The 57165-nt window shown below is 64.0% G+C and carries 53 protein-coding genes (1 of these 53 only partly in view); 33 read left to right on the forward strand and 20 right to left on the reverse strand.

Annotated elements, in window-relative coordinates:
- The first annotated feature begins 28 nt into the window (after positions 1-28).
- The 4 genes from D8676_RS24015 (at position 29) to D8676_RS24030 (ending at position 2814) form a co-directional block, all read left to right on the forward strand.
- Positions 29-589 carry a DNA-3-methyladenine glycosylase gene (locus D8676_RS24015; RefSeq protein ID WP_121583699.1) on the forward strand — a complete coding sequence of 187 codons (561 nt, stop codon included), beginning with the start codon at positions 29-31 and terminating at the stop codon, positions 587-589.
- Positions 590-687: 98 nt separating this feature from the next.
- The gene (locus D8676_RS27475) at positions 688-1173 is read left to right on the forward strand and encodes a DUF421 domain-containing protein (protein WP_183097223.1); all 486 of its coding nucleotides are present in this window, start codon (positions 688-690) and stop codon (positions 1171-1173) included.
- Between the two features lie 424 nt (positions 1174-1597).
- Positions 1598-1882 carry a DUF982 domain-containing protein gene (locus D8676_RS24025; RefSeq protein WP_121583629.1) on the forward strand — a complete coding sequence of 95 codons (285 nt, stop codon included), beginning with the start codon at positions 1598-1600 and terminating at the stop codon, positions 1880-1882.
- A 380-nt stretch (positions 1883-2262) separates the two neighbouring features.
- The gene (locus D8676_RS24030; RefSeq protein WP_121583630.1) at positions 2263-2814 is read left to right on the forward strand and encodes a recombinase family protein; all 552 of its coding nucleotides are present in this window, start codon (positions 2263-2265) and stop codon (positions 2812-2814) included.
- A gap of 295 nt (positions 2815-3109) precedes the next feature.
- On the opposite strand, the gene D8676_RS24035 is transcribed toward D8676_RS24030, so the two are convergent.
- The 8 genes from D8676_RS24035 to D8676_RS24060 all read right to left on the reverse strand — a co-directional run bounded on the left by D8676_RS24035 (position 3110) and on the right by D8676_RS24060 (position 11818).
- Positions 3110-3643: a hypothetical protein gene (locus D8676_RS24035; RefSeq protein WP_121583631.1), complete on the reverse strand. Its 534-nt coding sequence runs from the start codon at positions 3641-3643 to the stop codon at positions 3110-3112.
- 1193 nt (positions 3644-4836) lie between these two features.
- Complete coding sequence (locus D8676_RS27095) at positions 4837-5232, reverse strand: hypothetical protein (protein WP_147448247.1); 396 nt, start codon at positions 5230-5232, stop codon at positions 4837-4839.
- On the reverse strand, positions 5229-5546 hold the full coding sequence (locus D8676_RS27100) for a hypothetical protein (protein WP_147448248.1): 318 nt from the start codon (positions 5544-5546) through the stop codon (positions 5229-5231). The genes D8676_RS27095 and D8676_RS27100 overlap by 4 nt, the downstream gene beginning before the upstream one ends.
- Positions 5547-5606: 60 nt before the next feature.
- Positions 5607-8120: a primase-helicase family protein gene (locus D8676_RS24045; RefSeq protein WP_183097225.1), complete on the reverse strand. Its 2514-nt coding sequence runs from the start codon at positions 8118-8120 to the stop codon at positions 5607-5609.
- Positions 8117-8284: a hypothetical protein gene (locus D8676_RS27480; protein WP_183097226.1), complete on the reverse strand. Its 168-nt coding sequence runs from the start codon at positions 8282-8284 to the stop codon at positions 8117-8119. The genes D8676_RS24045 and D8676_RS27480 overlap by 4 nt, the downstream gene beginning before the upstream one ends.
- A gap of 128 nt (positions 8285-8412) precedes the next feature.
- Positions 8413-8640 carry a transcriptional regulator gene (locus tag D8676_RS24050; protein ID WP_121583634.1) on the reverse strand — a complete coding sequence of 76 codons (228 nt, stop codon included), beginning with the start codon at positions 8638-8640 and terminating at the stop codon, positions 8413-8415.
- Between the two features lie 346 nt (positions 8641-8986).
- Positions 8987-10357 carry a tyrosine-type recombinase/integrase gene (locus D8676_RS24055; protein WP_121583635.1) on the reverse strand — a complete coding sequence of 457 codons (1371 nt, stop codon included), beginning with the start codon at positions 10355-10357 and terminating at the stop codon, positions 8987-8989.
- A 294-nt stretch (positions 10358-10651) separates the two neighbouring features.
- Positions 10652-11818 carry a GGDEF domain-containing protein gene (locus tag D8676_RS24060; protein WP_121583636.1) on the reverse strand — a complete coding sequence of 389 codons (1167 nt, stop codon included), beginning with the start codon at positions 11816-11818 and terminating at the stop codon, positions 10652-10654.
- 351 nt (positions 11819-12169) lie between these two features.
- Here D8676_RS24060 and D8676_RS24065 point away from each other — a divergent pair, with 351 nt between their 5' ends.
- The 7 genes from D8676_RS24065 to phoB all read left to right on the forward strand — a co-directional run bounded on the left by D8676_RS24065 (position 12170) and on the right by phoB (position 22685).
- Positions 12170-15847 carry a PAS domain-containing protein gene (locus D8676_RS24065; protein WP_121583637.1) on the forward strand — a complete coding sequence of 1226 codons (3678 nt, stop codon included), beginning with the start codon at positions 12170-12172 and terminating at the stop codon, positions 15845-15847.
- Between the two features lie 456 nt (positions 15848-16303).
- Positions 16304-17308, forward strand: coding sequence for a PstS family phosphate ABC transporter substrate-binding protein (locus tag D8676_RS24070; RefSeq protein WP_121583638.1), 1005 nt, complete (start codon positions 16304-16306; stop codon positions 17306-17308).
- Positions 17309-17420: 112 nt separating this feature from the next.
- Entirely contained in the window at positions 17421-18809 is a 1389-nt protein-coding gene (pstC, locus tag D8676_RS24075) for a phosphate ABC transporter permease subunit PstC (RefSeq protein WP_121583639.1), read from the forward strand.
- Positions 18802-20397, forward strand: coding sequence for a phosphate ABC transporter permease PstA (pstA, locus tag D8676_RS24080; RefSeq protein ID WP_121583640.1), 1596 nt, complete (start codon positions 18802-18804; stop codon positions 20395-20397). The genes pstC and pstA overlap by 8 nt, the downstream gene beginning before the upstream one ends.
- A 15-nt stretch (positions 20398-20412) precedes the next feature.
- On the forward strand, positions 20413-21228 hold the full coding sequence (pstB, locus tag D8676_RS24085) for a phosphate ABC transporter ATP-binding protein PstB (protein ID WP_121583700.1): 816 nt from the start codon (positions 20413-20415) through the stop codon (positions 21226-21228).
- 40 nt (positions 21229-21268) lie between these two features.
- Positions 21269-21976 (forward strand): phosphate signaling complex protein PhoU, encoded by a 708-nt coding sequence (gene phoU / locus D8676_RS24090; RefSeq protein WP_121583641.1) that lies wholly within the window; start codon positions 21269-21271, stop codon positions 21974-21976.
- A gap of 19 nt (positions 21977-21995) precedes the next feature.
- The gene (gene phoB, locus D8676_RS24095; RefSeq protein ID WP_121583642.1) at positions 21996-22685 is read left to right on the forward strand and encodes a phosphate regulon transcriptional regulator PhoB; all 690 of its coding nucleotides are present in this window, start codon (positions 21996-21998) and stop codon (positions 22683-22685) included.
- A 4-nt stretch (positions 22686-22689) separates the two neighbouring features.
- Here phoB and D8676_RS24100 read toward each other — a convergent pair whose 3' ends face one another.
- Complete coding sequence (locus D8676_RS24100) at positions 22690-23931, reverse strand: ROK family protein (RefSeq protein WP_121583643.1); 1242 nt, start codon at positions 23929-23931, stop codon at positions 22690-22692.
- A gap of 334 nt (positions 23932-24265) precedes the next feature.
- Between D8676_RS24100 and D8676_RS24105 the strand changes: the two genes are divergently transcribed.
- Positions 24266-25858: a CHASE domain-containing protein gene (locus D8676_RS24105; RefSeq protein WP_121583644.1), complete on the forward strand. Its 1593-nt coding sequence runs from the start codon at positions 24266-24268 to the stop codon at positions 25856-25858.
- A gap of 118 nt (positions 25859-25976) precedes the next feature.
- Here D8676_RS24105 and D8676_RS24110 read toward each other — a convergent pair whose 3' ends face one another.
- From D8676_RS24110 to D8676_RS24130, 5 genes are all read right to left on the reverse strand, one after another.
- Positions 25977-26228, reverse strand: coding sequence for a hypothetical protein (locus tag D8676_RS24110; protein WP_121583645.1), 252 nt, complete (start codon positions 26226-26228; stop codon positions 25977-25979).
- Between the two features lie 69 nt (positions 26229-26297).
- Complete coding sequence (locus tag D8676_RS24115) at positions 26298-26624, reverse strand: hypothetical protein (protein WP_121583646.1); 327 nt, start codon at positions 26622-26624, stop codon at positions 26298-26300.
- A 202-nt stretch (positions 26625-26826) separates the two neighbouring features.
- On the reverse strand, positions 26827-27879 hold the full coding sequence (locus D8676_RS24120; RefSeq protein WP_245427120.1) for a PAS domain-containing sensor histidine kinase: 1053 nt from the start codon (positions 27877-27879) through the stop codon (positions 26827-26829).
- A 196-nt stretch (positions 27880-28075) separates the two neighbouring features.
- On the reverse strand, positions 28076-28240 hold the full coding sequence (locus tag D8676_RS24125) for a DUF1328 domain-containing protein (protein ID WP_121583648.1): 165 nt from the start codon (positions 28238-28240) through the stop codon (positions 28076-28078).
- Between the two features lie 115 nt (positions 28241-28355).
- Complete coding sequence (locus tag D8676_RS24130; protein WP_121583649.1) at positions 28356-29150, reverse strand: response regulator; 795 nt, start codon at positions 29148-29150, stop codon at positions 28356-28358.
- 281 nt (positions 29151-29431) lie between these two features.
- On the opposite strand from D8676_RS24130, the gene D8676_RS24135 reads away from it, so the two are divergent.
- Both D8676_RS24135 and D8676_RS24140 read left to right on the forward strand, forming a co-directional pair.
- Entirely contained in the window at positions 29432-29578 is a 147-nt protein-coding gene (locus D8676_RS24135) for a NepR family anti-sigma factor (protein WP_245427122.1), read from the forward strand.
- 3 nt (positions 29579-29581) lie between these two features.
- Positions 29582-30130, forward strand: a complete 549-nt coding sequence (locus D8676_RS24140) for a sigma-70 family RNA polymerase sigma factor (protein ID WP_121583651.1) — start codon at positions 29582-29584, stop codon at positions 30128-30130.
- Here the strand turns inward: D8676_RS24140 and D8676_RS24145 are convergent.
- Positions 30116-30484 carry a response regulator gene (locus tag D8676_RS24145; RefSeq protein ID WP_121583652.1) on the reverse strand — a complete coding sequence of 123 codons (369 nt, stop codon included), beginning with the start codon at positions 30482-30484 and terminating at the stop codon, positions 30116-30118. The two genes, D8676_RS24140 and D8676_RS24145, sit on opposite strands and share 15 nt — an antisense overlap.
- Before the next feature lie 126 nt (positions 30485-30610).
- The gene (locus D8676_RS24150; protein WP_121583653.1) at positions 30611-31720 is read right to left on the reverse strand and encodes an AI-2E family transporter; all 1110 of its coding nucleotides are present in this window, start codon (positions 31718-31720) and stop codon (positions 30611-30613) included.
- Between the two features lie 111 nt (positions 31721-31831).
- On the opposite strand from D8676_RS24150, the gene D8676_RS24155 reads away from it, so the two are divergent.
- From D8676_RS24155 to D8676_RS24170, 4 genes are all read left to right on the forward strand, one after another.
- The gene (locus D8676_RS24155) at positions 31832-32152 is read left to right on the forward strand and encodes a DUF883 family protein (protein ID WP_121583654.1); all 321 of its coding nucleotides are present in this window, start codon (positions 31832-31834) and stop codon (positions 32150-32152) included.
- A gap of 9 nt (positions 32153-32161) precedes the next feature.
- Positions 32162-32614, forward strand: a complete 453-nt coding sequence (locus tag D8676_RS24160; protein ID WP_121583655.1) for a hypothetical protein — start codon at positions 32162-32164, stop codon at positions 32612-32614.
- A gap of 128 nt (positions 32615-32742) precedes the next feature.
- Positions 32743-32973, forward strand: coding sequence for a hypothetical protein (locus D8676_RS24165; protein ID WP_121583656.1), 231 nt, complete (start codon positions 32743-32745; stop codon positions 32971-32973).
- Between the two features lie 306 nt (positions 32974-33279).
- The gene (locus D8676_RS24170; RefSeq protein ID WP_121583657.1) at positions 33280-34392 is read left to right on the forward strand and encodes a PRC-barrel domain-containing protein; all 1113 of its coding nucleotides are present in this window, start codon (positions 33280-33282) and stop codon (positions 34390-34392) included.
- 55 nt (positions 34393-34447) lie between these two features.
- Here the strand turns inward: D8676_RS24170 and D8676_RS24175 are convergent, their stop codons facing one another.
- Positions 34448-35995 carry an alkaline phosphatase family protein gene (locus tag D8676_RS24175; RefSeq protein WP_121583658.1) on the reverse strand — a complete coding sequence of 516 codons (1548 nt, stop codon included), beginning with the start codon at positions 35993-35995 and terminating at the stop codon, positions 34448-34450.
- A 204-nt stretch (positions 35996-36199) separates the two neighbouring features.
- Here D8676_RS24175 and D8676_RS24180 point away from each other — a divergent pair, with 204 nt between their 5' ends.
- The 5 genes from D8676_RS24180 (at position 36200) to D8676_RS24200 (ending at position 39154) form a co-directional block, all read left to right on the forward strand.
- Positions 36200-37132, forward strand: a complete 933-nt coding sequence (locus D8676_RS24180) for a VOC family protein (protein ID WP_121583701.1) — start codon at positions 36200-36202, stop codon at positions 37130-37132.
- 68 nt (positions 37133-37200) lie between these two features.
- Complete coding sequence (locus D8676_RS24185; protein WP_121583659.1) at positions 37201-37827, forward strand: alpha/beta hydrolase; 627 nt, start codon at positions 37201-37203, stop codon at positions 37825-37827.
- Complete coding sequence (locus D8676_RS24190; protein WP_121583702.1) at positions 37827-38132, forward strand: GNAT family N-acetyltransferase; 306 nt, start codon at positions 37827-37829, stop codon at positions 38130-38132. Before D8676_RS24185 ends, D8676_RS24190 begins: the two co-directional genes overlap by 1 nt.
- Positions 38133-38195: 63 nt before the next feature.
- Complete coding sequence (locus D8676_RS24195) at positions 38196-38489, forward strand: GNAT family N-acetyltransferase (protein ID WP_121583660.1); 294 nt, start codon at positions 38196-38198, stop codon at positions 38487-38489.
- A gap of 284 nt (positions 38490-38773) precedes the next feature.
- Positions 38774-39154 carry a hypothetical protein gene (locus D8676_RS24200; protein ID WP_121583661.1) on the forward strand — a complete coding sequence of 127 codons (381 nt, stop codon included), beginning with the start codon at positions 38774-38776 and terminating at the stop codon, positions 39152-39154.
- Positions 39155-39292: 138 nt separating this feature from the next.
- Here the strand turns inward: D8676_RS24200 and D8676_RS24205 are convergent, their stop codons facing one another.
- Complete coding sequence (locus D8676_RS24205) at positions 39293-41377, reverse strand: hybrid sensor histidine kinase/response regulator (RefSeq protein ID WP_121583662.1); 2085 nt, start codon at positions 41375-41377, stop codon at positions 39293-39295.
- Between the two features lie 26 nt (positions 41378-41403).
- Positions 41404-42135 carry a response regulator transcription factor gene (locus tag D8676_RS24210; protein ID WP_245427124.1) on the reverse strand — a complete coding sequence of 244 codons (732 nt, stop codon included), beginning with the start codon at positions 42133-42135 and terminating at the stop codon, positions 41404-41406.
- A gap of 105 nt (positions 42136-42240) precedes the next feature.
- Here D8676_RS24210 and D8676_RS24215 point away from each other — a divergent pair, with 105 nt between their 5' ends.
- The gene (locus tag D8676_RS24215) at positions 42241-42939 is read left to right on the forward strand and encodes a response regulator transcription factor (RefSeq protein ID WP_121583664.1); all 699 of its coding nucleotides are present in this window, start codon (positions 42241-42243) and stop codon (positions 42937-42939) included.
- A 23-nt stretch (positions 42940-42962) separates the two neighbouring features.
- On the opposite strand, the gene D8676_RS24220 is transcribed toward D8676_RS24215, so the two are convergent.
- The gene (locus D8676_RS24220) at positions 42963-43142 is read right to left on the reverse strand and encodes a hypothetical protein (RefSeq protein ID WP_121583665.1); all 180 of its coding nucleotides are present in this window, start codon (positions 43140-43142) and stop codon (positions 42963-42965) included.
- A 313-nt stretch (positions 43143-43455) separates the two neighbouring features.
- On the opposite strand from D8676_RS24220, the gene D8676_RS24225 reads away from it, so the two are divergent.
- From D8676_RS24225 to D8676_RS24265, 9 genes are all read left to right on the forward strand, one after another.
- Positions 43456-44835 (forward strand): tetratricopeptide repeat protein, encoded by a 1380-nt coding sequence (locus D8676_RS24225; protein ID WP_147448249.1) that lies wholly within the window; start codon positions 43456-43458, stop codon positions 44833-44835.
- 59 nt (positions 44836-44894) lie between these two features.
- Positions 44895-47870 carry a FecR family protein gene (locus tag D8676_RS24230; RefSeq protein ID WP_121583667.1) on the forward strand — a complete coding sequence of 992 codons (2976 nt, stop codon included), beginning with the start codon at positions 44895-44897 and terminating at the stop codon, positions 47868-47870.
- Between the two features lie 667 nt (positions 47871-48537).
- The gene (locus D8676_RS24235; RefSeq protein WP_183097228.1) at positions 48538-50751 is read left to right on the forward strand and encodes an adenylate/guanylate cyclase domain-containing protein; all 2214 of its coding nucleotides are present in this window, start codon (positions 48538-48540) and stop codon (positions 50749-50751) included.
- A complete protein-coding gene (locus D8676_RS24240) occupies positions 50748-51782 on the forward strand; it encodes a LacI family DNA-binding transcriptional regulator (RefSeq protein ID WP_121583669.1) in 1035 nt (344 codons plus the stop codon). The genes D8676_RS24235 and D8676_RS24240 overlap by 4 nt, the downstream gene beginning before the upstream one ends.
- A 199-nt stretch (positions 51783-51981) precedes the next feature.
- A complete protein-coding gene (locus D8676_RS24245) occupies positions 51982-53106 on the forward strand; it encodes a sugar ABC transporter substrate-binding protein (protein WP_121583670.1) in 1125 nt (374 codons plus the stop codon).
- Positions 53107-53154: 48 nt separating this feature from the next.
- The gene (locus tag D8676_RS24250; protein WP_245427125.1) at positions 53155-54726 is read left to right on the forward strand and encodes a sugar ABC transporter ATP-binding protein; all 1572 of its coding nucleotides are present in this window, start codon (positions 53155-53157) and stop codon (positions 54724-54726) included.
- Complete coding sequence (locus D8676_RS24255) at positions 54723-55703, forward strand: ABC transporter permease (RefSeq protein WP_121583672.1); 981 nt, start codon at positions 54723-54725, stop codon at positions 55701-55703. The genes D8676_RS24250 and D8676_RS24255 overlap by 4 nt, the downstream gene beginning before the upstream one ends.
- Positions 55700-56689, forward strand: coding sequence for an ABC transporter permease (locus D8676_RS24260; RefSeq protein ID WP_121583673.1), 990 nt, complete (start codon positions 55700-55702; stop codon positions 56687-56689). Before D8676_RS24255 ends, D8676_RS24260 begins: the two co-directional genes overlap by 4 nt.
- 6 nt (positions 56690-56695) lie before the next feature.
- On the forward strand, positions 56696-57165 hold the 5' portion of the coding sequence (locus tag D8676_RS24265; RefSeq protein WP_121583674.1) for a gluconokinase. 103 nt of this gene lie beyond the right edge of the window; the window shows 470 of its 573 coding nt (coding positions 1-470); the start codon lies at positions 56696-56698; the stop codon falls past the right edge of the window.

Consider the following 57165-nt stretch of genomic DNA (forward strand, 5'->3'; position numbering starts at 1 on the left):
GACGGGTTCAAACATGGGTCACTTCTCAATGAAAATTACACGCTCCCCCGGGTCACTTCTCAGCAGCAATCAACACTTTGATTTCTGTGTGCACGGCGTGGGCGGCATCATCGTTGAAACCGAGGCCTATGCTGCAGATGACCCAGCCTCACACAGTTTCGGCGGAGAGACACGTCGCAACGCTGTCATGTTCGGACCACCCGGCCACGCATATGTCTACCGCTCCTACGGCCTTCATTGGTGCCTGAATTTCGTTTGTAGCCCAGGATCTGCAGTTCTTCTTCGCGCGATTGAACCGCTGCACGGGATCGATCGGATGGTTGAGCGTCGGAGGCTTACCGGGCTGCGCCTGCTATGTTCCGGCCCCGGCCGGTTAGCGCGGGCTCTGGGGATAGACGGGTCCTGCGATGGCCGATTTCTCGGCGATTCCGCTTTCTCCTTCAACAGACCCGATGCTTCCGTACCGGTGGTCTGCGGCTGCCGGATTGGTATTTCGAAAGCTGTCGACAAAGCATGGCGTTTCGGACAGACCGGCTCTCAATACCTAAGCAGACGTTTTGACATATCTGGTCAACCTTTGAACTCGTAAGCGCCAGCGAGCAAGATGGGTGACGATAGAATTCTCGTGCTGACACCGTACCCGGATTTGAGGCCCCGGCAATCCGGCCCGGCCAGGAACGTTGTTCCATGGGTAGCGTTCTGGCCTGTGCAAGGAGGCTGAACGTGGATCAGGCAATACAAATATTCGATTGGGAGCGTATGCTTCTGGGCGACGAGCCGACGCTGTTTCTGCTCGAGATAGCGTTCAGGACAGCCGTCATCTACGTTTATGCCCTGGTGTTACTGAGGTGGCTTGGCAGCCGGACTATAGGACAACTCTCCACAATAGAATTTCTTCTGGTCATCGCGCTCGGATCTGCGGTGGGGGACGCAATGTTCTATCCTGATGTGCCCCTACTTCATGCCCTTCTGGTAATCACGGTCGTTGTCGTCGCCAACAAAGGTCTAGACACCGTCATCGCGAAGAGCTCAACGGCAGAGCGAGCGATTGACGGCATTCCAGAAGAAGCGATCCGCGGCGGAGTGATGTGTCGCGACTTTGAGCAGCGACAGCCTCAGCAGAAACGAATTGTTCCAGCAGCTGCGAGAACACGGAGTGGAACATCTCGGTGAGGTGGCGCACGCCTACATCGAAACGGATGGCGCGCTGACCGTCTTCAAAGCAAAGGAAAGCAGGCCGGGCTTGCCGATCGTGCCTCCTTGGGAAATAGAACCACCGACCGAGGTCAAAGCCACCCAAACGGCAGGCAGGGATTCCCTGGTATGCAAGCAGTGCGGCACGACTGCCGACAGAGATCGATCCACCTGTCTGAATTGCAACCACGACGTATGGGTGCGAGCCCGAGGCTAAAACTACCGACAAGAACCGACCCGCCGTCATGGCGGATAGCAGCGCCGTCTTCCAGCCGGCTGAAGGAAGACGGCAGACACGCACACCAACCTTAAGACCCCTTGAAACGACGAAAACCGCGCCACAAATCTTGTCTCTTAAACGTCACAGCGCCGGATTGCCGGCCCAAGAGCCAAGGAGGTGTCTATGCTTGCACAGCCGTTTTTAAAGCCAGTTGTCGTATGGGTCGGACTTGGCTTTCCCCGACAATTGAACACCGTGGCAGATGCCTACCAATTCGCATCGGAGTGGGGCGGCAATAGCCCTGAGCAACGAGCTGCAGTCCGCGCTTGCAAGGCTGCACTTGCCGGCGACATCGACACTGAAACCGCACGAGGGGTGTTCATGGCCTTTGCTCGCAAGAAGGACATCTTGGTCGAGGATACGGCGATTCCGCCGGCTGCGAGAAATCGGCGTTCAAGTCACGTCTAAGGCACTCGAAGGACCGGCCGGCTGTCACCGCCTGCCGGCCTTCGTCCGCCTCAACGTGGCATCAACAGCCTCTTCACCGACACGTTGGCGCCGATCGGTCTGACCTGCCACTGAGATTTTCATCCACCTTGGAGTTAGAGCGCGACCATGATTGAAGGACGGACGAATGAAGTGGAAGCGGTATTCGGTTACGCTTGACGGCCATAGCCACTCTCCCCGCATTCTCACATCGCGGAACGCTATCGAAAGTAGTCAAGCCAGAGCAATCATAATCACTTTCGCGTCCACAAAAGTACACCTTTCTAGCACAGACCTGTTGACTGTACTTATTGCGTACACTAACCATGTGTCTGCATTCGCATAGAGAAAAGGGTACAGACATGGGCAGCATCGTAGGCTACGCGCGGGTCTCGACAGGACAGCAGGACTACCAGACGCAGCTTGATCGCTTGAAGGCAGCAGGCGCTACGAAGCTGTTTTCAGAGAAGCGGTCAGGCTTGGACGGTAAACGGCCACAGCTAGCCGAGTGCTTGCGCTATGTCAGGGAAGGCGACACGCTGCTTGTCACCAAGCTCGACAGGCTCGCTCGCTCGACAGCGGACCTCTACAGGATCGTGACGGACCTCAACGATAGGGGCGTCGGCTTCAAGGTGCTGGACGATGCGGCCGTGGACACCACGTCGAGAACCGGCAAGCTCGTCATGGGCATCCTGGCACTCATCGCGGAGTTCGAAACCGAGATACGCCGGGAGCGTCAGATGGAAGGCATAGCCAAGGCCAAGGCCGAAGGCAGGGTTGGTGGACGGCCCAAGCTCGTCACCGATGCGATCGAAGCTGAGATATGGAAGCTGCGGAAAGAGGGTGTCAGCATCCGAAAGATTGCGGCCCAGATAGGCTTCTCAAAGGCCACGGTTCAGAAGGTACTGGCATAAGGTGTGTTGGCAATGCCGCAAGCCGGCATGGTCGCTAGCGGCCACCATCAACAGAACTTCGAGTTACGATGGTTCCGCCTCAATCTTCGGCCCAATATCTGTGGTTGCTCGTGCCGTCGACGCTCGGGCTGGTCAGGTATGCATCCGACTTCGGCGCATGCAGCAAGGCACGCAACGGACAATTGAGACCCGCTGCATCATATCACCCTCCCCCCTCCATAACGCAGTCGTAAGATGAGATCACGTCGCTTGCCATCCATCGCAATCGGTACGGAAACGCCGGATAAGCGCCACCTCAAAGATCCAGTCCATCGGTGACGAACGACGCCATGCTCTTTCGATGTTCGACTGCCATCCGCGCAAGCTCCATGACGGCATTGCTCTGCAGGGCGTATTTTGCAGCGGCCCGAGTAATGCGTACTTCATCTGCGTCGGCTTTCTTCTGACGGGCTACGCGGCGCACATCCTCCTTAGCGATCCGCAGTGCCTCTTCATCGATCTCGTCGAGCAGAGACCAATCGCTTTCCCGTACGTCGTCCGCCACGACCCATCGGCCGTCGAGATAAAAGTAGACGTGCAGGAAGGCGTTGCTCGAAACATCGCGAACCGTGTTCACCGCTTCGTTAGCGGAGATGTACTTTGTCCCATCGGCCATAACGAAATATCCGCCGCGGCATTCTCCTTCTCGAAAGCGATTGCTCAGCGGCCCTTCCATCGCGATCTTGAACGGCGTCGCGTTTGGCACGGCAAAAGAGTGGCCGCGGCTCTCTTCCTGGCGTCGCCAATAGCACCCGCCGTCCGCGATAACTTGCAGCAATTTGGCTGCCATGTGCTCTCCCCCCGAGTACTGTCATTCCCTTCAAGGATGCGTTTCCTACAGCCAAGTTCGCTGGCAGTCAGACAACTCGCAGACAAAATTCTAACAACATTATAGATTGCCGCACGGCGTTCCGCCACCGGCAGCGAAACCTACCAATCGGCACGAGGATCAAGGAGTTCAAGAGGCTCGCCGTGCGAAAGGTTCTGTTCATCCTCGGCCGGCTTATATCGGGCGAAAATTGGTTCGGTTTCTCTCAGAGCGAGATCATCCTGGCGCGAGATTTTTGGGGTACCTCTCAATCCCCTATCCGATCTGGTGACGTCACGACTGTTGTCCCCCGAAGGACCTTTACAGTGACCAGCGGAAGCCTGGGCGTCCGCTATCATACGTAGAAGTTTCGCCGCACTAGCACGGAGCGGCGCTGTCTCGGCCAAGCGCCGTTCGGCATCGCGTCTGACGAGGCCTCGATCTAAGGCAGCACGAAACTCCGGGTACTTGAGCGCCCACCGCGAGAGAGTTCTATTCGAACACCCTAGCGCTGCGGCGATCTCGGGTTGCGTTATGCCGCTTCTGGCGAGTTGGATAGCTTCGGCGCAATAGCTCGATGGTCGACCTTGCCGCTGGTTCTGCGTCATCTTCGCCTCCTGAGGGGCGCTGCCCGCCGGGCGCGCCGCCCTTTTAGGAGCTGAAATCTATGATAGACATAAATGGCAATATTGCGCTGTATCCCTCAATAACTCGTTGGCGGCCGGTCGGCACCGCTTCCAGTTTGTCACAGCCAGCGGCGCCCTCCGGGCGCAACCATCCTTATCTCCTTCTGGCGCGGCGTGATGGGTCGCCGCACCAAGTAGCCTCTCTATTTTACCCCGCAGCGACCTTTCAATCTTGCGATCTCGGGCGCGTGGTCGTCATCCTTTCCGAGAGGCACGCCGACTAAGAAAACTCCGAGTGCATCGCGGTCGGCGTTCTTCTGTTGATTGGCGCTGATGTCTGCGAGCCGGTCGCGGTCGTTCTGTGTCACTTTCGGTTGTCGGCCACCGGCTTGATCTGGTCCGGCGGCGTCGCGCAGGCCGTCAGAAGGCAAAGGCCTGAGAGAAGAAGAAACTTGTTCACGACATCACCCCAATTCCGTTTGATCAACAACGGCGAAACCCCTGGCCGTCTACATCATCGCAGATGGCTGCCAACCATCAAGCGGGTCTTCAGGCCCGAACCCGGTTGACGGTTCGCATGAGCCGGTTGGCGTCCCATCGAGTGACATGCCTTCGTGCGTCCGCTTTCTCGACAATGGTTTCGGCGAGCCGGCGTTCGAAGTGGCTGATCATGCAGTCGCGCTCACAATGCAGCAGCCATACTGCCAAGGCACGCGCTTCGCTGAGGGTTGGACAGCAAGCCGGCAGGCTTCGCCGGGGCGGACCCGGCCTCGACCAGCACCGGCGCCGCGGTTTAGTCGGGCGAGCGCGCTGCGTCTCAAGGTCGAGCAGGTTATCGGTGTAGCGTCGGCGGCGGGTCTGCTTCCGCTCGGCGCGGCTCAGGCGCTGTCGGGTCTGTGCGACGAAGGATCGGCGATAGGTTTCGAAATCGATGATCTTGCTCATCCCAATGCTCCATAGAGTGAGGCCCAGCGCGCCGGCAGGGCATTGGCGCTGCGGCGGGGTCGCCGCCGGGAGGAAGGGGCTGGCACAGGCGGCACAGGCAACTCGCGCTGCCGCCGCAGTGAGCTTCCGATCAGTGAAGTCAGTGAAATCAGTGATCCGCCATTGCGCGGCTTTTCAAAACAGATCACTTCTCTTCTTCCGATCAGTGATCCAGTCATTTTGCGTATTTCTTTTTCATCTTTTAGGAACAATGTCAGATAGTTAGCATGTGTTTTGATTTGAAAAGTCGTGCAATGGCGGATCACTGACTTCACTGATCGCAGGCAGTTTTTGACGCTGCGGTTGCTGTCGCCGGACAGGGGTGCCCAAGGTTGTCATTTGCCGCCCCCAACTTCCGGCTCCTTCGCCCGCGCCTGAGCAGCCTGCAGCCGCGCTGCCGGCGTCGCGGCTTCGCGGCCGTAGATCGCCTGCCGCTTGCCGTTCAGCTTCCACAGGCCGTCTTTGGCGGCAGGGTTGCGAACGATGACGTAGCCGACCGCACCCATCCGGTGCGGCACCTTCCGGCGCGACGCCAGATCGCCGAGTTCACGCCCGACCCGATGCTGCATCAGGTCGGAGATGATGACTGCGTCCTTGTCGCCGAGCCCTTCCAGCGCGTCGACCAGCTCCGCGTCTTCCGGATTGCTGGACGCGTGTACGATCTCCCAGAACGCCCCAGTTTTGAGCGGCGGTTTCTTAGGGTTGAAAGCGCTGATGTCGAGCGTTCGCAGGTGATCCGCGACGATCTCGAAACCGCATTCCTGCGTGTACCAGCGATAGAGTTCGTCGAAGTACGCCGCCGGTCTCGGGTTTTCCATCAGCGGTGACCATGCGACGTAGTGGCGGCGATCATCCGGCGGCAGGAAGAGCCCGTCCGTCTTGTGGTTGGTCGTCAAGACTACGCCGCAGACGTTGGGCACGTTGTACGGCCGAAGGTGCTTTTCGTTCACGGTCAGCACCTCGGGCGGGGCCACGATGTAGCGTTTAGTCCGCTCGTAGAAGGAGAAGCGGTTGGCGTCGCCGAGATCGTGGATTTCGCTGATGACCGCGAGTACGGATCGCGCAAACGAGTTGAACTGGCCGAACAGCTCGTCGGGCTTGATGTCGGCGACATTCCACGGCCCGACAGCCTGCCTGACGGGTTCGAGGATCGTATCCTTGCCGATGCCTGGCTTCCCGCCCAGCAACAGCGCGTGGTTGATTTTTTCCGCCGGCCGCTGCACCCGATGCGCCATCCAAGAAATGATGTGGGGGGCGTCCTCGGGGTAAACGAGGTGGACATGGTTGCGCCATGGTCCCGGGTCGCCCGACACCGATTTGCAGACCGCAGGCTTGTACACGTTGAATACGGCCGCCCCTTTGTGAGGGCGTCGACCGCCTTCGTCTATCAGCTCGTCACGTATGATTTCCGGCTCGCCGGGCAGCCATGTCCGCTGGTCGACCGGGCTATTCCTGTCGAGCCATTCGGACGCGGGTGTTGCGTCACCGTCTTTGACCTCGACCGGAGGGACGCGCGCATTGACGCTGGGGGCGGGCCACAGCGCACCAGTCGGCTTGTGAATGTACTGATGGGTCTGCATGTCTGCGGCGAAGTCGTCGCAGGTCAGGGCGCGGCCGTGCCTGGCGGCGTCGGCCCGAGCCGCCTTATCGGTGCGGGCTTTCCGTGTGGTGCGGACCATGCTGTCGAGCGTCCGAAGGTTTATGCCGAGCCGCCGCGACGCCGGGGTGCGGGCACGCTGATATTCCTTCTGCGCGAGCCGAGAAAGCTTCTCGACTTCGGCGTCTACCAGCTTGTTGTACGCAAGCCGTTCCGCCTCCTCGCCGGTCGCCACAGCGATGCCGCTGCTCGCTGCCGAGACCTGCAGCTTTCTGAGCCGCTCGCGAATGCCTTCCGACAGGTCGCAGGGCTTCAGCTCAGCTTCAAGGTGCGTGACGCCTGCAGCGCTCTCCCAGATGGCCAGATTGCCCGTTCTCGTGACCGTCACGAGGCACCGGGTTCGATTAACGGCTTGTGGACCCTCCAGCCAGCTAGCGCTGCAGCGTAGGCCGTGCTCATGCGCCTTCGCGGCTGTGCGCAACTGGTCGAGCGTCAGCGTGTCGCCGTTCTGCATGTCGAACGTCATGTCGTCGGTAAGATCGTAGACGCGCGTCGCGTCGTTCTCGCCCTTCGACGAGCGCTCGACGGGGCTCCAGCCGCGTCGCGTCAGCACGTCCTCGACGATGTCGGCGATCTGGAAGCACTGCTGCTTCGTCAGCTCGGGAAGCTCCGACTTTTTCGTGTCGAGCAACGACGCCTCGGGATAGCGATACTCGACCTTGACGGTGCCGTCGTCATCGACCGTGTGCGGGCCTGCGCATCCGAACTGCCGAGGCGAGGCACCGCCAAAAATCTCGACGCGATGGGTGCCGTCATCGACGGTTTCGTCGGACTTCGTGAACGCTCGGCTGTGGATGCGACCGAACTCTTCCGACGTTCGGCAGAACCAAGCTTCCTTCGCCCCTTTTCCTTGGCGAATGACGAGCTTGCGGCGGTTGTAGGCCTGTCCAAGCTCAGGGATGCGCTCGCACACCGTATCGGCGATCTCGTCCATCGCATCCTTGTCATCGGTGTCGAAGTCGATGACGGCCAGTCCGTTCTCGACGCGCATTCCTGTGGCCGTGTCGCGCGTCGAGCGGTCCCACGACAGGATGGTTTCCTCGGTGATCTCGGCCGAGGTCCAGTCTCTCATGAAAGTCCGCTTGTCGCGGTTCCGGATGGGACTGTAGCCGTTTTCCAGCAGCTTCAGCCGGTCGCGCGTATACTGTTTCATCGAACTTGCTTCCGGAGTGGGAGGGTTAGCGGTGCTCATGAGAGCACCGCCTGCAGCAATCGGCCGACGAGGCCGCCCGCCAGAAAGACGAGCCCGCTGAGCGCGAGCCACGTCGACAGGCCGGCGAAGATGGCGACCGGCAATGGCAGCTCGAAGCTGACGACATTCGGGCCGGTTGGCGAGATGGGGGGTTTTCTGGTCATCGTGATGGTCCTTCAGCGGGACCGTCGCGCCTTGACTTTCGGGGCGATAAGACTATGTTTTCTAAGCGTTTCCAGCACTCAGAGAGAAGTCTACCCCCGGTCGTCGTTCGCGACGGCCGGTTCTCTCGTTATGCTGTTGCAGTGGCGCGGGCTTCGGCTTCCGCCTCGCGGTCGCGTACCCATGCGGCTTCAGCCTCGGGCGAGATGCGGATGAGCTTCCCCACGACGTACTCACGTGGCGCTTTGCCGGCGGCCTTCAGATTGTAATAACTAGACCTCGACAGATGGTGGCGCGCACAGAACCCCGGCACGGAAGGATCACGGAAAGTGGCGATTTGGGTCTCGATGGTAGGCATGGTCGTTCCTCTTTTTGTTCGGCGGTGATGCCTCCATTGATGCGGCGACGCCTATTCGCCCCGTTCCATCCGTGTTCAAAATATACGTAGTAACCTTACTTGATCAACGGTTCTTGCTAAGCACCTTTTAAGCACCATCGACGCTTTACAGTACTTCCTAATAAGAAAATCAATATTAATGGCGGCAATTCTCATATAAAACATGAGAAATATATATCGTTATAGCAACATAGTTCTACGTCTCCTTATGATAAGAATACAAGAAAGCGCTTGCTGACCATCACAAATAAACCCCCGCGCTCACGCGCAGGGGTTCCCCGAAGTTGATAGGAATGTTATTCTAATTCTACAGCGCTTTTTGCTTTGAGCGAGAAGGCAATTGCAAAACCTTACCGCCTGCGTCTGCCGGCGGCATCAACGGCACGATAGCGGCGCGAGCCATCTCCTCAAGCCCGCTCGTGATCCACTTGGCGTAATGCTTTTCGATCATCGCAACCGACGTGTCGTGCGCTGCCGCGACGAGCCGGATCGGCAGGTTCTGCCGGATGCCGCGAACGATGGATGAATGACGCAGCGCGTAGGCGATCACGCCTGGCATCTGCGCGCGCTCCCGGATGGCCCGCCAAGACCGATCCATTTCAGTCGATGTCTGCCATGGCCCGCGCTCCCCGCGCACCCAGCGGATGCTGCCTGGCGTCTGCCGATGCCTCCAGCGCTCCAGGAGCGGCGCATCGCCGGCGCGACCGACCACCGCCGGCCGCAGTGCGTCGATCACGGCCGGCTCGACAGGGATAGTGATCGACCCGGCCTTACCGCCGCCCTTGCCCTTGCGGCTGGACGGCACAAGCAGCCGGGCCTCGGCCAACTGGCAGTCCCTCACCTTCATGCGGGCAATCTGCGAGAACCGCGCACCTGTGGCATTCAGCACGGAGACGAGCCGAAACAGGTCGCCATCCCAGCCAAGTTCGGCGTCGATCTGCCCAGCAGCGCCGAGCAGGCGCATGATCTGGGCGTCGCTCAGAATCTGGCTGTCCCGTGCGACCGGATCGGCTTCGTCGTCGGTGACATCGCTCTTCAGCGCCGCTTTCACGTCTACCGCCGGGTTCAGTTGCTTGCGTTGCCCGTTGAGTGCGGCCTTGAGGTCGTTAACCAGCCGCCGCTTTGTCGTTTCTTTCAACGTGTCAGGCAGGCTCTTGCGCCAGCCGGCGAGATCGTCGTCGGCTAGGTTGGCCATCGCTATGCCGGCCAGCGACGTCGCAGGTATGGCGTCGTGGTTGCCACGCTTCTTCTGCCCCAGAACGTAGCGGCCGAGCCTACGGCTGGCGTCCGACCGCACTGCGCTCCCGCGCCGACGGCTGTCGCGCTCGTCGCGCTTCCTGATGTAGTCCTCAACGACCCGCCGAACCGTGACGGCTTCCGGTTCGGCAGGCGCGTTCTGACGTCCGTAGAGCTGGCGGGCCGCATCCTGCGCCTGCCAGAAATCGAGCACCGAAGCTCCGTCTGCTGGCAGCCTGTCGTCTGCTGGCTTGATGGTCTCCACCTTGTAGGACCGGTCGCCGGTGTAAAGTCGCGCGACCCAGACGCCGCCAACCTTGTTCTTTCGGTAGCCCAGATGCAGCCCGCGAGCGAGCGCCCTGTAATAGGGCTTGCCGCGCACCTTCAGCTTCTCGCGCGCCGCCCGGCTGTCCAACTGGGCATCCTTCACTCGTTTTGCCATGATCCTGGCTCCGATCTGTCCAACTCTTTGTCCAATATACATGCGCTGACTCAGTTGGACAAGCATGGATTGCGCTACTCAATTCATTGAGTTTAGTGAGGTTTCAATGGACGAGGCTGAACCTGGCTGGCTTATCTTCAAGCCCTCTCACGGCGCAAACCGGGGTTCGATTCCCCGTGGGCGTACCAAGCTCTTTCCAGCGGCTTGGCCTGTTCCCTCATAATATGCAGTCAGAACGGCTTCCGGGAGCGTAGTCGCGCTCTGGAATTGCCCGGTCGCGATGGCGCGTCCTGTCTATACGATCCTCAGCAGGGGCGGCTTGGGCTTGTAGACGCTGCTGCCGTTGCGGCCGTCGCGCTTGGTGCCGAGGAGCGCAGCGTCGGCGAGCGGCAGGCTGTCGGCAAGGCCGACGGGTGAATCCGGTCTCCACTCGGCGACACCTATGCTGGCGGAAACCGCGATGTCGTTGCCGCGCCAGTTCAGCGGGCGGTCCGCAATCGAGCGGGCCAGCTGCTCGGCTATCGAGCTCGCCTGGACGACATTGACGCCGGGCAGCAAGATGCAGAACTCATCGCCGCCGATACGCGCCAGGAAATCGCCGTCCCGCAGCAGGGAGGCCGTCACCGACGCTATATGCTTCAGGGCGGCGTCGCCGGCGGCATGTCCGTATGCGTCGTTGATGTCCTTGAATTTGTCGAGGTCGATCATCAGCACCCCGACGCTGCTGTCCTTTCGCCTCGCGGACTTTTCGCTGAAGCGGATTCTCTCTCCGAGTGCCCGCCGGTTCGGCAGGCCCGTCAGCTCGTCGCGCGTCGCCAGTGCGTGCAAGTCGGCGCGCAGGCGATCGGTCGTCATCAGCAGGAAGCCGAGATTCCAGATGCTGGCGCCAATGACAGCGCAGACGAGGAACCAGGCTGCGAGCACATAATAGGCGTCGGTGCTCATCCACCCGGCGAGCCGGAGCGCGTTGGTCACGGCTTCGGCGCTCTGGCCGACGATCAGCACGCCGCCGGCGGCCGCGGCCACCCAGGCGCCCAGATGCCGTCTGCCGGCGCTGAGCAATGTCGCGATGGCCAAGGCAACGGCGACTATCTGGCCGAGCGCGAAGATGATGTTGTTGGCTGCCTGTGACGATCCGAAAAGTATCATGGCCCCGACACTGACCGCGACGATCAGGGCGACCCAGTGCCAGGTGGGCGCCTGCCCGTAAAATACGCGGACGCCCTGCCAGATGACGGCGAAGCTGCCGATGACCAGCACGTTCCCGACATAGAGCAGCAGGGGCCAGCCGTCGCCGAGCACGAGGGCCGGCCCGCTGAGACAGGTCATGACCAGCGCGGCCAGCCAGTATCTGGCGGCGTGCAGCGAGCGGTATGAAAAGGCGATGAGCGCCCACACCAGCGCAAAGCCAATGGAGTTGAGCAGGATGACGACGTAAAGCGTCGGAAAGTCGAGCTTCATCCCCGCCTCTTGAACGGTTCACGCTGTTGTCTCTGTACGGAGATTTGCGGACAGGGCCATCCCGTACGGGGACCAGGCTGAAAGTTCACTTAACCCGTTTGCTAAAAATCCGATTACCAGCCGGTGCGTCCGCCGCCAAGCCTTCAAGAGGCGGCCAAGCGCATGCGTATCTTCCTTGGCGGGAAGATCTCGCGCCGGCGGCAGTCCGACGACCGCCGCGATCATGCCGCTGTTAGGACGCGGTCGCCCATCTGCGTCCAAGGCAAATTATGGTTAGTCAATCCTTAATGCTTCTCGCGCACAGTCGCCGCGGAGGACGGGGCAGGCAGGTCCGGTCCAGGGTGGAACGGTATGGCGGACAGGGAAGAGGCGCCGCAAGGCGCATCGGCGAGGTCTTTCGTGCGGGCACGAGGGGCGCCGCCGTGCCCGACGCGCGAGTTTCCATGCGGCGAGGTCTTCGAACTGGCGCAGGCCGGCTCCGACTGGATCTGGGAAACCGATGCCGAACTGCGCTTCTCCTGGCTCTCCGAAGACTATGAGGAAGCGACCGGCGTTCCGGCCGAGACCATGCTTGGACGCTTCCGCTTCGACTTCCTGAGGCAGGGGCCGAGCGGGTCGGCACAGGCTGAGGCCCATCTCGACGATCTGCAGTCGCGAAGGCCGTTCCGCGATTTCGTCTATGAATTCACCGCCGGCCGGCGGGACTGCCGCTGGGTCTCTATCACCGGCTTCCCGCGTTTCAGCGCCGACGGGAGGTTCCTCGGCTATCGCGGCGTCGGCCGCAACGTGACCGGCCTGATAGCGCCGTTCGAGGCGGCGCTGGAGCGGTCGCGGCTTGCCGAGTCGGTGCTGGACTCGGTCAGGGATCCGATCTTCGTCAAGGACGAGGATCTCAACTTCGTCTTTGTCAACGAGGCCTTCGCCTCGTTGTACGGACGGTCGCCGCAAGCGATGCTGGGCAGGGATGGCGGGGACTTCCTGCCGGCCGACCAGCTTGCCGCTTTCGAGCGGTCGGAGCGGCAGGTGCTTTCGAGCGGCGAGCCCTACGAAGTCGAGGAGCAGTTCGAGCAGGGCGGCGCCGAGCGCTCGCGCATCGTGCGCAAGCATCGCGTGGAGTTCGGCAGCGGCAGGCGCTACGTCGCCTGCTTCGTCTTCGACGCGACCGATATGAAGCGCCGCGAGACCGAGGCGGAGGTGGCCCGGCGGCGGCTTGCCGACGTGCTGGAATCGCTGCCCGCCGGCGTCGTCATCTACGACCGGGACGACAAGTTCGTCCTTGCCAACCGCAAGCTGCAGGATTCCCTGCCGGGCCTGCAGCCGATCTGGCGGACAGGCCTTTCCTTCCGCGACGCAGTCCTGCACGGCCGCAAGCATGGCTATTTCCGGTCCAGCGGCGACCCGGCGGTCGACATCCTCTACGAGACCGACCCGGACGCCTGGACCGAGGCCTACATGGCGCGGCACCAGTTGCGCCACAGCATGTACGAGCGTCGCAATCCTGACGGCCGCTGGTTCCAGGTCATCGACACGCGTACTGACGACGGCACCTTCATCGGCGTGCGCGTCGACATCACGGAGATGAAGGAGCGCGAGAAGGCGCTGCGCAGGAGCATGCGCAAGACCGAGCTCTACCGTCACGTGCTCGACGAGCTTCCGGTCCCCGCCTACGTCAAGTCGGAGGATCTCACCTTCGAGTTCGTCAACAAGGCGTGGAGCGACCTCACCGGCATCTCCAAGGAGGAGGCCTCGGGGCAGACGGATCGCGATTTCTTTGCCGGCGAAGGCGACGGCTTTGCCGAGCGCGATCTCTCTGTCATCGGCACCGGCATCGCCAACGAGGTCGAGGAGACGCTGACGCGCCGTGACGGCACACAGCGCCAGCTCATCGCCAAGAAGAGCCGGCTCGTCGCCAGTGACGGCACCGTGCACCTGATCGGCTCGAGCACCGACATCACCGAGGTCAAGGCGCGCGAGGCGCGGCTCCAGGAAAGCCAGCGCGAGAACGAGATCTTCCGCAGCCTGATCGACAACGTGCCTGTGGCGATCTACGCCAAGCGCAACGACCTGAAGCTCTTCTACGTCAACAAATACTGGACCCAGCTCACCGGCGTTCCCTACCACGAGGCGATCGGCAGGACCGACTTCGAGGTCTCCGGCGACGACGGCCTCGCCTTCATGGAAGACGACCGGGCCATATTGCGCACGGGCGACAGGCGGGAGATCGAGGAGACGCTCACCGCACCTGATGGCGGCGTGAGGTACCAGATGGCGCGCAAGGGCTCGATGGTGGCCTCCGACGGGACGCTCTATCTGCTTGGCTCGACCATCGACGTCACCGAGCAGAAGGAACGCGAGAAGGAACTGCGGGAAGCGCAGCGCCGGGCGGTGCTGGCCGACCGCGCCAAGTCCGAATTTCTCGCCAATATGAGCCACGAGATCAGGACGCCGATGAACGGCGTTCTCGGCATGGCCGAACTGCTGGCCCGCTCCGACCTCGATCCCAAGCAGAAGACCTTCACCGAGATCATCGTGAAGTCGGGCAATGCGCTGCTCACCATCATCAACGACATCCTCGACTTCTCCAAGATCGACGCGGGGCAGCTCGTGCTCGACCCCGCTCCCTTCGCGCTCGCCGAGGCGATCGAGGACGTTGCGACGCTGATCTCGACGCGGGCCAAGGAGAAGGATCTTGAGCTGATCGTGCGCGTCGAGCCGGGACTCAACGAGAGCTATGTCGGCGATGTCGGGCGCTTCCGGCAGATCATCACCAATCTGATCGGCAATGCGGTGAAGTTCACCGATTCCGGTCATGTGCTGGTCGACGCCAGCGGCGAGCGGCTGGACGGCGCGACGCGGATCCGCATCGCGGTGACCGACACGGGCATCGGCATACCGTCCGACAAGCTCGCCGCCGTGTTCGAGAAATTCAGCCAGGTCGATGCCTCGTCGACGCGCCGGCACGAGGGCACGGGGCTCGGCCTCGCCATCACTTCGCGCCTGGTGTCGCTGATGGGCGGAGAGATCGGTGTCGAGAGCGCCGAGGGCGAGGGCTCGACATTCTGGTTCACGGTGACGTTGCCCAATGCCGGCCGTTCGCGCCGGCGGGTGACGCCGTCCGACGTCACCGGCGCCCGCATCCTGATCGTCGACGACAATCAGGTGAACCGTTCGATCCTGTCCGAGCAGATGGCTTCCTGGGCTTTCGATTCCTGCGCGGCCGAAAGCGGCGAGGAAGGGCTGAAGGTGCTGGCCGCCGCCGCGGCCCAGGGGATTGCCGTCGACTGCATCGTTCTCGACTACCAGATGCCCGGCATGACAGGCGGCGAGATGGCGCGCATCGTCCGCGCCACCCCCGGCATCGCGGACACGCCGATCGTCATGCTGACCTCGGTCGACCAGTCCCTGTCGGGACCCGGCTTCCGGAACCTCGCCATAGAAGCGCAGCTCATCAAGCCGGCGCGCTCGTCGCTGCTGCTCGAGACGATCGTGGCGGCGATCCAGAAGCAGCGCGCGCCGGCTGAGGACATGGCTGTCGATCGGACGGAGCCGGTTGCGCCGGCCGGGCCGAGTGGCTCGGAACCGCCCCCCGCCCAGGCCAGGAAGGCCGGCAAGCTCGCCGGTGACGGGCATGGCGTCGACATATTGGTGGCGGAGGACAACGAGGTGAACCAGCTCGTGTTCACGCAGATACTCGGCGAGACGGACTACAGTTTCGAGATCGTTTCCAACGGCCGGCTGGCGCTCGCGGCGCTCGACGAAGTGAACCCACGCATCATCCTGATGGACGTGTCGATGCCGGAAATGAGCGGCCTCGAGGCGACGGCGGCGATCAGGAACGCAGAAGCCGGCAGCGGACGCCACATACCGATCATCGGCGTCACCGCCCATGCGCTCAAGGGCGACCGCGAACGCTGCATTGAGGCCGGCATGGACGACTATCTGCCCAAGCCGATCAGCCCTAAGGCCTTGATTGAAAAGGTCGAACGCTGGACCGCGCAAGCCGGAGCCGCGAATCGCCATGCCGGCTGAGTGACGTGCGCTATGGTGTGATCGCACCATAGCCGCCGTTCCTGCCCAGGGATTAACCATAAGGCTATTCTGTTCGCTTCAGCGGGCGGGAGCAGCGGCCGCCGACCAAAGACGGTGTCAATCCCCAACGCGACACTGTTTCGGCGAGGCCCGGCCAGGCCACATCCCCTGGCTGCAGGCGCCGCCTCCCGCCCGATTTTTTTCCAGAAATCGCATTGTCGCCGCGAGCGCTGCATCGGGCATCCCCGATGCCGGTCACATTTACTGTTTCCCTTACGCATAGGGCCGCCGCCCGGAAGCGGTTCCCAGCAACGCTAAGATTAGCCGGCGTACTGTTCCTGCCTGCGTTACGGGACTGACATCAAACTGTCATCCAACTGTAATAGTCAAAAGCTAATGGCTCACCGGGCGCTGAGGACACGCGTCCTTGACAGTTTCCGAACAGGAGCAGGCTAGATGAAGAAAACAATCCTTACCGCGTCGGCCGCTGCCGTCGCGCTCGCCGCATCGGCTGGCTATGCCGCCGCGCGCGACCAGATCCAGATCGTCGGTTCTTCGACCGTGTTTCCCTTCACCACCGCGGTTGCCGAGAAGCTCGGCCAGGGTGGCCAGTTCAAGACGCCGGTCGTCGAATCCACCGGTACCGGCGGCGGCATGAAGCTGTTCTGCGCCGGCGTCGGCGAGAATACGCCCGACTTCACCAACGCTTCGCGCCCCATGAAGGACAGCGAGCTGGCAGAGTGCAAGGCCAATGGCGCCACTCCGGTCGAGATCAAGGTCGGGTTCGACGGCATCGTCATCGCCAACTCGAAGGCCGGCTCTGCCGTGGACCTGACCAAGGAGCAGCTTTTCAAGGCGCTCGCCAAGAACGTGGCGGTCGACGGCAAGGTCGTCGCCAACCCCTACGTCAATTGGTCCGACATCGACGCTTCGCTGCCGGCCACCAAGATCGAGGTTCTCGGCCCGCCGCCGACCTCGGGCACGCGCGACGCCTTCGTCGAGCTGGTCATGGATGAGGCCTGCCAGGACGAGGTCAAGGCTGCCAACGAGAAGGGTTGCGGCGAAATCCGCGAGGATGGCGCCTATGTCGAGGCCGGCGAGAACGACAATCTGATCGTGCAGAAGCTCGAAGCCAATTCGAACGCCTTCGGCATCTTCGGCTTCTCCTTCCTCGACCAGAACGCCGACAAGTTGCAGGGCCACAAGATCGGCGGCATCGAGCCGACCTTCGAGAACATCGCCTCGGGCGACTACGGCGTGTCGCGTTCGCTCTTCATCTACGCCAAGAAGGAACACGTCGGCGTGATCCCCGGCATGGCCGAGTTCATCGCCGAATACACGTCGGAAGGCGCCTGGGGCACGGAGGGTTATCTCGCCGACAAGGGCCTGATCCCGCTGCCCGACGCCGAGCGCGCTTCGGTTGCCGAGGCCGCCAAGGCTCTGAAGGGCATGGGTTCCTGATCCCATCCGGTAATCGGCCCGTCCGGCTTCTTGCCGGCCGGGCCTTGTCCGCCGAACGGCTTCAGCCTCGGGCGGACGTGTTCAGGTACAGCAGGCGCGGGGTCCGTCCGACATGGTTCTGTACATCGTTGTAGCATTGCTGGCGCTGGCTGCAGTGGCCTTTCTCCTCGGTCGCGGCCGCGCCCTTGCTGTCGTCGGCGGCGAGGTCGCCAGGCTGCATTCCCTGCCGGCCCAGCACGGCAGCTACCTCGCGCTCTGCGCTGCCGGCCCGGCGCTGCTTGCCCTGGCCGCCTGGGCCATCTTCAGCCCCGGTGTCGAAACTTCGATCATCAAGTCCCGCTTTGCCGCCGATCTTGCCGGACTGGGCGTCCCGCAGGTCGAAGCGTTCATCCGCGACGCCAAGGCGATCGCCTTCGGCGGCCTCGTCGGCTTCACGGATGCGACCAAGGAGGCCGCCGCGGCTGCCTACCGCAGCATCCACACCACGAGCGTGGTGCTGATTGGCTCGTTCTGCGCGGCGCTTGCCGTCGCCGGATTCCTTTACGGCTACCGGAGGATCGCCCCGGCTTTCCGCGCCCGGCATGTCGTCGAGCGCGTGGTGCGGATCGTGCTGATCGCCTGCTCGGTCGTCGCGATCCTGACCACGATCGGCATCGTGATGTCGCTGATCCTGGAATCCCTGCTGTTCTTCGCCGAGGTTCCGTTCTTCAAGTTCCTGTTCGGCCTGCACTGGTCGCCGCAAAGCGCCTTCACCGGCGCGGGCGCGGAGGCCGGCGCGGTGAACCAGGACATCTTCGGCGCCATACCGCTGTTCGTCGGGACGCTGCTGATCACCTTCATCGCCATGATCGTCGCGGCTCCCATCGGCCTGATGTCGGCTATCTATCTTTCCGACTACGCTTCCAAGAGCGTCCGTGCCGTCGCCAAGCCCGTGCTTGAGATCCTGGCCGGCATCCCGACGGTGGTCTACGGGTTCTTCGCCGCGCTGACCGTCGCGCCCTTCTTCCGCGGGATGGGCGAATCGCTTGGCCTCGATGTCGCGTCGGAATCGGCCATCGCCGCCGGTGTGGTGATGGGCATCATGATCATCCCCTTCGTGTCGTCGCTTTCGGACGACGTCATCAACGCCGTGCCGCAGTCGCTGCGCGACGGCTCCGCCGGCCTCGGGGCGACGAAATCCGAGACCATCCGCAAGGTGGTGCTGCCGGCGGCGCTGCCGGGCATCGTGTCGGCGATGCTGCTCGCGGTCAGCCGGGCCATCGGCGAGACGATGATCGTGGTGATGGCCGCCGGCCTTGCCGCCAATCTCTCGATCAATCCGCTCGAAGCCGTGACGACCATCACCGTGCAGATCGCTACCCTGCTGGTCGGCGACCAGGAGTTCGACAGCGCCAAGACGCGCGCCGCATTCGCTCTCGGCCTCGTCCTCTTCTGCGCAACGCTCGCCCTTAACGTCATCGCGCTCCGCGTCGTCAAGAAATATCGGGAACAGTATGACTGATATCGCCTCGACCATCGGCGGCGGCGCCGACCGCGCCTCCGGTATTCATACGAACGATGCCGCCAAGGCGCGCCTGAGAGGGCGCTACGCCGCGGAGTTGCGCTTCAAATGGCTCGGCGCCGGGGCCGTGGCGCTGGCGGGGCTCTTCCTGCTGTTGCTGCTGTCGACCATCGTGACGCAGGCGCTGCCGGCATTCCGGATGAACTACCTGACGGTTCCGGTCGAGCTTTCGGCCGAAAATATCGATCCCGCCAATCCGGCAGGCGCGAACTATCTCGGCATCGTCCAGGATGCGCTCGCCGCGAAATTCCCGGACGTGACCGGCCGGCAGGAGCGCAGGCTGCTGCGCGGCATCGTCTCCAGCGGATCCGGCGTTTTCCTGCGCCAGGCGATCGAGAACGATCCGTCGATGCTCGGCAAGACGGTCGAGTTCTCAGCTCCGCTCGACGATTTCTCGGATCTTTATCTCAAGGGGCTGCTCGCCAAGAGCGCCGAGCCGCAGGCGCTGAACGGCGTCACTGTCTCGGCTGCGACGGGCGACGTCGACCTGACCTTTGCCGACGACACAGTCGCGCGCCTGGCGCGCGGAGCCGGCGCGACGGATGACACCGGTGTGCTGCGGCTGACCAGCTCGGCAGCCTCGCTTTTCGTCGACGTCGCCGGCGGCACGGTCAAGCTCACCGAGGTCGGGCCCGGCAACACCGCCAAGGGCATCGTCCTGGAGGCGCTGTCCGCACCCGTCTCCGCGCCGGCCGGCGCGGTGCTGCGGACCATCACCACCCCGGAAGCCAGTCGCAAGATCAGCGACCGCGAAATCGTCTGGCTCGACAATCTGAAGGCGCAGGGCGCGGTCGAGAGCCGCTGGAATACGATCTTCCTCTTCACCGGGGCCAGCCGCGAGGCCGAACTCGCCGGAATCTGGGGCGCCGTCGTCGGCTCGTTCCTCACCCTGATCGTGACGCTGGCGGTCGCCTTCCCGATCGGCGTCTCGGCGGCCATCTATCTCGAGGAATTCGCGCCGAAGAACCGCATCACGACCCTGATCGAGGTCAACATCAACAATCTCGCCGCCGTGCCGTCGATCGTGTTCGGTCTGCTCGGTCTCGCCGTCTTCCTCAACCTGTTCGGCATGCCGCGCTCGGCGCCCGTCGTCGGCGGCCTGGTCCTCGCGCTGATGACCCTGCCGATCATCATCATCGCGTCCCGCGCCTCGCTGCGGGCGGTGCCGCCGTCGATCCGCGAGGCCGCGCTCGGCATCGGCGCATCCAAGGTGCAGACCGTCTTCCATCACGTCCTGCCGCTCGCCATGCCGGGCATCATGACGGGAACGATCCTCGGCATGGCGCATGCGCTGGGCGAGACGGCGCCGCTGCTGATGATCGGCATGGTGGCGTTCATCGTCGACATCCCGGGCGGCTTCACCGACCCGGCGACGATCCTCCCCGTCCAGATCTTCATGTGGGCCGATTTCCCGGAGCCGGCGTTCCAGCAGAAGACCTCGGCGGCAATCCTGATCCTGCTCGGCTTCCTCGTCATCATGAACGCCGTCGCGGTGATCCTGCGCAAGCGCTTCGAGCGCCGCTGGTAAATGGAGCACGAACCGATGAACATCCTCACCGACGTCGCAATCGAGAACAAGCTGAATCCCATGACGAACGAACCGTCCGTGAAGATGCAGGGCAAGAAGGTCACCGTGCACTACGGCGAGAAGCAGGCGCTGTTCGGCGTCGATCTCGACGTGCGCGAGAAGCAGGTCACCGCGCTCATCGGACCGTCGGGCTGCGGCAAGTCGACCTTCCTGCGCTGCCTCAACCGGATGAACGACACGATCCCGATCTGCCGCGTCGCGGGCGAGATCACGCTCGACAAGGAGGACATCTACGACCCCAGGATCGACGTGGTGGAGTTGCGGGCGCGCGTCGGCATGGTGTTCCAGAAGCCCAATCCGTTTCCGAAGTCGATCTACGAGAACGTCGCCTATGGCCCGCGCATCCACGGCCTGGCCAAAAGCCGCGCCGAGCTCGACGAAATCGTCGAGTCGAGCCTGAAGAAGGCGGCTCTATGGAACGAGGTGAAGGACCGTCTCTCCGAATCCGGCACCGGCCTTTCGGGTGGCCAGCAGCAGCGCCTCTGCATCGCGCGCGCCATCGCCGTCTCGCCGGAGGTCATCCTGATGGACGAGCCGTGCTCGGCGCTCGACCCGATCGCCACCGCCAAGGTCGAGGAGTTGATCGACGAGCTGAAGCAGAACTACACGATCGTCATCGTGACGCACTCGATGCAGCAGGCGGCGCGCGTCTCGCAGCGCACGGCGATGTTCCATCTCGGCTATCTGGTCGAGGAAGGGGCGACCGACAAGATGTTCACCAATCCCGACGACAAGCGCACGCAGGACTACATCACCGGCCGGTTCGGCTGAGCGGGTTCCTGTGGAGGCGGCACGAGACGAGGATATTTCCATGAGCAAACACACGGTCACCTCATTCGACGAGGAACTGACGCATATCGACCGGCTGATCCGCGACATGGGCGACCTCGCCGGGTCGATGGTCGGCGCGGCGATCCGTTCGCTTGTCCTGTCGGACAATGCGCTGGCGCAGCGCGTCATATCGGACGACGTCATCATGGACGCCCGCCAGCGCGAGCTGGACGACCGCGCGATCACGCTGATCGGCAAGCGCCAGCCCATGGCGCAGGATCTGCGCGCCGTGGTCGGCGCGATCTGCATGGCCGGCGACCTCGAGCGCATCGGCGATCTCGCCAAGAACATCGCCAAGCGTGTCAGCGCGGTCGGACAGAGTGCTGCGCCGATCAAGCTGGCGCACGGCATCGAGGGCATGTCCGAAATGGTGCTGGGCCAGGTGCGGGGCGTGATCGAGCTCTACAGCGCGCGCGACGCCGACGGCCTGAAGGCTTTGCGCACCGACGACGAGAAGATCGACGTGAAATACACGGCCGTGTTCCGCGAGCTGCTCACCTATATGATGGAAGACCCGCGCAACATCACCACCTGCACGCATCTCCTGTTTTGCGCGAAGAACCTCGAGCGGATCGGCGACCACGTGACCAACATCGCCGAAAACGCCTATTATGTCGTGACGGGTGAGCAGTTGCCCGTCAGCCGGCCAAAGATCGACGAGACCACCTTGTCGGTGCTGGCGCAGTAGGCGGCAGGAATAGCTTGAGATGATCGCACCGAAAGTCATGGTGGTGGAAGACGAGGAGCCGCTTGGCGTGCTCCTGCGTTACAATCTGGAGGCCGAGGGCTACCAGGTCGAGATCGTCACGCGCGGCGACGAGGCCGAGGTCCGCCTGCAGGAGCACGTTCCCGACCTCCTGGTGCTCGACTGGATGGTCCCGGGCATTTCCGGCATCGAGCTCTGCCGGCGGCTGCGGATGCGGCCGGAGACGCAGCGCCTGCCGATCATCATGCTGACTGCGCGCGGCGAGGAAAGCGACCGTGTACGCGGCCTGTCGACCGGCGCCGACGATTATCTGGTGAAGCCGTTCTCGACGCCGGAATTCATGGCGCGGGTGAGGGCGCTCCTGCGGCGTGCCAAGCCCGAGGTCCTGTCTTCGGTGCTCAAGGTTGGCGACATCATGCTCGACCGCGAGGCGCACCGCGTCTACCGCAAGAAGAACGAGATCAAGCTCGGCCCGACCGAGTTCCGCCTGCTCGAATTCATGATGCGCCATCCCGGCCGCGTCTTCTCGCGCAGCCAGCTGCTCGACAATGTCTGGGGCGAGACGATCTATATCGACGAGCGCACGGTCGACGTCCATGTCGGCCGCCTGCGCAAGGCGGTGAACAACGGCCGTATGCCGGATGTCATCCGAACCATACGCGGGGCCGGCTACGCCATCCGCGAGGACTGACCGGTCAGGCGAGTTCCTTGCCGGCGCTTTCCGGCGTGTCCGTGCGCGTGGCGAATATCTCCTGATCGACGAAGGTGAGCGCCCGCATCGCGCAGCCTTGCCGGATGAGCGGCAGTTCGTCCGTCACCGCATCGAAGGAGATGGCGTCCGAATGCTGCCCGCCGGCGGTCTCGGCTATCGCGGCGCGGATATGCGGCTCCATCAGGTCGAAAGCGTCCGCACCGCCGCCGATGAAGGCGATGGGGGCGGGGTCTATCAGCGCGAACAGGCTTCCGATGCCGTAGCCGATCGCCGTGCCGGCCTTGCGGTAGGCCTCGCGCTCCGGGCCCTCGGCGGCGCGGGCGCGGGCGGCGACCGCCTGCATGTCGGCATTGCTCACGCTGTCCTCGGGCATCGAAAATTCGCTTTTCTGCTGCGCATTGCGCCAGATCGCGTAGTCGCCGGCATAGGCCTCGACGCATCCGCGCCGGCCGCAGCGGCAGAGCGCGCCGCCGGGTTGGTGGATCATGTGGCCGAACTCGCCGCCGGAGGATCGGGTGCCGGTGAAGAGTTCGCCTTTCAGCACCAGCCCCATGCCGATGCCGTGCGACAGGAGCATGGCGATGAAGTCGTTGCGATAGCGGCTCGGATCGCGCCAGCGCAGCGCCATCGCCATCATGTTGCAGTCGTTCTCGACCCTCGTCGGTATGGCGATCTCGTGCTCCAGTATGTCAGCGAACGGAATATCCCGATGCGGCGTGATCGGCGACCAGAGCATGGCGCGTGCAGCGGCGTCGGTTATGCCCTGGATGGCGAGCACGATGCGCAGCGGCTTGCCGCGGCCGGTATGGCCTGCCGTTAGCCGGCGCAGCATGGCGACGAGTTCCGAGACGAGATCGTCCCTCTGGACGGCCGCCGTCGACACGTTGTGCTTCTCCTCTGCGACCATGCCGCCGGCATAGTCGATGATCGCAGCCGAAAGGTGGTTCAGCGAAAGCACCGCGACGGCGACGGTTCCAGCCTTCGGATCGAGCGCCAGCGCCACCTGAGGTCGCCCGCGCCGCGCCGCCGGCAGCTCGCCGCCCTTCGGTTCGGCGAGAATGCCCTCGGCGATCAGATCGGCCGAGATTGCCGAAATGGTCGAATGGCTGAGGCCGGTGGCGGCGGCGATTTCTGTGCGCGACGGCTGGCCGGACCGGCGCACCGCGGAGATGACCATCGCGCGATTGCGGCGGCGCAGATCGTCATGGCGGATTCCAGCCGTCATTTTCCTTTGTGTCTCCCCTGACGGTGGCCCGGAGCCATGAGAAGACCCCTGCCTGACCTCAACGACAAAACATCGTCTGGCGTGCCTTGCCAAGTCATTCCTGGCGCAGTCCGTAAAATTGAATGACAGGGGATGTCCGCGTCACCGAAACGGCGAGGAAAAAGTGCTTTGCATGATCATTTCGACGCCTTGCAAGAGGCGCAGTTCCGCTGAAAAACGGGAGGTTGCGACCATACGCATGGCGGGCCGGGGGTGGCCCCCTGAATTTTGCGTTGTATAGATGGGGTCGAGCGTCGATAAGGGGGTCCGAGGCTCCAGAAAACCAGGTCGGCGATTGAAAAAGCATTTCCCCATAGTCGCCTTCGCCGCCGTCGCTCTCGCCAGCCTGGCGATGGCCGGTTTCGCCTATCTGGCGGCGGAAGAGGCGACCCGCATCAAATTCGAGGCCACGGCCGACGACGCGCTGAATCGCATCCAGAGCCGGGTCGACCTGCATCTGTCGCTGCTGCGCGAACTGGACGCATTTTTCTCTGCCCGCGCGGGCCAGGTGACGGGGGGCGAGTTCAAGACCTATTTCGAGGCGCTGCAGGTCGAGAAGAATTTCGAGGGACTGCAGTCGCTTGGCCTTCTCGGGGTAGGAAAACCCGGTGACGAGGCGCTTCTCGAACAGGCGATCAGCGAGCGGCTGAACGTCGAGAAGCCGATCTTTCCGCCCACGTCTGACGGCGACTGGCGGATGCCGGTGCTGTTGATGGAGCCGTTCGATCGGGACCGGATCGGCTACGACATGTTCAGCGACCCGCAGGCGCGCGAAGCGATCCTCGCCGCGATGGAGACGGGCGAGGCGCGGGCGACCGGCCGCACGCTTCTCGGGCCTCAGCTAGGCGTGCAGGCATCTCCGGGTTTCCTGCTGTTCTCGACGCTGGAACGGCCCGGCGCGCCCGAAGCCCAGCCGATAGGCATGCTCTTCGCCGCGTTCCGCACCCAGGAACTGGTCAAGTCCGCGCTGGACAAGTTCCCGGCGCTGCCGGTCAATGCCAGGGTGTTCGACGGCGGCAGCGACGCGGCGAACCTGTTGTTCCAGTCGGAGGCCGAGCCCGCATACGGCGTGGATTTCACCACGGTCCGGCAACTGCTCGTCGCCGGCAGACCGTGGACCATAGAATTCCGGCCGACGGCGGGCTTCACGCGGCCGTCCTCGCCGGTCGTCCCGTTGCTGCTCGGCCTGTTCGGCGTCCTGCTCGCCGTGGCGATCGCGCTGTTGCAGCGCTATCAGGCGCGCGCCTATGACGCGATGTCGAAGCTGCAGGAGGCGGCGGAGAGCAGCCTTCTCGAAAAGGACCTGATGCTTCAGGAGATGAAGCATCGCATCAAGAACTCGATCACCCGCGTGCTGGCGATCGCGCGCCAGACGGCGGCCAACGCCAAGGACATAGGCGAATTCCAGGAATCCTTCTCGGCGCGCCTGCAGGCGATGGCCGCGTCCCAGGACATGCTGACCCGCTCGCGCTGGCAGAAGGCCGATCTCGGCGAACTGCTGCGCATCGAGCTTGCGCAGGTCTTCGGCAAGGAGCTGCCGGGCGGCATGCTCAGCGGGCCCCGGGTCATGCTGTCGGAAACGGCGACCCAGGCGCTCGGTCTGACCTTCCACGAACTGGCCACCAACGCGCTGAAATATGGCGAAGCCGGCAATTCGACCGATGCGCTGAAAGTGGAATGGCGGCTGACGGACGAAGGCGACATGCTGGCGCTTTTCTGGCGGGAGACGAGCAACGCTGCCGTGACGCCGCCCGAAAAGCCGGGTTTCGGCACCCGGCTCATCGATATGAACATCACCCGCGAACTGAAGGGCACGATCCGGCGCGACTATCGGGCGGATGGCCTGCATATCGAGATCGAGATACCGCTGGGCGGTATGAGAAACTGAAACCCGGCTAAGCAAGAACGCCAGGCAAGAAAATCAGACAAAAGAAAAGCCATCCCGGCGACCAAGCCGGGACAGCCCTTGTCTTTGGGAGCGGCTGGCGCCGCCCGCCGTGTTCGCCTTAGCGGCAGCGAGCCTCGTAGATACGGCCGTTGCGGTCGCGATAGCGGCACCAGCCGTCGCGGGTCGCCTTGCCGAGCAGCACGCCGGATGCCGCGCCAACCACGCCGCCGACGATCGCACCGCCCGCGTCGCCCGTGGCCAGAGCGCCGATACCGGCACCCACCAGGCCGCCGGTCGCCGCGTCCTGTTCGGCAGTCGTGCAGCCGGCCAGCGCCACCATGGCGGCAACGGCAAAGATAGTCTTTCTCATAAAAGGCTCCTCAGTTTGGTCGTCCCGCCCTCTCATAGCACGCAACGGCGGTTTTTTGCGCGCCGGAAACTATTCTTGGCTAAGATAGTCTTTTTCGCGGCTTTCCGGCCTGGATGCAATCATGATTTCGGGCACTTCGATCATGGCATAGAGCGTCCCATCCGGCTTGACGTCCCACACCAGCTTGGCGTCTTCTTCCTCGATTGCCGGGTCGACCTCGACGCATTGGCCGAAGACCTGGGGATGCTTGGTCGTGAAAAGGCTGATCGACGGCTGCAGATCGCCTTCGCATTCCTCCACCGTTTCGTAAACGGCCACCGGCGGCGGCAGTTCGCTGCATTGTGCAAGATCGTCCGAGCATCCGATTATCAGCAGCAAGGCGGCTATGTGTTCCATGGCAGTCACCTCTCACAACGAGAGAACGACCCCTCTCAAGCCGGAAAAACGCCGTGGCTGCCGGGATGGTTCCCGCGGCGGCGGCTGCATGGCGGTAGCGAATCCGTGAAATCGCTCGTGCGGAGCCGTATCGGATTGATATCACTGGATAAAAGGTAATCGCTCTCCGGGAGCTCCGGCCGGCTCCGTAGGCTCGCCGAACCTATCCGGTCTCGAAATTCCCGAACGGGATGACCAGCCTGTAGTCAAGGGCGCCATTCTCGATCTTCAGGCTGGCGCTGCCGTTGAGCGAGGCCGGCACCACGCGTTCCAGCGCGACGCTGCCGAAGCGCTTCTCGCGCAGTTCCGGCTCGTTGTCGGTGGCGCCGATCTTCTCGTGCCAGGTCAGCAGCAGTGATTGTTGCCCGGCCGTATCGGGTTCGAGATGCGTCTCGAGCGAGACCTTTCCGCCCGGTCTCGACAGCGCCCCATAACTCACGGAATTGGCCACTAGCTCGTGCAGGGCCAGTCCAACATGCAGGGCGGCGTTCGGATTGAGCCAGGGCTTTTCGCCCGTCAGGCGCACGGCGTTTTCCGGCGTCGGGCGATAGCGGGACACCTGCTCCGCCACCAGCTCGCCGAGATCGGCGCCGCGCCAGTTGGACGAGGTGACCAGATCCTGCGAGGAGGCCAGCGACTGCAGCCTTCCGTGGAAGCGCGCGAGGAATTCCTCGATCGTCGAGGAATGGCGTCCGGTCTGGGTGGCGATGCTCTGGATGATGGCGAGGAGGTTGCGCGAGCGATGGCTGACTTCGCGCAGCAGCACCCGCAAGGTCTTCTCGCGGCGCTTCTGCTCGCTGGTTTCGATGACGGTGGTGACGATGCCGTGCACCTCGCCGTCAGGCGCCAGGTCCGCGTCGATCCATAGATCGAACCACTGGTCCTCGCTCTGTCCCGGGACGCCGGGAATGCAGATGTCGAGGCGGTCGGAGGGCGCTCCCGAAAGCACCGCCTGCTTGGCGGCGATGACGGTTGCCGCGACTTCGGGCGGCAGGAAGTCGCCGTCTGACATGTCGGTTATGCTGCCTGGCGACCAGGAGGGCGGCACGTTCTGCGCCCAGGCCACGCGCAGGTCGGGATACTGGTACAGCACGGAAACGGCGGTGTTGCTGAGGGCCCGCGGTAATCCGAACGCGATCTGCGCGCCCATGTCGGGACTGGGCGGACCGGTCGCCCTCCTGTTCCCCTTCCTGTCCCCTCCGGATGCTGACTTCATGATCTGGACCTGTGATTGGCACCGGACCGGGCTGTTCGTCTCCTATGCGGAGATCACAAGATACTGCTGGTGCTCTGCATGCGGTTGCTTGAAGAAAGGTCCGCCGGACAGAGCTCCGTTGGAAAAGCTCTGCCCGGCGGCAACTGGAAACCGATTGAGGGGTGCGGCTTCCAGCATTCGAGACTGGAGCGCCTCGTCACGCCCGGCGGAAGAGTCCGGCCAGAAGCGAGATCACGAGGAAGGCCAGGAACACGAAGAACAGGATCTGCGCGATGCCCGCGGATGTTCCGGCGATGCCGCCGAAGCCGAGCGCTCCGGCGATGATGGCGACAACAAGAAAAACAAGAGCCCAGTAAAGCATGATCGATCTCCTCGAATTCGGATGCGTCGGAAACGGCGCATCCGGTAATTTGTTCCGGAAACTCAACAAAAAGGCCGCCCTGCGGCGGCCTTTTCCCTAGCGGGCGAAGCGTGCCTCAGGCTGCTGCCTTGGCCTGCCGGTCGAAGAAGAGCGCCTGGCTGATCAACGCCTTCACCATGTCCGGATTGAAGGGCTTCGTGACCAGGAAGGCCGGTTCCGGCCTTTCGCCGGTGAGCAGGCGCTCGGGGAACGCGGTGATGAAGATCACCGGCACCGATGCCGTCGACAGGATTTCGTTGACCGCGTCGATGCCCGAACTGCCGTCGGCGAGCTGGATATCGGCGAGGATCATCTTGGCGCGCGAGTTCTTGAACATCGCGGTCGCCTCGGCATGGGTGCGTGCCGTGCCGACCACGCGGTGGCCGAGGCTCTCGACCATCTGCTCGATGTCCATGGCGATCAGCGGCTCGTCCTCGATGATCAGGATGTCCGTCGCGACCTGCCGCGAGATCTCGGCGCTCGCTTGGGTAAGCAGGTCGGTGAATTCCTCTTCGGTGGCGTCGAGGATCTCAGCGGCTTCCTCATTGGAGAAGCCTTCGACCGCGATCAGCAGGAAGGCCTGCCGTGTCCGTGGCGCAAGGGCGCCGAGATTGGCGGCGGTACGCTGCTCCCAGGCCGTCGGCGCGGTCTCCTGCGGCACGCGGATCGAGACCGCGGTGAAGAGCTGCGAGAAAAGACGATAGAGCGCGATGCGATCGCTGGAGGCTTTCGGAAAAATGCTTACATCGGCAATGACGGCTTCCAGCAGGGCCGCGACCAATGCGTCGCCGCTGTGCTGTGATCCGGACACCGCCCGTGAAAATCGCCGAAGGAAAGGCAAATGCGGGGCAATGGTTGCGGACAAACTCATAGTGATCCGTCTCCCTCAAGTGACGTATTGAGATTTAGGGTAAAGACCCGAAGCCTTACAACGTCAGCCGGCATCAAAAGTTCCAAAAAAAAGCGGCGACACGGGAACCATTCCGAAATTGCTGCGTTTAGCGGCCCGACAACAGGGCAACCGGCCAAAGGGGGCCTGGCGTAGTGTGGAATCATGATACGCTCGGCTTGAACCGGGGAAACAAGGGCAAAAAACCGACAATGACGAAAAAATTCACCGCCGCGGAGGTCGCGACCCGTCGCAGGCCTGCCATGGCCGATCCGCTTGGACCGAACTCCGAGATCGGCCGCAAGCTGAAGCAGTATTACGACGAACTCGTGTCCGACGAAGTGCCGGACCGCTTCGCATCTCTGCTTTCCCAGCTTGAAAAAGCTGAAACCGTCCCGAAAAAGGGTTGATGCATGGCGGTCTCCGCAGCCTTCAAGACCGATCTGCTCGGCGCCATTCCCAGTCTGCGGGCCTTCGCGGTCTCGCTGTCGCAGAATGCCGACAGGGCCGACGACCTGGTCCAGGAAACGCTGGTCAAGGCCTGGGACAAGCATGAGAGCTTCCAGCCGGGCACCAACCTCAAGGCGTGGTTGTTCACCATCCTGCGCAACGAATTCTATTCCCAGATGCGCAAGCGTGGTCGCGAGGTGCAGGATTCGGAAGGACTGATGACCGCAAGGCTCGCTGTCCATCCCAGCCAGCACGGCCAGCTCGATCTCAAGGATTTCAGGGCGGCGCTCGAGCAGCTTCCCGAAGACCAGCGCGAGGCGATCATCCTGATCGGAGCGTCCGGCTTCTCCTACGAGGAAGCCGCCGAGATATGCAATTGCGCGGTCGGCACCATAAAGAGCCGGGTCAGCCGGGCGCGCACCAGGCTTCAGGACATATTGCAGATTTCCGGAGAGGCCGATTTCGGGCCGGACGCCATCGCCTCGCAGGTGATGGGCTCAAGCGCAGCTTGAGGGGACGCGGCCGCAGGCGGCCGCGACCGCCTCGATCAGGTCGTTGCCTGAATAGGGTTTCCCGACCAGGGTGACGCCCGGAAAGCGCTTCGCCACCTCGCCATTGTCGGTATAACCCGAAGCGAAGACGAAAGGCGTGCCGGCCTGCTGCAGCCGCGCGGCGAAATCGAGCGTGGAGACGCCGTCCAGCAGCATGTCGACTATGGCGGCGTCGAAATCCGAGCCGTCGCCGGCCTCCTCCAGGTTGCGCGCCAAGGCGACGTCGACGGCGCCGTGTTCGCGGCACAGTTGTTCGACGTCCATGGCGATGAGGAATTCGTCCTCAAGCACAAGGATTTTCAAGCCTTCGAGCATGCCGGACAAGTTGCGTGTCTCTCCTGGAAAAGGCCCCCTGGTGGGCCGGGGCAAGCGGCACTCATGCCGGCTGCCGAGAATAATGTCATTAACAAAAGACAGCAACGGGTTCAGGCCCGGCCGGCGTCACCGGTAACCCCTGTCGATGTCGTCGACGCCCCAGTTGATGCCGGGCACGATGTTGCGGATCACGGCGTATACGACGAGCAGCGCCGGGATGGCGATGAAGCCGCCGAGCGGGCCCCACAGCCAGATCCAGAAGATGAGCGCGAGCACCACGACGAACGGATTGAGCGTCATCGTGCGGCCGATCACCATGGGCGTGACGAACTGCGCCTCCAGCATGTTGATGACCAGATAGACCGCCACCGGCAGCATGCTTGCGCCCAGTGTGTCGAACTCGGCGAGCCCGACCATGAACAGGATGGCGACCATGACCACGGGGCCGACGAAGACGACGAAGTTGGTGAGCGCGGCCAGGGCCCCCCAGAGCGGCGCCGACGGTATGCCTATGAGGTAGAGCGCCACGCCCACCGCGGCGCCCTCGATGATGTTGATGACGGTGATCGACAGCAGGTAGCGCGAGACCATTTGCTCGACATCGCGAAAGATATGCGCGACCCGCCAGCGCAGACGCCGGTCGAGACAGAGCTTGAGCACCGCGGTGCGGGTCTGGTTGCGGGTAGCGACGAAGAAATAGAGGCAGGCGAAGAAGATCAGGATCTGCGCGATGACCGCCGGCGCCAGCAGCGCCACGCTTTCGACGCCCACGCCCTGGTCCACCGAGACGGTGAGGCCTTCGCCGCCGGTCAGTTCTCGCAACTGGTCGCGCACGCTTCTCAGCGCCTCCAGCGGCTCCCTGAATTCCAGGAGCTGCTGTTGAAGGTTGGACCATAGATGCGGCAGGCGCGACAGCCAGAACGCCAGAGGGGTGGCGACCACCGCGGCGAACAGGCCGACCGCGATGACGAACAGGGCCACCACCAGGGAGGCGGAAAGGGCGGGTCTGAGGCCGCGCCGCTCGAGCCGCGTGGCAAGCGGCCCGAGCATGAGGCCGAGCACGATGCCGAGGCTCGCCGGCGCCAGGATGTATTCGCCCGCGTGCAGCATGAAGACGACGGTCGCGACGCCCATGACGATCACCGCCACCTGCGCGCTGCGCAGCAAAAGAAGCTCCACATTCGACTTCGGCGGCAGCCTGACGATAGGTGCCTTCTTGGCAATTTGTTTGGACATGAAATTCCCGACGGCGCTAAAACGCGCAAACGCCCTTTGACATTCCTTTGTTCCCGTCGGAACCTCGCCACTCATGCGGCGTTGAACGCCCGCAAACGGAAGGAGCAAGCCATGGCGACTGCGGCGACCGGCAAGGCCGGCAACGAGAACCCCGATCTGGAAGCGGACATCAAGCAGCTGAAGGCCGATCTGGAGAAGCTGGCCAAGCAGATGGCGACCACCGGCGAGCACGGATACGGCACCGCCAGGCGGGCCGCCGCTATGGGCGCAGAGCAGCTCCGTGCGCAAGGCGAGGCGAAGCTCGAGGAACTGCGCGCCAGCGCGAAGGACATAGAGGAGCAGATCCTGGCGACCGTGCGCGAGAAACCCGTGACCTCGCTCGCGATCGCCGCCGGCATCGGCTACCTCTTCGCACTTCTCGCGCGCCGCTAGCCGCCGCAGATGCTGGCGTCGTTGATCGCGAGCCTGGCGTCAGGCGAGACGCTGCAGGCCATCCGGCGGGCGCGCCGTGCGGCCGTCGCATATCTGCTTGCCGGAGCCGCGGGTCTGTGCGGCGCTGGCTTCCTCCTCGGAGCTCTTTATATCTGGCTGGCCGAGCGATACGGCAGCCTGGCAACGGCGATTGGCTTCGGCGTCGGCTTCATCGTGCTTGCCCTGTTGATCCTGCTCGTCCATCGGCTGACGGCCACCTCGCGCGCGAGACGGGTGACCGAACGACGCAAGTCCGACCTTACCGCCATGGGCATCGCGGCCGCGCTCGCCGCGCTGCCGACACTGACGCGCAGCCGCGCCGGGATGGGCGCTCTGCTCGGCCCGGCGCTCGCCGTCGTCGCCTACGCGATCTACCGCGAGAACACCAAGCGGCGTCCGCGCCGGGACGATCCCCCAGGCTAGGGTCCGAGACTGGGCGGACCCGCATCTTCGAGCTGCTGGGCTCGGCCCCGGCGGAACCTGCAAACCTTCCACGCATTGAATGGTCAGGGCCTTGTTCGACAAGGCCCCGAGCAGCAAAGGAAGGACCGATGCCGGAGAAAATTCCGACGAACAAGGCCCGGCAGGGCGGATGGGGATCGCAGGTGCTGGTCGTGCTGGTCGTGGGGCTGGCGCTTGCCGGTGCGGTATGGCTCGGCCTCGAGTTTTACGGCGAAGCGATCGACTCGCGGAGCAACGATCAGCCGGGCGCCGTCCAGTCCGAGACCACGCAGCCCAGCGCGGCTGAGCCAAATGCGGCCGAACCGAATACGTCGCCGTAACCACAGGCTGCATCCGCCAGGAGATCGTCTGCCGCGGACGGCCTGGCCTCGACTGTATCCGCGTGAACAAGCGGCCCCTCGTCGGGCGCTCAAAATGCATTGAAAAATCAGTAGGATTTCCGTCCGGGTCCGCTCTGGCGGCATTCGGCAAAACTCGATGCGGAAGCGGCAGATAGTCGGAACGGATTCGCCAACTCAACGTTGTCCCAATGTAAAGTCACGCCGACCTCTCCCAGCGACGAGCAAGGCCGGCGTGACCGATGCAATGACATCGTTCCCGAAATCACGCACGAGGAGAGTTTTATCATGATCCGCAATCTCTTGGCTACGACAGCCCTCGCAACGCTTGTTGCTACCGGCGCGTTCGCGCAGGACGCGACCACGCCGGCTCCGGAACCGGCCGACCCGGCTCCGATGACCGAGACCGCTCCTGCTACGGACCCGGCAGCCCCTGCGGCTGATCAGGCCGCCCAGGCTCCCGCGATGGCGGGCGAAGGCAATCTCGCCTCCATGATCATCGGCGAACAGGTCTATAACGGCACCGGTGAAGACGCCGAAAACATCGGCGAGGTGAAGGACATCGTGATCGGCGAGGACGGCACCATGCAGGCCGTGGTCGTCGGTGTCGGCGGCTTCCTCGGCATCGGCCAGAAGGAAGTTGCGGTCGACTTCGCCCAGCTCGATTGGGCAGAGCGTAACGGCGACCGCTGGCTGGTTGCGCCGATGACCAAGGAGCAGCTCGAAACCCAGGCCGCCTTCGACCGGAGCGCCTATGAGCCGGAGCAGCCGGTAGCCGCGACCGACAGCGGCGAGCCGGCCGGCATGGCGCCGGCGCCTGACACGACGGCCCAGGCGCCTGCCGAGACCATGCCGGACACAACCGCCCCGGACGCTACGGCCGAGGCTCCGGCGGACACCACCACGGCGGTTCCGGAGACGACCGCTCAGGCTCCTGAGGCCACCGCTCCTGCCGCTGAGGCTCCTGCCGACCAGATGGCGCAGAACCCTGCGCCGGCCGATCCGGCAGCCCCGGCGCCTGAGACCACCACCGATACGACGACCACCGGCGCCATCGACAAGTCGACGCTGACGGAGCTCCCGGCGGCGGACATCCGGGCCGAGGAGATGGTCGGTACGACGGTGTACGGCGCCAATGACGAGCGCGTCGGCGAGATCGGCGATGTCGCCCTGTCGGCCGACGGCAAGATCGATGCCTATATCATCGATGTCGGCGGTTTCCTCGGCGTCGGCGAGAAGGAAGTTGCCCTCGGCAGCGATAACCTCGCCTTCATGACCGATGCCGACGGCAACAAGTATCTCTACACGAACTTCTCCAAGGAACAGCTCGACGCCGTCGCGGCCTATGACAAGAGCACCTATACGGAGAAGCGTGACGACCAGCGCCTGATGACGCAGTAAGCATCGTCGGATCGCCTGATAAGAGCCCGCGCCACGGCGCGGGCTTTTTCTTGCGTCAGATCCTCGGCAGGGTGGCCGGCGCGCCGACGACGCCCTCCTCCGTCAATGCGGAGAGCGCCAGCGACTGGTCGAGATGCTCGGCCCGCCAGGCGAGCATCCGCTCCGCCAGTTCGAGCCGCACCGACAGGAAGGCCGGGTCGGCCGCCAGGTTGGCGAGTTCCCCCGGATCGTTTTCGAGATCGTAGAGCAGCGGCGGCAGGCCGCCGCCGAAATGCACGTATTTGAACTTGTCGGTCCGCATCACCGCCAGATTGCATTGCTGCGGCCTCAGGCCGAAGTGGCGCTCGGCCGAGCCTTTTTCGATCGAGCGGAAGTCGAACTCCCAATGCGCCGCCTCGCGCCAGTTTGCGGGCGCGTCGCCGCCGAGAAAGGGCGCGAGCGACCTGCCGTCGAGATGTGCGGGCGGCGTTGCGCCAAGCAGGTCGAGCAGCGTCGGCATCACGTCGACCGCCTCGGTGAAGCGGTCGACGCGCATGCCGGCGGCCTTCCTGCGGGCGGGATCGCGGACGATCAGCGGTACATGGAAACTCTGGTCGAAGAAGCCGCCCTTGCCGAGCAGAAAATGGTCGCCCATCATTTCGGCATGGTCGGAGGTGAGCACCACGATCGTGTCGTCCCAGGCGCCGGCCGCCTTGATCGCCTGCCAGATGCGGCCGAGCTGCGCGTCGACCTCCGAGATCATGCCCCAGTAGAGCGCGCGGATGACGCGGAACTCGTCCTCGCCGAAGTCACGCACCTTGCCCTTCATGCCGGGCAGGAATTTTTCCCGCTTCTGCTTGCGGACCGCGTGGTCGAGGTAGGGATGCGCCGCCGCCTCGTCGCGCCAGCTTTCCGCCCGCGCGAAGTCCGGGCCGTCGGCTGGATCGTAGAGCGTGTTGTAGGGCTCCGGCACGATGAAGGGCGGATGCGGACTGAGGAAGGAGAGATGCGCGAACCAGTGTGCGTCCTGCTCACCCAGCCACCGGATGAACTCGCCGGCGAGGAAGGCCGCCGGGGTCTCGTCGGCCGAATAAACCGGCGGCGCGTTCGTCACCGTCTTGCCGGCGCCGTCTGCCGGCCGGTGTATGTCCGGGAAGCCGGAGGAGGCGTCCACGCCCCTTGCCGCCAGCCACGACAGCCACGGCTTCTGGTGTTCGGGCAGGAGCTGGCGGACGGTGAAGCCGGGCAGCACGCCCTCGTAGCTCCTCAGCAGCGGGTCTTCGGGCGACAGGTATCGCGGGTCGGGCGAGACATCGGTGTAGCCGAACAGCGTCGGGTCGTAGCCGAGCGCGCGGGCGGCGAGCGCGATGTTGCCGTGCCGCCGGTCGAGCGGGCTGCCGTTTCGGCAGACGCGGTTGTTCATCTGGTAGAGGCCCGTATAGAGGCACGCCCGCGCCGGCGAGCAGGGTGCCGCTCCGGCGTAGTGGCGGGCAAAAAGCACGCCTTCGGCGGCAAGCGCATCGGCGTTCGGCGTCCGCACCACCGGGTGGCCCGCCGCGGAGAGGCTGTCGCCGCGCCACTGGTCGCAGGTGATGAGAAGGATATTTGGTTTCCTGCGCGCCATGACGCTCCTCCGGGGCAGCGTCATGGAACCAGAAATCCGCCCGCTTGCAAGCCGGTCTGCCTGCGGGATACTGCCGGATCCAGCTGTCGTTCACCGAACGAGAACAGTCCTTGCTGAATTGGACTACTACCGGTGAACACTTCGATGGACAAGATAGAGGCCATGGAAGCGGCGGATCCGCCGCGACGAAGCGAGGAGCCTCACATGCTCGATCAGATCAAGGGCCTGCATCACGTCACCTCTATGGCGAAGGATGCCCGTGAGAACAACGAGTTCTTCACCCGCAAACTCGGCCTGCGCCGAGTCAAGAAAACCGTCAATTTCGACGCGCCCGATGTCTACCACCTGTACTATGCCGACGAGCTCGGCACGCCAGGCTCGGTGATGACCTATTTTCCCTTCCCGCACATCGTGAAGGGGCGGCCGGGCGTCGGAGAGGTCGGCACCACCGTCTTCTCGGTGCCGGAAGGAACGCTCTCCTACTGGAAGGAGCGGTTCGCCAAGGAAGGCGTGAAGGGCCTCAAGGAGGAAACCAGCTTCGGCGAGAACCGGCTGCATTTCGACGGGCCTGACGGCGACGGCTTCGCGCTCGTCGAGGCAAAGGGCGACACGCGCGCGCCCTGGGCCAGAGGCGGCGTGCCGGAAGGCGAGGCGATCCGCGGTTTCCATTCGGCGTCGCTACGGCTCAGGGATGCCGGCGCAACCGAAGAACTGCTGAAGTTCATGGGCTACGAGACTGTCGACCAGTCCGGCAATGTGAAGCGGCTCGCCATCAAAGACGGCAACGGCGCCGATGTCATCGACATCGAAACGCTGCCTGGCGCCCCCTTGGCCGATCTCGGCGCCGGCTCGGTGCATCACATCGCCTTCGCCGTGGAGGACCGCGCCAAGCAGCTCGAGGTGCGCAAGGCGCTGATCGATACGGGCTACCACGTCACGCCGGTCATCGACCGCGACTATTTCTGGGCGATCTACTTCCGCACGCCGGGCGGCGTGCTGTTCGAAGTCGCCACCAACGAGCCCGGATTCGACCGCGACGAGGATACGGCCCATCTCGGCGAAGCGCTGAAGCTGCCGACCCAGCACGCTCATCTGCGCGACTATCTGGAGAAGCATCTGCAGCCGCTCGAAAATTGATCTTTGTTCGCAATTCCCGGAAAAGCCGCTTCCCGCTTTCCCTGGAATTGCTCCGATAGGAGACAGCGATGTCGACCGACAGCTACATACACAAGCTCCTGCCCGGCACGCCGGGTGGGCCGCTCCTCTTCACCTTCCACGGCACCGGCGGCGACGAGAGCCAGTTTCTGGGGCTTGCGCGCGAACTGGTTCCGGAAGCGACGATCGTCTCGCCGCGCGGCGACGTGTCGGAATACGGCGCGGCGCGCTTCTTCCGCCGCACCGGCGAGGGCGTCTACGACATGGAGGACCTCGCCCGCGCCACCGGGAAGATGGCGGCATTCGTCCGCGCCCATGTCGAGGCGGCGAAGCCTTCGGCGGTGCTCGGGCTCGGCTATTCGAACGGTGCTAACATCCTGGCGTCGGTCGTCTTCGCCGACCCGGCTCTGTTCGACGCCACGGTGCTGATGCACCCGCTGATCCCGTTCGAGCCGCAGGTTAAGGGCGATCTCGCCGGACGGCGCGTGCTGATCACGGCCGGCCGGCGCGATCCGATCTGCCCGCCCAACCTCACCGCGCGGCTCGAGGCGCATCTGCGCGCACGCGGGGCCGACGCCAAGGTTGAATGGCATGAGGGCGGACACGAGATAAGAGAGAACGAAATCGCCGCGGCGCGGCTCTTCCTGCAAGAAACCCAACCGACCGGAATGAAATGATGGCTGACGAGACCCAAGGCCCCGCGATCGAGTTCGAGGACAACGGCTCGAAGGGACGCTACTTCCTTCGTGCGCCCACCGGCGAGGAAGCGGAGATGACCTTCACCAGGATCGGCGAGCATCAGATCATCATCGATCATACCGAAGTGCCCGAGGCCTTTCGCGGGCAGGGGGCCGGGGTCAGGCTGGTGACGCGCGCGGTCGAGGATGCGCGTGCCGCCGGCAAGAAGATCATCCCGCTCTGCCCGTTCGCTGCAGCGCAGTTCCGCCGGCATCAGGAATGGGCCGACGTGCTGAAGAGATGATTGCAGCCGGCGCCGGAACCTGAACGGCGCCGGCGGTTTTAACGCGGGAGATCGGAGGACAGGATGAGCGACGCCGAGATCGTGCTGGAGCGCAACGGACGCCAGGGCCGCTATTTGCTTCCGTTGCCGGAAGGCCAGCCGGCGCAACTCACCTTCGTCGAGACCGGTCCCGACCATATCGCCATCGACTATAGTTTCGTGCCGCCTGCCTATCGCGGCAAGGGCATGGCCCTGAAACTGATCAAGCGGGCTGTCGAAGACGCCCGCGCCAATGGCTACAAGATCACCCCGCTTTGCGGCTATGTCGCCAGCGAGTTCAGGCACCACCCGCAATGGGCCGACGTGCTGGAGCGCTGACGAAACCATAGCGGCAGCGGCGTCCTGCCAAGACGTCATTACGTGCCTGCAAGGGCGAAGTGCCGTACGTCACAGCCTGAAAATCTTCTGGTCTCAATCTCTGGGGTGGGGCGACCGCAGCAAATGCGGACGTTCCTTTATGTTTGAAATAATGCCCGAAATTGCCTGAAATACGCGAAACAGATGAGATACACGGTCATGAAAGGGCAGCATCGGGCGGAAACAGAGCGGCCCTACTTTGCGAGCATTCAACCAACATGCTTTGAAAGCAAAGGCCCACGGCCATGTCCGCCATCGTCGATAAGGAATTCGACCGCAACCTGCGCCCGCGTGAGCGTCATCGCGGTTTTCCGAAGCTTGCGCTCCGCCAGCGCAGTGCCGAGCATCCGATGATCATGTTCTTCCTGGTCGTCGCTGCCGCCTTCACGGCAATGGCCGCGATGCCGCCCGCCGGCGCCGCCTTCGCCACGTTCGAGGCACCGCTCGTGAGTTCCGGGCCGGCTTCATCCGGGTTCGAAGCGCCGAGGAACATCGGCCTGTCCGAAATCGAGATCGCCTGTCATGGCCAGGCTTGGGGCGCGGAAAGCGCCGAATGTCTCGCCATGATCGCCAGGAACTCCGGCCGCACGGACGGCCAAAAGGTTCGGGTTGTCGCAGGGGCATGATCCGCTCTTGCGGCGCGCCTGCAGACCCAGATGACTCCCCCGCCGCGCACTTCGCGCGACACAACTCCAGCCCCGCCATCCCTGCCGGCGGGGTTCTTTTTTCTTCGGGGGATTTTTCCCGGTCGAACCGGATCGGAATCAGTGCGCCAAGGCTTGGTCGTTGACGGCCGCCAGCGCGCTGCGCACGTCGAGGGTGGAGAACGGCTTCTCCAGCACCAGAGGCCGTTCATGCGCGGGCAAGGCGCCGATCTCGGCGCGCGCGCCGACCATGTCGCCGGTGACCAGCACGAAGCGGCGGGCGAGATCGGGGCGCTGCCTGACGAGTTCGCGATAGATGGTTATGCCGCTTGCCTCCGGCATGCGCAGGTCGCTGAACACTATGTCCGGCTTGTAGTCGACAAGCAGTGTCGGGGCGGCGCTCCAGGCTGTCACGACGAGCGACTTTATGCCCATCAGCTCCAATATATCGGAGAGCGATGCCGCGACGTCGGGCTCGTCGTCGATGATCAGCGCGTGGCGCAGCGAGGTCGAGCGCGCCTCCTGCTCCGTCGCGCTGCTGTGCGCGCCGACGAAGGCCGGCAGTTCGACGACGAAGCGCGCGCCGTTGGGGACCACTTCCTCGAAACGGATCGACCCCTTGTGGCGTTCGACGATCGCCTTCGAGATGGAAAGCCCGATGCCGGTGCCGACGCCGACCGGCTTGGTGGTGAAGTAGGAATCGAAGATGCGGTGCCGGATCGCTGTTGGAATGCCCGGGCCGGTATCCTCGACCGAGAAGCCGACGTTCCGCTCGCCGAGCCGGAAGGTTTTGACAGTGATCTTGCGCTCGCCATTGTGGGGGGCCAGCGCATGCTGGCTGTTGATCAGGAAGTTCGCGGCGACCTGCGTGATGTGGTCGGCGTCGGCCAGCACCGGTGTCGGGCCCTGGGCGAAATCGGTGCTGATGATGATGCCGCTGGAGCGCGCGCCATAGGCGGTGACATCGAGTGCGGCGCGCACCGCGCTGTTGAGGTCGGTTTCGGCGGGAAGCGTCGGATGCAGGCGCACCATGCCGAGGAAGCTCTTGACGATGCGGCCGCAGCGCTCCGCAGCGGCGCGCACCTTCTCGGCGCGCAGCTTGGTCTGCTGGTCGGGCGCGAACTCGTGCAGCAGCGTCGACTGCGCCACCACCACCGCCAGCGGATTGTTGAGCTCGTGCGACACGCCGGCGAGCAGCGAACCCATCGCCGCCATCTTCTCGTTCTGGTGAAGCTTCTCGCGCTGCCGGTTGATCTCCTCCTCGGCGCGCCGCTTGTCCCTGAGGTCGCGGATCGAGCCGAAGAACAGCCTGCGGTCGGCCACCTTCATCTCGGTCGCCGTCAGCTCGATCGGGAAGATCTCGCCGTCGGCGTTCTGGGTGATCGTCTCCATGCGCTGGCCGATCATCGGTGCGCCGCGCCCGGCCATATAGTCGGCGCCGGTCTTGTAGCCCTTGCGGTAGAAATGCGGGATGATGGTGTCGATCAGGTCCTTGCCCAGTATCTCGCCGCGCTTGAAGCCGTAGATGCGCTCGGCGGCGGGGTTGAACTCGATGATCGAGCCGGTCTCGTCGATGACGATGATGGCGTCGAGCGAGGCCTGCAGCATGGTCTGGCGGATGATCTCGCTGACATGCGCGTCCGACAGCGAGCGCTCGATCGCCGCGCCGAGCGCCATGGCGACGATCTCGACGGCGGCCTTCTCCTCGTCCGTCCAGCGCCGCTCGACCGCGCAGTCGTTGATGGCGAGCGTCCCCCACAGATGCCCGTTGGCGAAAACGGTGACCGAGAGGAAGGACTTGATCTTCTGGTTCTCGAAGTCGCGGCGCAGATAACCCTCGATCTCGCGGGTGCGGCCGGCGAACATCTTGCCCTGCCGCACCTCTTCGGCAAGCTTGGCGAGCAGCGGATCGCTGTTAACGATGGATTGCAGGATGACGCTCGGGCCGCTGGCGTCGCCCACCGCCTCCCTGTCCACCCAATAGGCGGCGATCGATTGCGCAAAACCTTCGCCGGGCAGCTCGCGCAACCGGAAGAGGATGGCGCGGTGGCCGCCGAGCGAACGCGCCAGGAGTTCGAGGATCTCGTCGATGATGCCCTGCCACTGGGGCGTCTGATGCAGCCGGCGCACGATGCGTGCCGCGGCGACGGTGCAGCCCGGCTCGGTGGCCGCCAGGTCGGTGCTCGGGGGCTGGGTTTCGATCATCCTCGGCTTTCAGGGCGGCGTCCGGCTCAACGGCCGTCTTCGGGCAGCGAGAAGATATAGCCTTCGCCGCGCACCGTGCGCAGGAATTTCGGGTTCGAGGGATCCTCCTCGATCTTCTTCCTCAGCCGCATGATGCGGATGTCGACGGCGCGCGAGGATTCCGGGTCCTCGTCGAAGCCGATCGCATCGGAGATGGTGGCGCGGCTGAGCAGCCGGTTGGAACGGGTGAGGAAGACCTCCAGCACGTCGAACTCGCTCTTGGCGAGGTCGAGGATCGAGCCGCCGCGGCCGGTCACCATGCGTCCGTCGAGATCGGCGCGGAAGTCGCCGAAGCTGATGATGCGCCGCTCGGCCTCGCCCGGCTTGCCGGTTGCGGCCGGGGCCTCGGACGTTTTCGGCACGCGGCGCAGCACGCTGCGCACCCTGGCCAGCAGCTCGCGCAGTTCGTAGGGCTTGACGATGTAGTCGTCGGCGCCAAGCTCCAGCCCGACGATGCGGTCGATCGGCGAGCCGGCGGCGGTCGCGTAGATGATCCCCATCGGCGCCTGCTGGCGCAGCCAGCGCCCGAGCGACAGGCCGTCCTCGCCCGGCATGGCGATATCGAGGATGGCGAGATGGAAGCTCTCCGTCCTGACCAACCCGCGCATGACGTCGGCATTTTCGGCCGCGATCACCTCATAGCCGTTGGCGCCGAGATATTCGGCGACGGCGTCTCTCAGGTCGGGCTCGTCCTCGACTATTGCGATCCGTGTCGGCACGGAAATCACGCCTCCGCTATCGGCGGAAAGTAGATTGGGTATAAACATGATGTCCAGCCTTGATTTGGGCGCTCATTTCGGATTCGGAAGGTACGGTTTCAAAGCATGGCAAGGCCGGTGATCGCGCTCATTTGTCTGTCGCAGGATCGTGACGACAGCCTTGCCGACTATCTCGAACGCCGCGGCTACGAGGTGCGCGAGGCGCAAGAGGAATGGATGGCCGATTCCCTGCTTTCGGGCGGCGGTGTCGATGTCGCCGTGATCGGCGAGAAATATCCCGCCAGCCAGGGCTTCGATCTCTTGAGAAGGCATGCCGGCGAGGGCGGCCCCAGCTTCGTCATGGTCTCGGCCCGGGCCGACCTCATCGAGAAGGTGCTGGCGCTGGAACTCGGCGCTGCCGACATCGTCGCCAGTCCGGTCGAGTGGCGCGAGCTCGCCGCCCGCATCGGCGGCATCGTCGGCCGCCGCGGCAAGAGCCAGCGCGAACTCGTCGTGCTTGAGAACGCGACCGTCGACCTCAAGGCGGCGCTGGTGATGCACCGTTCCGGCAGCGAAGAGCAGCTTTCGCCCGGACAGGTCGCCCTGCTCAGGCTCTTCCTCGCCAATCCGCGCAGGGTGCTGACCCGCGACGACATCATGGCCGCGGCGCCCGCCGAAAGCGCGGAAGCCTTCGACCGGTCGATCGATTCCCGCATCGTGCGCCTCAGGCGCAAACTCGACACGGAAAGCATCGCGACCATCCGCGGCGCCGGCTACCGCTTCGACCCGCCCCGCACGAGCTACGATCAGTCGGGGCCGAACTGAAGCCCGGCTGGCGTCCACCTGGGCTAGCGCAGTTCTGTGGCGGGCGACGCGGCCACTGCGACCACTAACGGCTGGAAGGTGGCGTCCGCGTGGGCGCGGTCCTTCATCACGGCGAGCGCCACGCCGGCGACAATGAGCAGTCCCTGCGTATAGAGCAGCGCCGACAGGGCGGCATATGCGAATTTCGAGCTTTTGCCGTTCATGGCGGTGGTTCCGAATAGCGAACAGTTAATGTCGGGTCCGATGCGCGCGGCGTCGCCGGACGCGCTGTCATGAGGCGCTTTATGGCGGGCCGCTGTATCGGCGTGATGCCGGTTGCGGGAGCGGATGTTTCGGGATTGTTACGCGCAAATCCGGCCGCGAAGTCATTGCCGGAACCGCGTTCACATGTTGCAGGACTACAACTATGTGCCGCTTTACTTGCGAAAAAGGCGGCCTGGGAAAATTGACTCATGTCTTCGGGCGCTGATAACTTACCCCTAGGGAACATATAATAAAGTTACCCTTGGGGGGTATGTGAGTAACGCCGCCCGCATAGCTGTGTTGGCTCTGGCCGCGCTGACGGCCGGTCATGCCTTTGCGCAGACCAAACCGGCCGTGGCGCCGAAGCGCGTCGTGCCGGCGCAGGTCGAAGGCGCCGCCATGCAGCAGGTCCAGGCGCGTCGCCAGGTTCTGTTCCAGGCCATGCTGGCGAAGCCGGACGATCTCGACGCAGCCTTCGAATATGCCGCGCTCTCCGTCAAGGTCGGCGACATCGAGGCGGCGATCTCGACGCTCGAGCGCATGCTGATCTTCGCGCCGGGCCTGCCGAGGCTGCAGCTCGAACTCGGCGTCCTCTATTACAGGCTCGCCGCCTACGAGACCGCGCGCGGCTATTTCGAGGCGGCGATCCAGGGGCCGGAGGTTCCGCCCGAAGTGCGGTCCAAGGTCGAGCAGTTCCTCGCCGGCATCGACCAGGCGCAGGACCCGACCCGCTTCACCGGCCAGATCCGGGCCGGCATCCGCTACCAGACCAACGCCAACCGCTCGCCGGTGGATTCCGTCATCTTCCTCGACGGGTTGCCCTTCACGCTCGACGCGGACGCGCTGGGCTCGCCCGACGGCAATGTCTACGCCACCGGCGTCTTCCACTGGTCGCACGACCTGCCGTCGCAGGGCGATACGCTGGAGATCGACCTCCTGACCTACGGGTCGAAACAGTTCGAGCTCGACGATCTCGATGTCGCGCTGGCCGAGCTTATCGTGGGCCCGGCCTTCGACATGGGCCGTTTCGGCATCGACAACGCCGCGCTCGGCGTCTACGGCATCGGCTCCGGCGTGTTCCTGGCCGACGATTTCTATTCGGCCGGCATCGGCGCCGGTACGCGCTTCGTCATCCGGCCGAATCCGGCGACCTACCTGATGGCGGCGCTGGAGTATCGCCACAAGGACTATCACGACAGCGAGAGCTCGCCGACGGCCAGCCTGCGCGACGGCGACGAGGTCCGCACCTTCGGCACCGCGACCTACATCCTGTCGCCGTCGACGGTCCTCTACGGCAACGCCTATCTGCAGCGCGTATGGGCCGACGCCGACTACCTTTCCTACCTAGAGGGCGGCTTCACGGTCGGTCCGCGCTACTCCTTTGCCTCGCCGGTCGACAGTTCCAAGCCAGCCTGGACGGTCGCGCTGAACACCGGTGCGCTGTTCCGCAATTTCGACGACCCCGACCCGATGATCGATCCGACCCAGGCCGAGAAGGACTGGGAGGCCTTCATCGGCGGCGGGCTGACCATACCGTTCCGGCCGGACGTCGCGCTCATCACCGAACTCGAATACCGCTATGTCGATTCCAACTACGACACGCGCAAATACGACAATTTCTCGATCTCGCTCAGTGTCGCGAAGAGTTTTTAGGAGTGCCATGCCCAGCGGGAAAATCCGCTGGAACAACAGCGTAACCGAAAGTGACATCGATGAAACCGATCGCCAGCGTCACGCTTCTCAAGGTTGCACTTCTCGCCAGCGTCGCGACAAGTGTCGTGGCCTCCCTTGCGTCCCAGGCGCACGCCGAAGTCGGCGTGGCGGCGGCGGTCAATGTCGACGCGAGAGGCCGCCCGCCGGGCGCCGCGCCGCGCGTCATCACGCTCGGCACGAACGTCGTCTTCAACGAGGAGATTTCCACCGACTCGGCAGGTCTGGTGCAGATACTTCTGCTCGACGGCACGACCTTCACCGTCGGGCCGAACAGCCAGCTCACCATCGACGAGTTCGTCTACGATCCCAACACCGGCGACGCCAAGGTAGTCGCGTCGCTGACCAAGGGCGTGTTCCGCTTCGTCGGTGCACGCACCAGCCAGACGGAAGGCGGCGCGACGGTGAAGACGCCGGTCGGGACGATCGGCATACGCGGCGCGGTGACGAATATCTCCTACGATCCGACCTCAGGCCAGTCGACGGCCGCTCTGGTCGCCGGCAACAAGCTCACCATCGTCGACGCCAATGGCGCCCAGCGCATCGTCTACGAGACCGGATATACGGCCGTCATCACGATGAGCCCGGGGGGAGGCACCACGACGACGGTGCGGAAATCGACCCCGGCCGAAACCCGTGTCTTCCAGCAACAGTTGTCGAGCAAACCGGGCCAGAACGGAGGCAATACAGGCACGCCTCCGAGCGACAAGCAGGCCGGGCAAGTCAGCCAGGCCAACTCCGGGCTACCGACCATCATGGATGTTCCGGGTTCAACGAAGCCCGTGGAACTGGCCGAGCAGATCGACGAGGTCATCAACGACAAGACGCAGGACATCATCAACGAGGACATCGCCAACGAGGAGCAACAACAACCGAACGCTAGGCTGCTGACCGCGCCAGACACCTACCAGGCGTATTTCGGGGAAACGTTCCCTGATGCCGGCAGCCGTGGTCTCGTCGGATCGAACGACGACAACGATCGGCTCGTGCGTCTCGAAGTCGAAGGTGACCGCCTCGTCACGAGCGACGGGTCGCTCGACCTCCCTGACCTGACCGACGATCAGGGCGATGGGCCGGGCGGCTACGAATACGCCTTGGGAGAATACGATATTTGCGACGAGGGATGCTACAGTTCAGCGACCTTGGGGGTTGAGAAGCTTGCCGGCGTCGCCTATGCCGGGCGCGGGGATTTCGTTACCTACCTTCTTGGAATAGACAATATCGGGAGTAGCGAGGACAACCCGGCGCTCAAGCCCGTCTATGTGATCTACGGAACGCCAACCAGCTCCGGGCAATTGGAAGATATGTTCTATGGCGGCGATGGCATCCGCGAGTACCGTCTGACCGAAGACCCCATCCAGCAATTGGCGGGAAATCCCAACTTTGGCATACCCGCGCCGTTTTTCAGCAACGAACTGTACCAAGGCGATTTCGACTCGATCGGATTCCATACGACCGATCTGCTTGTGATCGAGCCGGGCGGGTCCGAGACCGCTGACACGCGGGGCTACCTGTCCTGGGTGGACATTCAGGGGGCGGGGAGCGGCCAGAAGAGCGCCATCTTTCTGATGACGCCGAACCTCTATCAGAATTCGGACGACGATTTTCAGTTGGATGGCGGGCGAAGGGGCAGCTTCCGCCACGCGAGCGGAGCAACCGCTACAAATCTCCGCGGAGGAATATCGACGCTGCCGGGAGCGACCGGAGCGCACTTCTTCGGGGAGAATGCCGACCATTTCGTCATCGGAACGTCAATCGATCCCGCCGATACCTTTTTCGACAGCAATCATGGCGGCTCTCTTGACCAGAACGTGCCCGGGTATTTGTCAGACGGCAATTTCTCGACGCACCACGTCGCCAGCCTCGTCAACGTCACGACCCAGAAAGAGGCGCTGAGCGTCGACGAACCCTATGGACTGAAGAACGGCGGCGCAGACGGAAAGCTGACCGGCTTCATGGCCGGCATGGGCGAAACCGACCACTGGGGAACGAACACCCAGTATCGCCTGACCGGCAACAATCTCGAAGTCAATTTCAATGCTCAGGACAACGCCTTCGCCGCGCGCGGCACGGTCTATGACGCCGGCAATGACGACCCGCAACTGGCCAATATCCTCTTGACGTTTGGCCACTACAGCGAGGGCGGCAACGAATATCCCGGAGCCGGCACTTACGTTGACGATGTCCACTACGGCGCGGTCCACAACAATGGGGCTGTGAGTGGCGCCCCGGATGATGCCGAGGATATGAACACCAGAATCCGCACAGATGGCGGAGCCGACCTGCCCGAATACGGCTTCAACGCGGGCAGCTACATCGTGTCCGGTCGAGCCAATCCGATCGATGGCTACAAGCATCTCGAATCCGAAAGCTACAGTTGTTCGGACTGCGATTTCATCCAATGGGGCTGGTGGGGAACCAGGGTTCAGTCCGATGTCGATCCGGATCCCGACAATGAACATATCCGAACCGACTACGTGCACATGGGCACATGGGTCGCTGGCGACATCAGCACCGACGCGGAAATCGATGCCCTGGTGGCGAACGCGGAGCAAATTCCGCTCGGGGCGACCGTCTATTATTCGGGCACTGTCATTGGGAACGTGGCGCGCGCGGACGGTCCGAATACCGCTTCCTATATTGCAACCGGCGACCTGGGCGTTTCGTATAATTTCAGTGATCGCACCGGTGATGTCGACATCAGCAATTTCGATGGGAACGTGGCGCTTAGCGGCACCCGCACCATTCAGCAGACCGATTCTTGGCAGACGGCTCTGAGGGGCGTTCAACTGGAAGGCGCCAATGTTTATGCCGGCAACGGTTCGCTGACCGGAACTTTCAACGGTGCCTTCGTCAACAATCCGGCCGCCCAAACCGGTCCAAACGTCGCGTCCGGTGTCATCGGCAGCTTTGATTTTACCGGTGCAGGCGTGAATGCGGCCGGCACCGGCGCCGCTGTGTATAACGGCATCGACTAAGCGGAGATTACTCTCCAACGTCCGGCGGCAGTCCTCGGCGTGGGGATAAAATATCTCGGCTAGTTGCGAATCCGCATTTTTCTGCGCCTTGGCTTTCCGCCAACCTATTGAAATTGTTGGATCGACAGCCGAAGCAGTGCCCTGTCAGCAAGAATCTATTCGCAACTGCACTCACACCCCTCTCGCCTGAGCGATACTTCTCGCATCGCCCTCGCGGGAACCCTGGTCCGGACCAGGGATCAGGGGAGGGCGGCGGTACCGGTTCGGTCGCGCGGAGGTGGCGCGGCTGGGTGATGAGCCCCGAGGACCGGGCCCTGACCGAGGTCGCGCGGTGAAACGATTCTGCGTCCCCTCCAGGTAGGGCAAGAACGCCGGCGGGGTACGGGAAACCGGCCACGTAATACAATTTGAGAGGCCAGGCCCCGTGCCCCGCTTCCCGACTTCTGCTCCCGTGGCGAGCAGCGTTCTTTGACAAAGGCCAGACTGCGAAGCAGGGCGTGGCAACGGTCACGTATACCGCAAGCCCACGCGGGCGTCGCAGCGGTACGGCCCGTAGAAAAAACTTATGGCGTGGTGAGGGGACTCGGCTTCTTTCCACAACGCCCCTTGCCTCCCGGCCCACGGCGCGGCAACTCTAGGCGCGCATTGAGGGGATCGAATGCGGGCCTTGCTGACACGACTGTTGTTTCTCGCCCGGCGCCGGCGTTACCTCGCCATCTGGTCGGCCGGCCTCGTCGTCATCGCGCTGGTCATTGCCGCCGCCTTCTCGCCGTTCAGCCCGCTCGACCGGCTGAATGCGCTGGTCTTCGACACCTACCAGAAGCTCAAGCCGCGCGAGGCGACCGAGAGCGCCGTTGCCGTCATCGACATCGACGACGAGAGCATCCGCCAGTTCGGCCAATGGCCGTGGTCGCGTACCGTGCTTGCGTCCGTCATCGACCGGCTGGCCGCCGAGGGCGCTGCCGCGATCGGGCTCGACATCATCCTGTCGGAGCCGGACCGCACCTCGCCGGCGCTGGCGGTCGCGCAACTCGAGAACCAGGGTTTTCAGGTCACCTATCCCAGCTCGGCATCGGACCTCGACCACGACCGCATACTCGCCGCGAGCTTCGCCAAGGCGCCTGTCGTTGCGGGCCTCGTGCTGTCGGAAGGCGTCGACACGCCGCCGCCGCCGGCGAAGGCCGGCTTCGCCTTCGCCGGCGAGAATCCGGCCGCCTACCTGCCGTCCTTCCCAGGTTCAGTGCGCAACCTTCCCGTGCTGGACGAGGCGGCGCCCGGCCTCGGCGTGTTCTCCTTCCCGCGCCAGGAAGACGGCGTGGTGCGCCAGATCCCGCTGATCTCCCGCCAGGGCGAGAACCTCTATCCGGCGCTCTCGATCGAGTCGCTCAGGGTCGCGCAGGGCGCGTCGAGCTTCGTCATCAAGAGCACCGGCGCCTCCGGCGAGTTCGACACCGGCCAACCCGGCATGACCGCGCTCAAGGTCGGCGAATTCGAGGTTCCGACCGGGGCGGACGGCCGCATCTGGGTCTACTACACACGCGAGCCGACCTCGCCGCTGATCCCGGTCCACCGCCTGCTCGGCGACCCCGACCCGGAACTCACCAGCCAGATCGAGGGACGCGTCGTGCTCATCGGTACGTCGGCTGTCGGCTTGCGCGATCTCGTCGCGACGCCGCTCACGGCGGGCTTCCCCGGCGTGCTCGTCCATGCCGCGATCATCGACCAGATCGTCAACCAGAAATTCCTGACCCGCCCGGACTGGGCGATCGGCTTCGAGATCGTCGTGGCGATCGGCCTCGGCCTCCTGGTGCTCGCTTTCCTGCCCTGGCTGTCGACCACTGCCAACGCCGTCATTGCCGCCGGCGCCATCGCGGTCAGCATAGGCTTCGGCTGGTTCGCCTTCGCCAATTACGACCTTCTGCTCTCGCCCATCCTACCGGCGCAGACCTCGCTGCTCGCCTACGGCGTCGCCTCCGGCGTCAGGTTGCTGCTCAGCGAAAGCGAAAGCCGCTACATACGCGGCGCCTTCGCCCATTACCTCTCGCCCGCCATGGTCGAGGAACTGGTCGAGAATCCCGACGCGCTGGTGCTCGGCGGCGAGAACCGGGAACTCACCATCCTGTTCTGCGATATCCGGTCCTTCACCACGATCTCGGAGACGATGGAGCCGACCGAGCTCACCGTCTTCCTCAACAATTTCCTGACGCCGATGACCGACGTGCTGATGGAGAAGGGCGCCACCATCGACAAATATATCGGCGATGCGATCATGGCCTTCTGGAACGCGCCGCTCGACGTCCCCCAGCATCGCCAGCGCGCCTGCGAGAGCGTGCTCGCAATGCTCGACGCGCTGGAGAAGCTCAATGCGACGCTCGAAAAGCCGGTCAGGATCGGCGCCGGGCTCAACACCGGCATATGCTGCGTCGGCAATCTCGGCTCGCGCCAGCGCTTCGATTATTCGGCGATAGGCGACAGCGTCAATGTCGGCTCGCGCATCGAAGGCCTGACCAAGCAGTACGGGCTCTCCAACCTCATCGCCGAGAGCACCGCGCGCGAGGTCGAGGGCTTGGCCATGCTGGAGGTCGACAAGGTGATGGTCGTCGGCCGCGACGAGGCGACGCTCGTCTACACGCTGCTCGGCGGACGCGAACGCGCCGCCCAAGAGGACTTTCTGGAATTGAAGCGCCAGCACGACCGCTTCCTCGCCAGCTACCGCTCGATGCGCTTCGACGAGGCCGCGAACGATCTGGCGCTTCTGAGGAAGACGGGCCCGGAGCAGCTCGCGAAGATGTATGCCGAATACCAGCACCGGCTTGACGCCTATTTGGTCACGCCGCCGGCGGCGGACTGGGACGGCTCCTGGAGGGCCGAGCACAAATGAAGCCGCGCGCACGCCGCGGGGGCGGCCGCCCGACCATCGCCGACGTGGCACGGCTGGCAGGCGTCGGCGCGATCACGGTGTCGCGCGCGCTGCGCGAGCCCGAACGGGTGTCGGAAAGCCTGCGCCAGCAGATCCAGCAGGCGGTCGAGGAACTCGGCTATGTGCCCGACCCCAATGCCCGCGCGCTTGCCTCGGCGCGCGCTGAGGTGTTCGGAGTCTTGGTGCCGTCGCTCACCAACAACGTCTTTGCCGAGGTGGTGCGCGGCATCTATGACAGCCTCTCCGACAGCTCCTTCCGCGTCCAGCTCGGCAACACGCATTATTCCGGGCTCGAGGAGGAGCGGCTGCTCCAGGTCTTCCTCAGCCAGCGGCCGGCCGCGCTGATCGTGTCGGGCATCGACCAGACAGCCACGGCGCGCAAGCTGCTCGAAACCGCCGGCTGCCCGGTCGTGCAGATCATGGAGACCGGGCCGGAGCCGATCGACATGATGGTCGGCTTCTCGCATTTCGAGGGCGGGCGCACCGCCGTCAACCACATGATCGAGGTCGGCTACCGCAAGATCGGCTTCCTCGGCGCGCGCATGGATCCGCGCTCGCAGCGCCGGCTCGCCGGCTACCGCGCGGCGATGGAGACGGCAGGGCTCTTCGACCCGCGCCTGGTGACGACGACGCCGGTGCCCTCCAGTGTCACGCTCGGGCGCGATCTGTTCCGCGATGCGCTGGCCAAGATGCCGTCGCTCGACGGCGTCTTCTGCAACAATGACGATATCGCGCTCGGCGTGCTGTTCGAATGCCATCGCGCATCGATCGCGGTGCCGCAGACGATCGGCATAGCAGGCTTCAACGACCTCGACATGATGCAGGTCGCCTTTCCGTCGGTCACCAGTATCCGCACGCCCCGCTATGAGATCGGCCACCGCGCTGTCGCCATGGCGCGTGCCGAGATCGACGGAGCGCGACCCGAGAACCGCGTCGTCGATCTCGGCTTCGAACTCAAGCGCCGCGAAAGCACCGACCGCCCGAAAAATTGAAGCTTACGTAGCGGAATCTCGCTTTACAGCTGATTTTGGTAGCGCTACCATTCGAATTGTCCGTACCGCCGGGCAGGCGGTACGGACGGGAGGATGTACGGCCCCGCGGCGGCCGGCGGCATGGCCGCAATCACACGGGAGAGACTGGCTGCCGCCGTTTTCCGGTGAACGCAGCGCAACTTCAAATGGGAGGAATGAAATGCTCAAGTCGCTTCTTGGCGGCGTCATCGCCGCTACCGCAATGACACTTCTCTCGACGACCGCAATGGCGGAGCCGGAAATCGTCAGCGGCCCGGCCGCCGATCCGGAATGCTTCGCCGCCTGGACGCCTGAGACCAAGTTCTTCAAATTTCCGGCGAAAGAAGGCCCCTATCGGATCGCGCTCGCCAACGGCTACATCGCCAACACCTGGCGCATCCAGATGATCCAGACCGCCAAGGCCTATGCGGCGCAGCCCGACGTGGCCGCCAAGCTGAAGGAGTTCAAGGTGGTGTCGACGGGCGAGGATGTGCCGGCGCAGATTTCCGCCATCAACAACTTCATCGATTCCGGCTACGACGCGATTGTCGTCAACGCGCAGAACCCGACCGCCTTCGCGCCTGTCATCAAGCGCGCCAAGGATGCCGGCGTGGTGCTGGTCGCCTTCGATAACATCCTCGACACCGAAGACGCCATCAACGTCAACGTCGACCAGAAGGGCCTGGGCGTTCTGTGGGGCGACTGGCTGGTCAAGCACCTGCCGGAAGGCGGCAAGATCCTCGAAGTGCGCGGCGTTGCCGGCACGTCCGTCGATACCGACCGCCACAACGGCATCCATGAGACGCTCGATGCCAGCGGCAAGAAGTGGGACGTCGTCGAAGTACTCGGCAAGTGGGACGATCCCACCGCGCAGAAGGCGACGGCAGACGCGATCGCCGTGCACAAGAAGTTCGACGGCATCACCGCGCAGGGCGGTGACACCGGCGTCGTGCAGGCGATGATCGACGCGCAGCATCCCTTCGTGCCGTTCGGCGGCGAGACGGAGAACGGCTTCCGCAAGTTCTGTTCGAAGTTCTCCGGCGACGGCCTGAAGTGCACATCGGCAGGCTCAGGTCCGGCACAGGTCGCGGTCGCCATCAAGACGGCCATCGCCGCGCTTGAGGGCGAGGTCATCCCGCAGACGGTGAAGCTGCCGCTCGCCATCGTCTCGGATCCAGACTTCAAGGAAGGCGAGGACTTCTTCCCGTCCGAATCCGACAATTTCTTCGTCGGCAACTCCTTCCCCACCTGCGGCATCAATTTCAGCGCGCAGGAAATCATGGGCCAGACCAAGGAAAACCAGTAGGCTGGCCTGAAATCTCCGGCGCCGTAAATAGCGGCGCCGGAAGCCTGAATGACGGGGAGGTTCATGGAAACGGCTCCACAAGAGACGGCGCCGCTCTTTCGCATGGAGGGCATCTCGAAGCGCTACGGCGGCGTGCGCGCGCTCGAGGATGCGGAGCTGTCCGTTCACGCCGGCCGCATCCATGCCATCCTCGGTGAGAACGGCGCAGGCAAGTCGACCCTCATCAAGATCATGTCGGGCGTGGTCGCGCCGGACCAGGGCCGCATGATGCTCGATGGGCAGGCGGTGAGCTTTTCCTCTCCCGCCGAGGCCAATAAGGCGGGCATCGTCTGCATCTTCCAGGAGCTGTCGCTGATCCCCGAGCTCAGCGTCGCCGACAATATCGTCATTTCCGATCCGCCCAAAAAATTCGGCATGATCGACCGCAGGGCACAGCGGAAGATCGCCGAGGAGGCGCTGGCGCGTGCCGGCGCTTCCGACGTCCACCCGTCGGCCTTGGTCAAGGACCTGCCGCTGTCGCGCCGCCAGATGGTCGAGATCGCCAAGGCGCTGGCGCGCAAGCCGCGTATCCTGATCCTCGACGAGGCGACGTCGGCGCTGACCGCCGCCGACGTGTCCAAGGTGTTCGAGGTGCTGAAGCGCCTGCGCTCCGAAGGGCTGGCGCTGCTCTACATCTCCCACCGCATGCACGAGATCGCGGAACTCGCCGACGATTGCACCGTCTTCCGCAATGGCCGCAGGATCGCGACCTACAAGGCCGGCGCCAAGAGCGACACCGAAGTCATCGAACTGATGATCGGCCGTGAATACCAGAACGTGTTTCCGCCCAAGCCGGCCGCCGCGAGCGGCAAGCCGCCGATCCTGGAATGCAGCAACCTGTCGTGGACGGACCGGCTGACCGACATCAGCTTCACCGTGCGGCGCGGCGAAGTGATCGGGCTCGGCGGTCTCGACGGGCAGGGCCAGCGCGAGCTTTTGCTGGCGCTTTTCGGCGTGCTGCGCGGCTGCACGGGAGAGGTTCGCATCGACGGGCAGCCGGTCAAGCTCGTCAGTCCGGCGCATGCCAGCTCGGAGAAGATCGGCATGGCGCTGATCCCGGAGGACCGCAAGACCGAGGGGCTGATGCTGCCGATGACGGTCCGCGAGAACCTCGCCTTCGCCGCCATGGACAAGGTGTCGAAACGCGGCATCATCGACCGCGAGGCGGAGGACAGGCTGCTCGATGAGATGGTGAAGCTGCTCACCATCCGCACCGCCGGGCTGGAGATACCGGTAGGCGCGCTGTCGGGTGGCAACCAGCAGAAGGTAGTGATCGCCAAATGGCTCATGCGTCACCCGCGCATCATCCTGCTCAATGATCCGACGCGCGGCATCGACGTCGGTACCAAGCAGGAGATCTACCAGCTCCTGCGCAGGCTGGCCGACCAGGGGGCGGCGATCGTCTTCTACTCGACCGACTATGACGAGCTGATCGGCTGTTGCGATCGCGTGCTGGTGCTCTACGACGGCGCGATCAAGCGCGAGTTGGTGGGCGCCGAGATCACGGAACATGCGCTGATTGCCAGCGCACTGAACATCGGCGCTGCCGAGGCCGCCAGGATGGCGAGGACGAACGCATGAGCGAATGGCGCTACTGGTTCGCCGAGCAGAAGGGCACGCTGCTGGCGCTCGGCATCTTCATCGCGATGTTCGTCATCTACACGGCGAACCATCCGGCGGGCTTCACCGCCAATGTCGTGCAGACAGCCTCCAACAAAGGCGTGCTGCTCGCTTTCGTGGCGATGGCGCAGACCCTTGTCGTCATCACCGCCGGCATCGACCTCTCGGTCGGCATGATCTTCCTCCTGACCAACTGCCTCGCTTCATGGATCGTCGTCGGTACGCCGCTTGAGACGGCGCTCGGTGTGATTGCGGTGCTTCTTGTCGGCGTCCTCTGCGGGGCGCTCAACGGCGCCATAGTTATCTACGGCCGCCTGCAGCCGATCGTGGCTACGATAGCGACAGGTTCGATCTATTTCGGCATTGCGCTGCTACTCAGGCCGTATCCCGGCGGCTCGGTCAACGAGGATCTTGCCGATGCGCTGACAGGGCGGCTGTTCGGCGTCATACCCTCGAGCCTCGTCGCGCTCGTCGTGGTGGTGCTCGTCGTCTGGGTACCGTTCCGCCGTTCTGTCTACGGCCGCGCCGCCTATGCAGCAGGGTCGTCGGAGGTCGCGGCCTACATGTCCGGCGTGCCGATCAAGCGCGGCAAGTTCCTTGCCTACACGCTTGGCGGCCTGCTCGCGGCGATCGGGGGGCTGTTCCTCACCTTCTTCACCTATACGGGCGAGGCGGCCTATGCGAGCGGCAACGCCTATACGCTTTTCTCGATCGCCGCCGTGGTGCTCGGCGGTGTCTCGCTGTTCGGCGGACGCGGCAGCGCCATCGGCGCGATCTTCGGCGCCTTCGCCTTCCGCACCATCGGCGACCTGCTCTTCGTCTTCGACCTCGATCCGCTGTGGCAGCCGCTCTTCCAGGGCGTGGTCCTGCTGATAGCCGTCAGCCTCGGGGCCTTCGCCCTGTTCCGCGTGAAGAACCGTCTGGAGTGGTTTGGATGAGCGACACGGCCACGACCGGGGGAGCTGCGAGCCGCATGCCGAGATTCCTGCGCAAGGTCGATCCGGCGGTGGCGACGTCCTTCGCCTGCATCATCGCGCTTCTCGTCTTCGGCAGCCTCTATTCGACCAGCTTCCTGTCGCCTGAATATCTGCTGCAGCAGCTCAAGGTCGCTTCATTCCTGGGCGTGATCGCGACTGGCATGATGCTGGTCATCCTACTCGGGCAGATCGACCTTTCCGTGCCCTGGACGGTGACCACAGGCGCGATGATGGCCTCCGCCGCCGCGGCTTTCGGCCCGGCCGGTATCGTCCTGGCAATTCCCTTCGGCATATTGTGCGGCATCCTGATCGGGCTGGTGAACGGCATCGGCGTCGCCTATCTGCGCATCCCCTCGATGATCATCACGCTGGCCACCAACGCGGTGGCCCAGGGGCTCATGGTCGTCTACACCGGCGGCTTCTCGCCGCAGGATTCCGCCTCCGAGGCGATGCGCTGGCTCGCCACCGGCTCGCTCGTCCCCGGTGTGCCGAACGCGGTGGTGGTCTGGGCGCTGATCGGAGCGGTGACGGTCTTCGTGCTCACCCGCACGACCTTCGGTCGTTCCGTCTACGCAATCGGCAACCGCGAGCGCGCGGCCTATCTCTCCGGCGTCGACACGCGCAGGATCGTCATGATCGCCTTCGCCGCAGCCGGAGGTCTTTCAGCCTTCGGCGGCGTGCTGCTCGCCGGTTATGCGTCGAAGGCCGCGCAATCGATGGGTGATCCCTACTTGCTCCCCTCGATCGCGGCCGTGGTGCTCGGCGGCACCTCGATCCTCGGGGGGCGCGGCTCCTATCTCGGCACCGTCGCTGGTGTCATCCTGATCACGCTTCTGCAGTCGATCCTGTCGGTGATGCAGATGCCTGAAGCCGGGCGCCAGATCATCTATGGCGTCGTCATCGTCGCAATGCTGCTGCTCTACGGCCGCGCACCGGCAAGCCGTTGAGGAAGCATGGATCGAGAGACTGACAGCCAGGTCGCGAAGCGCCCCGTCATCGTCGTCGTCATGGGAGTCTCCGGCTCCGGCAAGACGGCGATAGGTTCGATCCTCGCCGAGGCGCTCGGTGGCCGCTTCGCGGAAGGCGATCGCTTCCATCCGCCGGAAAACATAAAACGCATGTCGGCCGGCCTGCCGCTGCGCGACGAGGATCGCTGGGGCTGGCTCGATGCCATAGCAACGGAAATCAGCGAGGCCGAACGACGGAATGAGACGCTGGTGGTGGCTTGTTCGGCGTTGAAGCGCGTCTATCGCGACCGGTTGAGGCTGGCGAGCCGAAACCTGAAGTTCGTGTATCTCGAAATCGGGCGCGGTGTCGCCGCGACCCGCGTGGCGGCGCGCAAGGACCACTTCATGCCGGCCAGCCTGGTCGACAGCCAGTTTGCCGCGCTCGAGCCGCCGGAGCCGGACGAAGACGCGCTGGT

Origin of the sequence: Mesorhizobium sp. YM1C-6-2 (assembly GCF_003666685.1) — a bacterium.
GTDB lineage: Bacteria > Pseudomonadota > Alphaproteobacteria > Rhizobiales > Rhizobiaceae > Mesorhizobium_K.

Bases quoted from the DNA above. Each gene is read 5' to 3' on its own strand.
- D8676_RS24015 (WP_121583699.1), top strand. From the start codon at position 29: ATGAAAATTACACGCTCCCCCGGGTCACTTCTCAGCAGCAATCAACAC.
- D8676_RS27475 (WP_183097223.1), top strand. From the start codon at position 688: ATGGGTAGCGTTCTGGCCTGTGCAAGGAGGCTGAACGTGGATCAGGCA.
- D8676_RS24025 (WP_121583629.1), top strand. From the start codon at position 1,598: ATGCTTGCACAGCCGTTTTTAAAGCCAGTTGTCGTATGGGTCGGACTT.
- D8676_RS24030 (WP_121583630.1), top strand. From the start codon at position 2,263: ATGGGCAGCATCGTAGGCTACGCGCGGGTCTCGACAGGACAGCAGGAC.
- D8676_RS24035 (WP_121583631.1), bottom strand. From the start codon at position 3,643: ATGGCAGCCAAATTGCTGCAAGTTATCGCGGACGGCGGGTGCTATTGG.
- D8676_RS27095 (WP_147448247.1), bottom strand. From the start codon at position 5,232: ATGAGCAAGATCATCGATTTCGAAACCTATCGCCGATCCTTCGTCGCA.
- D8676_RS24045 (WP_183097225.1), bottom strand. From the start codon at position 8,120: ATGAGCACCGCTAACCCTCCCACTCCGGAAGCAAGTTCGATGAAACAG.
- D8676_RS27480 (WP_183097226.1), bottom strand. From the start codon at position 8,284: ATGACCAGAAAACCCCCCATCTCGCCAACCGGCCCGAATGTCGTCAGC.
- D8676_RS24050 (WP_121583634.1), bottom strand. From the start codon at position 8,640: ATGCCTACCATCGAGACCCAAATCGCCACTTTCCGTGATCCTTCCGTG.
- D8676_RS24055 (WP_121583635.1), bottom strand. From the start codon at position 10,357: ATGGCAAAACGAGTGAAGGATGCCCAGTTGGACAGCCGGGCGGCGCGC.
- D8676_RS24060 (WP_121583636.1), bottom strand. From the start codon at position 11,818: ATGAAGCTCGACTTTCCGACGCTTTACGTCGTCATCCTGCTCAACTCC.
- D8676_RS24065 (WP_121583637.1), top strand. From the start codon at position 12,170: ATGGCGGACAGGGAAGAGGCGCCGCAAGGCGCATCGGCGAGGTCTTTC.
- D8676_RS24070 (WP_121583638.1), top strand. From the start codon at position 16,304: ATGAAGAAAACAATCCTTACCGCGTCGGCCGCTGCCGTCGCGCTCGCC.
- pstC (WP_121583639.1), top strand. From the start codon at position 17,421: ATGGTTCTGTACATCGTTGTAGCATTGCTGGCGCTGGCTGCAGTGGCC.
- pstA (WP_121583640.1), top strand. From the start codon at position 18,802: ATGACTGATATCGCCTCGACCATCGGCGGCGGCGCCGACCGCGCCTCC.
- pstB (WP_121583700.1), top strand. From the start codon at position 20,413: ATGAACATCCTCACCGACGTCGCAATCGAGAACAAGCTGAATCCCATG.
- phoU (WP_121583641.1), top strand. From the start codon at position 21,269: ATGAGCAAACACACGGTCACCTCATTCGACGAGGAACTGACGCATATC.
- phoB (WP_121583642.1), top strand. From the start codon at position 21,996: ATGATCGCACCGAAAGTCATGGTGGTGGAAGACGAGGAGCCGCTTGGC.
- D8676_RS24100 (WP_121583643.1), bottom strand. From the start codon at position 23,931: ATGACGGCTGGAATCCGCCATGACGATCTGCGCCGCCGCAATCGCGCG.
- D8676_RS24110 (WP_121583645.1), bottom strand. From the start codon at position 26,228: ATGAGAAAGACTATCTTTGCCGTTGCCGCCATGGTGGCGCTGGCCGGC.
- D8676_RS24115 (WP_121583646.1), bottom strand. From the start codon at position 26,624: ATGGAACACATAGCCGCCTTGCTGCTGATAATCGGATGCTCGGACGAT.
- D8676_RS24120 (WP_245427120.1), bottom strand. From the start codon at position 27,879: ATGAAGTCAGCATCCGGAGGGGACAGGAAGGGGAACAGGAGGGCGACC.
- D8676_RS24125 (WP_121583648.1), bottom strand. From the start codon at position 28,240: ATGCTTTACTGGGCTCTTGTTTTTCTTGTTGTCGCCATCATCGCCGGA.
- D8676_RS24130 (WP_121583649.1), bottom strand. From the start codon at position 29,150: ATGAGTTTGTCCGCAACCATTGCCCCGCATTTGCCTTTCCTTCGGCGA.
- D8676_RS24135 (WP_245427122.1), top strand. From the start codon at position 29,432: ATGGCCGATCCGCTTGGACCGAACTCCGAGATCGGCCGCAAGCTGAAG.
- D8676_RS24140 (WP_121583651.1), top strand. From the start codon at position 29,582: ATGGCGGTCTCCGCAGCCTTCAAGACCGATCTGCTCGGCGCCATTCCC.
- D8676_RS24145 (WP_121583652.1), bottom strand. From the start codon at position 30,484: ATGCTCGAAGGCTTGAAAATCCTTGTGCTTGAGGACGAATTCCTCATC.
- D8676_RS24150 (WP_121583653.1), bottom strand. From the start codon at position 31,720: ATGTCCAAACAAATTGCCAAGAAGGCACCTATCGTCAGGCTGCCGCCG.
- D8676_RS24155 (WP_121583654.1), top strand. From the start codon at position 31,832: ATGGCGACTGCGGCGACCGGCAAGGCCGGCAACGAGAACCCCGATCTG.
- D8676_RS24160 (WP_121583655.1), top strand. From the start codon at position 32,162: ATGCTGGCGTCGTTGATCGCGAGCCTGGCGTCAGGCGAGACGCTGCAG.
- D8676_RS24165 (WP_121583656.1), top strand. From the start codon at position 32,743: ATGCCGGAGAAAATTCCGACGAACAAGGCCCGGCAGGGCGGATGGGGA.
- D8676_RS24170 (WP_121583657.1), top strand. From the start codon at position 33,280: ATGATCCGCAATCTCTTGGCTACGACAGCCCTCGCAACGCTTGTTGCT.
- D8676_RS24175 (WP_121583658.1), bottom strand. From the start codon at position 35,995: ATGGCGCGCAGGAAACCAAATATCCTTCTCATCACCTGCGACCAGTGG.
- D8676_RS24180 (WP_121583701.1), top strand. From the start codon at position 36,200: ATGCTCGATCAGATCAAGGGCCTGCATCACGTCACCTCTATGGCGAAG.
- D8676_RS24185 (WP_121583659.1), top strand. From the start codon at position 37,201: ATGTCGACCGACAGCTACATACACAAGCTCCTGCCCGGCACGCCGGGT.
- D8676_RS24190 (WP_121583702.1), top strand. From the start codon at position 37,827: ATGGCTGACGAGACCCAAGGCCCCGCGATCGAGTTCGAGGACAACGGC.
- D8676_RS24195 (WP_121583660.1), top strand. From the start codon at position 38,196: ATGAGCGACGCCGAGATCGTGCTGGAGCGCAACGGACGCCAGGGCCGC.
- D8676_RS24200 (WP_121583661.1), top strand. From the start codon at position 38,774: ATGTCCGCCATCGTCGATAAGGAATTCGACCGCAACCTGCGCCCGCGT.
- D8676_RS24205 (WP_121583662.1), bottom strand. From the start codon at position 41,377: ATGATCGAAACCCAGCCCCCGAGCACCGACCTGGCGGCCACCGAGCCG.
- D8676_RS24215 (WP_121583664.1), top strand. From the start codon at position 42,241: ATGGCAAGGCCGGTGATCGCGCTCATTTGTCTGTCGCAGGATCGTGAC.
- D8676_RS24220 (WP_121583665.1), bottom strand. From the start codon at position 43,142: ATGAACGGCAAAAGCTCGAAATTCGCATATGCCGCCCTGTCGGCGCTG.
- D8676_RS24230 (WP_121583667.1), top strand. From the start codon at position 44,895: ATGAAACCGATCGCCAGCGTCACGCTTCTCAAGGTTGCACTTCTCGCC.
- D8676_RS24240 (WP_121583669.1), top strand. From the start codon at position 50,748: ATGAAGCCGCGCGCACGCCGCGGGGGCGGCCGCCCGACCATCGCCGAC.
- D8676_RS24245 (WP_121583670.1), top strand. From the start codon at position 51,982: ATGCTCAAGTCGCTTCTTGGCGGCGTCATCGCCGCTACCGCAATGACA.
- D8676_RS24250 (WP_245427125.1), top strand. From the start codon at position 53,155: ATGACGGGGAGGTTCATGGAAACGGCTCCACAAGAGACGGCGCCGCTC.
- D8676_RS24255 (WP_121583672.1), top strand. From the start codon at position 54,723: ATGAGCGAATGGCGCTACTGGTTCGCCGAGCAGAAGGGCACGCTGCTG.
- D8676_RS24260 (WP_121583673.1), top strand. From the start codon at position 55,700: ATGAGCGACACGGCCACGACCGGGGGAGCTGCGAGCCGCATGCCGAGA.